The following is a 57,671-nucleotide window of genomic DNA, read 5'->3' on the forward strand; positions in this document are numbered from 1 at the left end:
GGCGCAGCTTACTGGAATGGGCCCGGCGGCAGGAGGCGGTCATTGTCGAGGATGATTATGACAGCGAGTTCCGCTGGGGCGGCCGGCCGATTGAACCGCTGAAGGCGCTCGACCGGGAGGACCGGGTGGTGTATATCGGCTCCTTCTCTAACAGCGTGTTCTCCGGGCTACGGCTCGGGTTCGCCGTGCTGCCGCCTTCGCTGGTGGGTCCTGTGACAGCGGCCAAGGCGCTATATGAACCGCTTCCAGGCGCACAGCTTGAGCAGCGGGCGTTGGCCCGGTTCATGAGCACTGGCGGATACAGCCGCCATCTGCGGCGGATGACGCGCATATACGGGGAGCGTGCCCGCATGTTCCGTGCGCTTCTGAATGAGCGGCTCGGAATGCTCTTTCAGCCGTTGCCCGGCGATTCCGGCCTGCATATTTATGCCCGGTGGCTGCGCTCGGAACAGGAGTATTCCGCCTTCCGTGAAGCGGCTTTGCAGCGAGGCGCAGACTTCCGCGACGTTGCACTGTACCGGATAGGCCCGGGGAGTCCGGCGGCTTGCTTTTCTTTTTCCCATCTCGATGCTGAGGCACTGGAAGAAGGGGTGAACCGCCTGCTTCTGGCCTGGAAGGATGTGCAAAAATACACGTGACAAGGTATTATAAGAGTAAGGAAAATGTATGCTTTCAAAACTTAAGCATATGCTTTCGAAGCGATTTTTTGTCGAAGCTAATTCAGTGAGGTAACGCTCACAAAAAATTTAGGAGGAAATATTATGCTGCATGCATCGCCGTCCTCTTTTGTGATCCTGCCTGCTCTGGCGAAAATTGTCTGCGAACCGGGCTGGAAGTGGCAAAAAAGAGAGAAGCCGCTGCAAAATTATGATCTGTTCTATGTCTGGAGCGGAGAAGGTACGGTTGTGCGCAGCGGAGTGCCTTTCAAGGTAGGAAAGGGAAGCTGCTTCCTGTTCCGTCCGGGCGACTTTACGTATGCGACCCATAATCCGCAAAAGCCGCTAGTGCTTACATACATTCATTTTGACGTAACCGAAGAGGTCACGGATATTCCCCAGCCTTATCGTGAATTGACCGAAACAGTGGAATTCGAGCACCTGCTCGCCCGTTATGTCCGCCTGTTCCTGGTGAAGACCTACGCTGCAGAAGAGGAGGGGCGGCTGATCTTGAAGCAGCTGATGATTCATCTGCTGCGCGAGGACCGGGTGATGCCGGTAGAGCGGCATGTCAGCAATCAGCTGGCTGAGGTCATCCACGAGGTGGCCAACTACGTCAGCCAGCATCCCGGAGCGGCGCACCGGGTAGAGGATCTGGCAGCCCGGGCAGGGCTGTCGCCACGGTATTTTTCGATCAAATTCAAAGAGATTACAGGTTCCTCGGTCCAGTCCTATGTCATCCGTGCCCGGATTGAGCGGGCCCAGCACCTGCTGCTATATGCCGGGATGAATGTCACCGAGGTAGCCGATGCACTGGGCTATCGCGATATTTTCTTTTTCAGCCGCCAGTTCAAGCAGCATACGGGGAAAAGTCCGTCTGAAATCCGCTGATTCTTCCTTTTGTTTCAGCTTTTTGCTGCAAGGGTAAATACGTTGCAACTTAGTATGCGAGGATTTACATAGCAGCTTGGAAGGGAGAACATAACTGATGTTTAGAGGACGCAGAATATGCAATAGTGAATGTAAAGGTGGAGGCGCCGGGGTTTTTCGAAACCGCTGGAGACGCTTGAAGCAGAATAACATGGCAGCTACAGACTGTTGGTTCTGACAACTAGGGCAGTATCAAATACAAGCGGAGAACCGGGGCCTTGCGGCGTCCGGTTTTTTGAATGGTTCATGGTTCATAGACTGGCATGTAGAAGAAAAGGGTCCAGCGGATTCTTTCTGAATAGAAGATACAGGGCGCTGTTTTGCGGTACTGGGGTGTATTCTTCTATCTCTGCAGGGGGCATAAGGATAAAGGGATTTTTGTATGAGCGTACAATTGTTCAGCCCAACCCTGAGAAAGCATCGGTGAGCCGCTGAATTCATATACTGAGCAGCAGAAAAAATGACCAAACCAATGGCTTAAGGAAGGAGAAAGAATATGTATGAAATCGTATTGATACGGCATGGGGAGAGCGAGTACAACCGTCAGAATTTATTCACAGGCTGGAGCGATCCCGATCTGACGGAAAAGGGAATAGAAGAGGCCAAAGCGGCCGGGAAGCTGTTGAAGGAAGCAGGCTATACGTTCGATCTGGCCTTCGCTTCTGTACTGAAACGTTCGATCAAGACACTTAATTATGTGCTGGAGGAAATGGATCTGCTGTGGATTCCCGTACAGAAATCATGGAAGCTGAATGAGCGCCATTATGGTGCGCTGCAGGGGCTGAGCAAGAGTGAGACTGCGGTCAAGTATGGTGAAGAGCAGCTTCATATCTGGCGGCGCAGCCTGTCGGTCCGTCCGCCGCTGCTGGAGCCGGATGACCCGCGTTATGCCAGAAACGATATCCGCTACAAGGAGGTGCGCTCCGGGGATATCCCGCGCGGCGAGAGCCTGGAGGATACCGTTCACCGCGTCGGCGATTTCTGGGGCAAGCGGATTGTGCCGCTGATCCGCAAGAAAGAGCGGGTGCTGATCTCGGCACATGGCAACACCCTGCGGGCGCTGATCAAATTTATGGAGGACATTGACGAGACAGCGCTGCTCGACCTTAATGTTCCGACCGGTGTTCCGCTGGTCTATAAGCTGGATGACGATGTGAAGCCGATCAGCCGCTTCTATCTCGGCGTGCCCGAAGAGGTGCAGGCCAAAGCCCGTGAGGTGGCTAACCAGAGCAAGGTAACGGAGTAGCGGTATCCGGGCGTTGTCTAAACGAAATCATCCATGAAACCCAAAAGCAGCAGGTCCCTGTAACAGCGACCTGCTGCTTTTGCTGCTTTCTGATGAAGATGTAATGCTATTCCAACTTGAATTTGGAGGCGGCCTCCGCCAGGCTTTTGGTTAACCCGTCAATGGTTTCGACCATATCGGCTAAACGGTGAACCATGGAAGATTGCTCATGCATTGTTGCTGTGACCTCTTCAACCGAAGCCGAAACCTGCTCACCCGATGCCGACAGATTCTGCGTGGATTCCAGCATTTCGTCCTTGTCATGCTGCATAAGATCAATGTCATCAGCCATGCTCTTAATCTGTTCGGTGATATCCGTAATATTCTGGTGAATGGCATGGAAGGCCTGCCGGGTTCTGCCTACATACTCGTCCTGCTGTGTAGAAATATCCTTAATCTGCTGCACGCTCTGATGGTTTTCCTGTACGAAAGCCAGGTTCTGCCCGATGATCCCGTTGATTTCACTGGACTGGATGGAGCTCTGTTCAGCCAGCTTGCGGATTTCAGTGGCAACTACGGCAAATCCCCGTCCATATTCCCCGGCCCTTGCCGCCTCGATAGAGGCGTTCAGTGCAAGCAGATTTGTCTGCTTGGCGATATTGCTGATCGCTCCGGTGATCTGGCCGATACTGCTCGAGCTTTCCTGCAGCTTCAGGGTAATCGCAGAGATTTTCTGTACTTCCTCATCGTTTTGCTCGCTGATATTGGACAGCTCTTCTACAACCTGATTGCTGCTGTGGAAGACTTCAATAATTTCATCGGCCCGCTCTTTGACGGATTGGGCTTTTTCATTCATGGAGACGAATTTCTCGCCGAAGCTGAGGAATTTATCCACAATCGTCTCGGTATCATGCGCCTGCGACTCTATGGCTGTGGCAATTTCTGCAGTGGTTACCGTTGTCTCGCCGATCGATTTGGCTGTCTGCTTGGAGGACTCGTCCAGATCCTTGGTGCTTGAATTAAGCACGGAAATGGAGGTGTTCATATTCGTAATCAGCAATTTGTTCTGCTGAGCCATCGTATTAAAGCTGTCGGCAAGCTCCTTGAATTCACTATTATATTTTCCCGTGGCAGTAACCTGCAGGTCGCCTGAGGCCAGCTGTCTGAACAATTTGCTCAGCTGCACAATCGGCCGTGTGATCGATCTGGATACTATCAGGCCTATCGCAGTAACGAGCAGCACGGCCAATATGGAAATGGCGACAATCTGCTTAAGCATGGACATAATCGGCATTTTGATATCCTCGTAAGAATCAATGACCGATACTATCCAGTCGGCATCTGGAATCTTGTTGTACCGGAGATATTCTGTTCCGAGATCACTTTCTCCGGTGAGGATATCGTCTTTCGCCTGCAGGTTAAGCAGAGCTTCGGTACCTTCAGGTTTTAATCCTATTCTTTTCTCATCCTTCGAATTGTACAGCACGATTCCGCTCCGGCTCAGAATTTCAATCTGGCCGTGGCCGTTAATTTGAATTTTTCCTAATTTATCTATAAAAAATTCGGAGCTCATGTTGGATGAATACACGCCGATTACCTTGCCGTTTAAATCCTTAATCGGCCGGGAAAAAGCTATAATCAACTGGCCTGTGCTTTGGGATATCGTGGCATCGCTGATAAAAGCCTCGCCTTTTATGGATTTCTGGAAATATTCCCTGTCTGAGCGTGATTCGCCGACGGTCTCTTTATTGCTTCCGGCAACAATGGTCCCTTTGGCATCAAGGACGACCATGGATTGGCTGCCCCTTGTGTTCTTCAGGATTGTAGCAAGCTTCTCATTGGAGGCACTGTAATAAGGGTTCTTCCCGGAAAAGAACTCGGTTTCGGACAACGTTCCCTCCTCCCGCAGATTCAACAGCGCGCGGAACAATTCCTGCGATGAAATCAGGTAAGAGGCCTCCTTCTGCAGCTGCACGGCAGTCCATAAGCCTTCCCCGATCCGGTCAGAGTTGGCGGTAATCTCGTCTTTACTTTTTTTGAGCAGCAGTTCCGAGCCCAAGCTGTACACTGAGACGGATATAGCCAGCACACTGGCGATTACCAGCAGGGTAATCAGCCCGGGAAGCTTGATCCTTAAAGATAAGTTAGTGAATTTGCCGAGCCGGTCTTTCGATTTGTTCATGTAAAAGTTCCCCCTGATGTATGTATGGTCCTACATGTATATCGGAGGGATCATGTTGATAATCAAGAGGAAACATCAGCCAAAAGCTTGAAATTAGTAATAAATATAAGAACTATGAAAAAGGGTACTCCGGCCTGTTCAAGGCTTGCGGAGTACCCTTATATGTTCGTTGTTAGGTTAGGATGAAATGTTAAAGATGACGCTGCAAGGTTCCCAGCAGTTCACCCATCTTGACCTTGGTCTCGCTTGTCAGCCCGGCCCTTGGAGTAAAGGTGCCGCTCTCCAGCAGCAGTACTACGGTTGAGCCGAATTCAAAATAAGCCAGATCATCGCCGATTTGCCATTCCATGGCCTGTTCATCGGTGTAGCGGATGCTGCTGACATTCATTGCGCCTACCTTTACAACCGCTGCTTCCCCATTCGCTCCCGCGATATAAGTAATAAGACGTTCGTTGCGGCTCAGCACACCCTTCATATGTCTCATGCCGAATTCATTGACAGGATAAGCCCGGCCGCGGATATGATCACTCTCGACTTTGCGCCCGGTGAGAGGCGCGTGAATCCGGTGATAATCCGTAGGGCTCAGATACAGCACGAAGAAAAAGCCTTTCTTGTACAGCTCCAGGTGCGGAGAGTGGTTAAGCAGTTCTTCCAGCTCATAATCCTGTCCTTTTACATTCATAATTGTTCCGGAATGAATCTCACCCATGGCGGTAATTATCGCATCCACCGGACTGGCTACGGCATTGTCCCCGCTTGCGACAGGGCGCATCCCCGGCTTCAACCGCCGGCTGAAAAATTCGTTAAGCGTATGATATTGCCGGGACTGCTTCTCCGCTTCAGCAGCGGGAATATGATAGGACTTAATAAATACCGGGATCAAAAAACGGCTGAGTCTGCTATGGGAAAAAGCCCCCATCAACCGGGAAAGCCATCTGTGCGAGGACAGTTCCGTCATCAGCCGCAGCAATTGTTTAACCATGAACATCTCCCTTCCATCATGCAGCAACAAGGCCCCATACCCGGGGCCTTAACCGCTCTGAATTATATTGACATAGAATAGGAGACAAATCAATAAGAGTTATACCGGGAGGCGTCTTCGAGCAGGAACCGGGCGTAAGCCATTGGCCTGCGGTAGCTTTCTTTCCAGGTTCCTCTGAGTCCTGCCTTGAGGAATCCATAACGCTGGTCACGGCCATTGCATTCAATGAAGTAAATCCGTCTGTTGCGGGTGATGCCGATGTCCAGCCCGATGTCGGCAAGCCCGGGAAGACTGTGCTCCAGCTCGCGTGCGATGGCGAGGCTGAGAGTCTGCACTGTCATTCGAAGGTATGCTGCAGCTTCCCCCGGGAAGGCCTGATCCAGCACATAGGAGGCGCTTAGCGCTTCGCCTCCCCGCGCGATATTGGATACGAACCCGCCAGGAGCGGCCAGCTTTGCAAACATGCCGGTCACCTGCCAAGTTCCTCCCCACCCGCGTTGCACCGTGACCCGGAGATCGAAGGGGCGTCCGCCGATTTCAGCCAGCGGGATACGTTCCTGCACCAGATAGGATTCAGCGGCGAGACGCGCCCGAAGCATCCGTGGCAAAGCATCCTGATCCACGAAGCTGCTTACCCATCGGCTAGAACGTGAAGGCAGATAACTCCAGGTCCAGCTCCGTCCGCTGAAGTGAGTAAGACGCATGACCCCTTTGCCGATACTGCCGCGGCACGGTTTGAGGATGAGGTCGGGGTAGAGGTCCATCATCTCCTTGAGACCCGGGAGCCCTGTTGTTGTAACCGGCAGATAGCTCTGCAGGTCTACGTTCTGTTCCAGCAGCCCGTGAATCTGTTCTTTCCCGTAACGGTTGCATGTGTTGTATATCAAAAGGCCCTGCCGAAGCAGCCGCTCGATTCCGCTGCTGCCCTGGCTGTAAATTGCCCGGTTATGGATTACACCCGGTGTGGGGATTACGGCTCTGCGATATCCCTGGGACCCCTTGATATAAGCGACGCTGAATCCGGATTCTGTATCAATGTCGGCCAGCTTCAAAAAGCAGGGGGTCAATCCGTAAGCGGCAGCCGCCTCCTCATAGCTCTCCAGCGACTCCTGTCCCGTTTTTAACCGGGGAACGCCCCGGTGCATAGCGGCATTTAGCAGTATTCCCACGAGCTTTTGCCCCATGTTCGTTCCTCCCGTTATCTTCTGTAGTTACGGCTGTAGCCCTTATGTTCTCATTGTATGTTTGTACGGGGCCATCAGGATGGACGAATGCGCGGCGGCAGAAGCCCTTTTTCGAAAGATAGACGAAGCCGATTTACTTGCAGATTGATTATAGGCAGCCTTGCTGCAAATGGTGTCATCCGCCCACTGGACTGCATATGATGCCTAGAAGAAACAACAGATGGAAGGAGGAGACTGCTTGTGAAGAGCTCCAGAAGGAATCAACAACACAGTTCCAAGAAGCGACTCTATTACGTGGATAATCCCAATAAAAAAGAACTGAGTATGCTGGGAAGCAGTCCAAGGGTGCAAGGGGGATTTGAAACACCCGTCAGCGAGACGGTGGATCCGCCAGACCGGGCCCTGCAGGTTAGTGGTGTGGGCACGGTAGAAGTTGTTGCAGAGCCGGCACAACCTGCCGTACCTGCCGCCCCGGATAAAGAATTGCTGGAGGTGCCGGCAGCAGAAGAAACACTCCAGATTGAGGAGGTGGTTGTCCACGCGCCCGAGCCCGTTCTGCCAGTTCTGGAAAAAGAGCGCCTGCAGCCCGTATATACCGATGATCTGTGCGATGCGGCCGTTACCGGCCAGAAGATTGCTCCGCGCACCATTGACGGCTCTAAGCTGAAATTCGGGATTATCGGTACTCCCTGGCTGCAGGATTATGCGGTGCAGAGCATCAATATCGCGGACAAGGCGATAACGTCCTCGAAGATTGCCCCCGAATCGATAACTGGCGAGCATCTGGCGGAAGGAAGTGTGAACGGCGGCAAGCTGCTGGATCATTCGATCAGCGGCGAGAAGCTTAAGAACGGAAGCATCGGCCCGGAGAAATTGGCTGACCGGATCATCGGAGGAGAACAAATTGCCGACCGGTCCATTGCCAGCCGTCACTTGAGCGAGCTGCTGATTACTGCCGACTTGCTGGAAGATGGAGCCATAACCGGCGAAAAAATTCTAAGCAGCACCATTGTCAGCCGACATTTGGCGAACGGAAGTATCGACCGTTCCAAACTGGCTGATGAGGCGGTATCCGGCGATAAAATCGCCGACGGCGAAATCAGCGGAGTCAAACTGGGCGATGCTGTGATTGAGGGCCGCCATCTGAGCGAAGGCGTCATCACGGCGAAACATCTGGCGCCGGGAGCCATCGGGCCCGAGCAGCTTGCCGGCCGGCTTATCGGCAAGGAGCAGCTCCAGTCCGGCAGCATTGACAGCGGACATCTTGCGGATGCCGCAGTAGGCACGCGGCAGCTGGGAGAGAAGGCTGTACGCAGCCAGCATCTAAGTCCGGAAAGCGTAAATGGCACCCATATCGGCGAGGGGGAAATCACCGCCCGCCATTTGGCGGACCGCAGCATTTCTTTTGTGAAGCTGGCGGAAGGTGCGGTAGGGACGGTACAGCTCGTGGAGCAGGCGGTCACCTCCTCCAAAATCGCCGATCAGAGCATCCTGCCGAATAAACTGGCGGATGAAGCGGTCACTACACGGCATATCGCCAAATCCGCAGTACGCGGACCGCAGCTTGCCATGCAGGCTGTGACCTCGCTCCATCTGCAGCGTGAAGCTGTAGATCAGTCCCACTTGGCCAAGGAATCGGTCGGATCGGAGCAGCTGCAGAGCCAGTCGGTGCTGACGGCTCATCTCGCATCCGGTGCGGTTACCGGTGAACAGCTGGCAAGCGAAGCTGTGGCCGGAGAGCATTTGCGCGCGAAAAGCATTACCGCCGCCAAGCTGGCTGACGGGGGCATCCATGCCGGCAAGCTGGCTGCAGGTGCGGTCACCGGAAACGCTATTGCCCGTGAAGCTGTGAGTGGTGAACATATCGCCTTCTGTACGGTGGAGGAAAAAAATCTGGCCGATGCCAGTGTCAGCGCCCGTGTACTGCAGAATGCCGTAGTGGATTCTGAACATGTGGCGCCGGGTGCCATAGAACGCAGACATCTTGGTGAGAACAGCGTGACGAATTCGGCCCTGCAGTCCGGCTCGGTCACGGGCGATAAGCTTGCCTCCGGCGCGGTGAAGGAAGTACATCTCGCTGCAGGTGCGGTACAGCCGCATCATCTGGCGGATCATGCGGTTACTTCATTGAAGCTATCGCCGGAGAGTGTCTCAACGGATAAGCTCAGTGATCTGGCGGTCACCTCCACCAAGCTGGCTGATGGCAGTGTTACTTCCGCCAAGCTGGCAGCCTTATCGGTGGCTGCGGAGCATTTGACACCAGGGTCGGTTAGCCCCGCGTCGATCAGTGACACGGCTGTGCAAGGCAGACATCTTGCCCCGGGAAGTGTCGGCGGCGCACATATTCGTCCGATGTCTATTGGCAACGGGCATATTATTCCTAGCTCTATCTCATCGATTCAAATCCAGGATGGCAGCATTAGCAGTTCTAAGCTGGTCGAAGGAGCCGTTTCTTCCCTCCATCTGTCTCCAGGCAGTATTGGCACCAGCCATGTGGCGGAGGATTCACTGGAAGGCCGTCATATCAAGCAGGGAGAAATCACCCTGAATCACCTGGCCGCAGAGGTCCGCAGCGCAGAGCTGCTCCCGGATGGCAGCATCGGCGGGGAAAAGCTGGCGGAAGGCTCGATCGGTTCGTTCCAGCTGGCTCCGAGTAGTGTATATGGCGGACATCTTGCGGTCGAAGCCGTGGACAGCCGCCACATCCGCCCTCACAGCATCAAGCTGAAGCATCTGGCGGAGGAGACCCTGACCGCTGATCTGCTGCCGGACGGCAGCGTCAGCACCGCGAAGCTGGCGGCCGGAGCGGTAGGTTCGGAGAATCTCCAGGCGGAAAGTGTGAACGGAGAACATCTCGCGGACGGAGCGGTGGAGGAACGCCATTTGAATCCCGAGATCATCAAGCTGGAGCATCTGACGGCAGAGGTCCGCAGCGCTGATCTGCTCCCTGACGGCAGCATCGGCGGGAAAAAGCTGGCGGAAGGCTCGATCGGCTCCTTCCAGTTGGCTTCGAGCAGCGTATATAGCGGACATCTTGCGGTCGAAGCCGTAGACAGCCGCCACATCCGCCCTCACAGCATCAAGCTGAAGCATCTTGCAGAGGAGACCCTGACCTCCGAGCTGCTGCCGGACGGCAGCATCAGTTCCGCGAAGCTGGAAGGCGGAGCGGTAGGTTCGAAGCATCTCCAGCAGGAGAGTGTACTCGGAGAACATCTTGCGGACGGAGTGGTGGAAGAGCGCCATTTGAATCCTGAGATTATCAAGCTGGAGCATCTGGCCGCAGAGGTCCGCAGCGCAGAGCTGCTGCCTGATGGCAGCATCGGCGGAGAAAAGCTGGCGGAAGGCTCGATCGGCTCCTTCCAGCTGGCTCCGGACAGCGTATATGGAGAACATCTTGCGGACGGAGTGGTGGAAGAGCGCCACTTGAACCCCGAGATCATCAAGCTCGGGCATCTGGCCGCAGAGGTCCGCAGCGCAGAGCTGCTGCCGGACGGCAGCATTGGCGGGGAGAAGCTGGCGGAAGACTCCATCGGGTCCTTCCAGCTGGCTCCGGGCAGCGTACATGGAGAACATTTTGCGATTGATGCCGTGGACAGCCGGCACATCCGCCCCGCCAGCATTAAGCTGAAGCATCTTGCGGAGGAGACTCTGACCTCCGACCTGCTGCCGAGCGGCAGCGTCAGCTCCGCGAAGCTGGCCAAGGGAGCGGTGGGTTCGCAGCATCTCCAGCAGGAGAGTGTTCATGGCAGACATCTCGCGGATAGAATAGTGGAGGATCGTCACTTGAATCCCGAGATCATTAAGCTGGAGCATCTGGCCGCAGAGGTCCGCAGCGCAGAATTGCTTCCGGATGGCAGCATCGGTGGAGAAAAGCTGGCGGCAGGAGTTGTAGGTCCGCAGCATCTCCAGGAGAAGAGCGTGCACGGAGAACATCTCGTAGACGGAGTAGTGGAGCAGCGCCACCTGAATCCCGAGATCATCAAGCTGGAGCATCTGGCCGCAGAGGTCCGCAGTGCAGATCTGCTGCCGGACGGCAGCATCAGCGGGAAAAAGCTGGCGCAAGGCTCCATCGGGTCCTTCCAGCTGGCTTCAGACAGCGTATATGGCGGTCATCTTGCCATGGAAGCCGTGGACAGCTGCCATATCCGCTCTGGCAGCATCAAGCTGAAGCATCTTGCGGAGGACACCCTGACCTCCGATCTGCTGCAGGATGGCAGCATCGGTGGAGAAAAGCTGGCGGCAGGAGCGGTAGGTTCGCAGCAGCTCCAGCAGGAGAGCGTGCACGGAGAACATCTCGCGAACGGAATAGTGGAGGACCGCCACTTGAATTCCGGGATCATCAAGCTTGATCATCTGTCCGCAGAGGTCCGCAGCGCAGATCTGCTGCCGGACGGCAGCGTTGGCGGGAAAAAGCTGGCGCAAGGCTCCATCGGCTCCTTCCAGCTGGCACCGGGCAGTGTATACGGCGGTCATCTTGCGAGCGAAGCCGTGGACGGCCGTCACATCCGCCCCGGCAGCATCAAACTGAAGCATCTGGCGGAGGAGTCCTTGACCTCCGATCTGCTCCCTGACGGCAGCATCGGCTCCGCGAAGCTGGCAACCGGAACGGTAGGTTCACAGCATCTGCAGCAGGAGAGTGTGAACGGAGAACATCTCGCGGACGGAGTGGTGGAGGAACGCCACTTGAATTCCGGGATTATCAAGCTGGAGCATCTGTCCGCAGAGGTCCGCAGCGCAGAGCTGCTCCCTGACGGCAGCATCGGCTCCGCGAAGCTGGCAGCCGGAACGGTAGGTTCACAGCATCTCCAGCAGGAGAGCGTGTATGGCGAACATCTTGCAGACGAAGTGGTGGAGGAACGCCACCTGAATCCCGGGATTATCAAGCTGGAGCATTTGGCCGCAGAGGTCCGCAGCGCTGACCTGCTCCCTGACGGCAGCATCGGCACCGCGAAGCTGGCAGCCGGAACGGTAGGTTCACAGCATCTGCAGCAGGAGAGTGTGAACGGAGAACATCTCGCGGACGGAGTGGTGGAGGAACGCCACTTGAATCCCGGGATTATCAAACTGGAGCATCTGGCCGCAGAGGTCCGCAGCACTGACCTGCTCCCTGACGGCAGCATCGGCGGGAAAAAGCTGGCGCAAGGTTCCGTCGGCTCCTTCCAGCTGGCTCCGGGCAGTGTATACGGCGGACATCTTGCGGTTGAAGCCGTGGACGGCCGGCACATCCAGTCTGGAAGCATTACGCTGAAGCATCTGGCGAAGGAAACCCTGACCTCCGATCTGCTGCCGGATGGCAGCGTCAGCTCCACGAAGCTGGCGGCTGGAGCAGTAGGTTCGCAGCATCTCCAGCAGGAGAGCGTGTATGGCGAACATCTTGCAGACGAAGTGGTGGAGGAACGCCACCTGAATCCCGGGATTATCAAGCTGGAGCATCTGGCCGCAGAGGTCCGCAGCACTGACCTGCTCCCTGACGGCAGCGTCAGCTCTGCGAAGCTGGCGGCTGGAGCGGTAGGTTCACAGCATCTCCAGCAGGAGAGCGTGTACGGCGAACATCTCGCAGACGGAGTATTGGAGGAGCGTCACCTGCTTCCCGAGACCATTAAGCTTGAGCATCTGGCTCCAGAGGTCCGCAGCGCAGACCTGCTCCCTGACGGCAGCATTACCGGAGCGAAACTGGCTTCCGGCAGTGTTGGTGCCGAGCAGCTTGCAGAGAGTGCGGTTGGAACTGACGGACTCCAGGATGAAGCGGTGGATGCAACCAAAATTGCTTCCTTCGCCGTTCAATCCCGCCATCTGGAGGAAGAAAGTGTGCAGGGCTACCATATTGCTCCCGGCGCGGTATCCGGTGACCATCTGGCCCGCGGCGCGGTGGGTGCGGAGCATCTCTCCTTCAGTCCGGTGCAGAGCTCCGGAAACCGGGAGGTGCTGCAGCAGTTCGGAATGACGGCGTTCATGTTCAACGGCGATGCAGAGAGTGTGGAGGTCACTGTCTCTTTCGACGAAAGCTTTGGCCATACCGGCTATGTGCTTGTGGCCATGACAAACCAGCCGTTCTTTCACGCCTCGCTTAAAACAAGAGCCGGCGGAGAGGCTGTAATCCTGGTGAACCGCCTGCGTGAAACCCAGCATTTCTATGGAGTGTTATCCTGGATTGCACTCGGCTCGCCTCCGGCAAAGCCGCCAGAGAACCGGGTATTCGATTAAATACAGAGCCGCTGAAAAAGCGGATAAGAGCGCAGCCGCCGGCTGCGCTCTTGTTCAAATATAAGAATTTATAGGCTTCACGCTATAAATTATCCTTCTATTTCCCGGTGAAACGGATACCGTCCTATTAAGGACGGTATCCGTTTCCACTTGTGTTTATCACCCGGAAAAGTCGGTTGAATACGGGATGGATGACATCTGTCCAAATTTGTGTGTGAAGGGAGACACCCGCCGTTACCCGGAGAAGCGGATTACATAGACTGTGATGTAACCCTAAGCCCGGCAGTATGCCCTGCAAGGAAGGTGGATGAGCTTGAAGCATAAACGAACAGCTGCCCGCCGCACGGGGCGGCGGGCAGCTCGACCAGCGCGGCGGAACTCCCGGCCAGTGCGGCCCGTAGCTGTACGTCCTGCACAGAATCATCCCGAGCCTTACGTGTCGGTTATTATTCCGGCTATGAATGAGGCCAGGACGATTGCCAGTGTGATTGCCGGAGCCAGGGGGGTTCATCCGCGCTGTGAGGTTATTGTGATTGTTAATGGCTCTGCCGATAAAACGGCAGAAATAGCGAAATCTATGGGTGCCCATGTCATCTCTTTCGAGCAGCCGCTTGGACACGATGTTGGCCGAAGTGTCGGAGCGGATGCGGCCAAAGGGGAGGTCCTGCTGTTTACAGATGGGGATCTTGTCATTCCCGCCGCGCAGCTGCGTCCATTCGTAAGTGCAATCCGCGGCGGGACGGATGTAGCGCTTAATGATTATTCCGGGCCGGTCCGCAGCAGGGTTCCGCATCCTGTGGTGCTCTCCAAGTATGCACTGAACATTATGCTCGGACGTTCCGACTTGAAGGGGTATTCACTGACGGCGGTTCCCCATGCGCTCAGCCGCAAGGCGCTTAATGTGCTGGGGAGCGGTCTATTGTCAAGGCCGCCGCTGGCTTATGTCCGCGCATTGCTGGAAGGCTTGAGTGTAAGGGAAGTGCATAAAGTGCCTGTTGGCAAACTGAATGCTGTCCGCCGCAAGCGCGGCGGAAGGGACCCCTTGCAGGAGATTATTCTCAGGGATCACCTCGATGCTGTGTCTCTGCTGCTCGAGCTCAAGGGGGAGAGGGCGGGATTCAGCGACGGCACCCGGCGAAGGGAGATGGTGAGGTAATGGCTACTGGCTATAAGGCCGTATTGCGTTCGAAACGGAGAAGAACGTTATCCGCCGGCACTTCTCCCCGCCGGAGCGGAGCAGGTATTCCGGGCATCAGGAAGTCTGCATCTAATAAAAGAGGGGCAGGTTCATTCGGGGCTGGGAGCTCTTCTGAACGGCTTACGGGGGCGGGATTATCCGTAGCCCGCGGCTCAGCTGTCCGGCGCACGGCCGCAGAAGCATCCGCTGCCGGGAAACCGCAGCGGATGCTTCCGAAATTGCGCGGCTTGCTGTCCGTCATCATCTCGGCAAGAGATGAGGCGCGTACCTTGCCCGGACTCCTGGAGCAGGTGGAGCTTCTGGAGCCGGCGGAGATCATCGTGGTGCTGAACGGCTGCAGTGACAACAGCTTTCAGCAATCCAGAATGTGCACACGGGCAACGGTCGTGCATTGCCCCGAATCGGCCGGTCATGATGTGGGGCGTGCGCTTGGCGCCAAGCTCAGCAGGGGAAATATTCTGCTCTTTCTGGATGGAGACATGAGCATTCCGGCCCGGCAGCTGGCCCTTTTTGCAGCAGCTGTAGACAGCGGAATTGATGTTGCGCTTAATGATCTGGATGGCCTGCTGCCGCCATTTGGCGCAAGTGATGATGTCACCCGCTGCAAGCTGTATTTAAACGGGGTTCTAGGCCGGAGTGATCTTGGGGTGAGCTCCATGACTGCTGTTCCCCATGCCTTGTCCCGCCGTGCACTGGAAACCATCGGTTACCGTGAACTGATGGTTCCCCCGAAAGCGCAAGCCCTCTCCATTCTGAATCGGCTGCGGGTGGAGAAGGCCGGAACGGTTAATGTCATCAAGCATAATCGGCTGCGCAAAGGGAATACGGGAGCCGGCAACGCGGTGGAACAGCTGATTATCGGCGATCATGCGGAAGCGCTGCAGGCGGTTATTGCGCACAGGGAAGCTAGCGGAGTGCTCTCCGGCGAGCGCCTGCAGGAGCAGCGCCGGCAAATGGCTGCCTGGAGGAACCGGTTATGACAATGACCAGTATCATTATTCCGACATATAACAGACTTGAACTGCTGCGGACCTGTGTGGAAGCCATCCGGGCCTATACCGAAACGCCCTATGAAATCATTGTGATCGACAACGCTTCGAAGGATGGTACGGATACGTACTGCCGGACAAATAATCTAACCTTTATCTCCCTGCCTGAGAACCGCGGATTTCCCGTTGCCTGCAATATGGGGATGCAACTCGCTGCAGGCGATGAGCTGCTGCTGCTGAATAATGATGTTGTCGTCTCGCAGGGCTGGCTACGGAACCTTAAGGCAGCACTATACAGTGCACCGGATGTTGGTATTGCCGGTCCCGTGACCAACTATGCCAGCGGCCAGCAGCAGGTCAAGACTGCATACAGTGATATACCGGGTTTTCATGCGGAGGCCCGGCAGGCCAACCTCCAAGATCCCTCGAAATGGATAGAGACGAGACGGTTGGTGGGCTTATGCTTTTTGTTCAAACGAGAGCTGATGGACACTGTTGGACTGCTGGATGAACGGTATTCACCTGGACATTATGAGGATGATGATTATTGCTTCCGCGCCCGGCTGCGTGGCTACCGGCTGCTGATTGCCGGGGATTGCCTGGTGCATCATGAAGGAAGCGCGAGCTTCAAAGAAGTATACTCCTCTGCACTTAAGGAGCTTGTGGAGCGAAACCGCAGGATTTTTATAGATAAATGGCATATGGATCCGGCACAGTTCTTCTGAAATGTTGACCCGAAGACTAAAGACACAGATAAAGAGGAGGAAAGTAAGTGAAAGGAGTCATATTGGCGGGCGGAAAAGGAACAAGACTCTATCCGCTGACCCGGCTTATGAACAAACATTTGCTTCCGGTCGGCAAATATCCTATGGTGTGTTACGGTATAGACCGGTTGCGCCGGGGGGGTATAACCGATATTCTCCTGGTCATCAGCAAGCAGTCTGCGGGGCAGTATACCGATTTTTTGGGCAGCGGTGCGGAATTTGGCGTATCTCTGACTTACAAAATTCAGGAAGCCGCAGGAGGCATCGCGGAAGCGCTGGAGCTGGCGGAGGGGTTTATTCTTCCGGGCGAAAGGTTTATCGTGCTGCTGGGTGACAATCTTTTTATGGATGATCTGACGCCTTACGTGCAGAGCTATCTTCAGCAGCCCGAAGGCACGGCGAAAGTGCTGCTGAAGCCGGTGGAGGATGCGCGGAGATACGGCGTTCCGGTGTTTGACGGCGAGGATTCAACATTGATTGCGTACATCGAAGAGAAGCCGGAGATCCCAAAGACCAACTATTGTGTAACCGGCATTTATATGTACGATGAGGCCGTGTTCGATATTATCCGCCGCGTGTCCCCTTCCCAAAGGGGGGAGCTGGAAATTACCGATGTGAACAACATTTACGCTGCTGACCGCATGCTCAGCTATGATGTGCTTAAGGAATGGTGGAGTGATGCGGGAACATTCCAGTCGCTGCGTGAAGCGGGCGAGAAGCTGAAAGACACGCTGCCTTAAGGGCGGCGTGTTTTTCATTGAAATATAAGAATTTATATATTTCACACGATAACTTATCCTTCTATTTCTCGCTGAAACAGTACCGTCCTTAAAAAGGACGGCAAAGCCGGTTCCACTTGTACAAGAAATGAAGGTTTGGCTGCAGATTATTAATTGGAAGATACAGTATGAGCCGGCCGCGCAATTCTCCACCAGAACAAATCGCCCGTGTCACGGTACATATGCGCGCCCAGATGCTCCAGGACTTTGTGGGAAGCCCAGTTATCCTTTTCGGTATCGGCAATAATCCATTGCGCCCTGGGATCGCTGAAGATCCATTCGCTGATAGTCCGCACTGCCTCTGTAGCATAGCCTTTTCCCCAATGCCTTTCGTCAATGCAGTAGCCTATAATGACCTCGCCTTGTTCATTCGGACAGCCTTTCAGGATGATATACCCGATAATCTGCTGGTGCCTGCGCTGAATAATGGCCCAGTTAGTCAGCCAGAGGTAATTTTCCTCATCCTGCTGCACTCTGGAATGCCTGATCCGCATAGCATACTGCATTTCCTCGTCCAAAGAGGCGCCGCCAGCGTTCAGGCCAAGAGCCTGCTTCAGCCCGGCATAATTCTCTGTGGCGAGCGAGAGCTCCGCTGCGGTTAAAGGCTGCAAATCCAGGTGGTTGCCTGCGAGTTTCATACATTACCTCCAATCCGGTCAGGAACTGATTTCTAATCTATGTATGGTGAAAAATTCAATTTCATTCTCAGAATAATCTGACTTTCCGCAGCTGTCAATCTCCGCCTATTCTCAGCAAAAGTCTTCGGGCCGCGCCAAAGTTACACCAGTTCTCCGCACCGTCAAGGCGCTTGCCGCATATGCTGTAGCAGGGCGTTTGAGCAAAGGAGACATGAAGGTGCAGAATAAAATAACAAAAGTGCTGCAGCACATGGCCCATACGCACGAACAGATGGCGCGGATTCTTGACGCCGAACGCCACGTTGCCGTCCGTATGTCGCAAATAGTCCATGATCTGCCGGATGCGGAGCCTGATTTTGGCGGATTCAGCGGGCTGGTAGAAAGCCACGGTCAGGTTAACAAGAATATTATTGCTTACTTGAACGCGATAGCCGATCTGGAAGAAGCGATGGCTGAAGGGGTAGGCAGAGTCATCAAGGAATTAAACGGTCAGGAAGAAGAGTAGCGATTAAAAGAGCAGGAGGCGGAAGATGAGCAGAGAAAAGGCTTATCTGCAAATGCTGGAGTCGACCGCTACTATCCAGTGGAACATCGCGATGATTCTTGAAGCCAAAGCGGTGGAAGCGGAAAAGGTGAAGCAGTGGACGCAGCATCATATCCACGCTAGAGCGTTCGATACCCATGAAGAGCAGTTGAAGCAATCCCTATCCATTCATGAAGTGATCGTGGAAATGGTGGAAGGGCTGACGAAATTGGAGAATGGGTTGTACAGCAATTTAAAGGCAGTGCTGGGCAGCGGTGAGGAAGAAGGCGGCGGCGAAGGCTTTGGCGGCATGTCCGGTGAAGGTTTTAATTTCGGGGACGACGACAAATGAGCGGCGGGCTTCTCTCCGAACACGCCGTCAAGCTGGAGATGATCCGCTCCATTGCCCGCAGCCAGGCCGCACTCGCCGCGATCTTGGAGAGCATCGCCGAAATAACGGGGCAATCGGAGCTGACAGCCCGCAAGCTAAGTGACAATATCAGAATCCTAAGCCAGTACCAAAGCGCCATGTGCCGGATGATGACCGGTATTTCGCTGCATCAGCCCAAACGGGGGATTCCTGCTGCGCCATGGCTTAGCAAGACATGTGCAGGAGGAACCTCCAGAGTGCATGGAGTACAGGAGGAGTAAAGAATGAAGAGGAAGAAAGCTATCAAGCGTTCAGGCAGGGGAACCCGCAGACGAACATTGTTGCTATCCCGGAAGGCCAGGATCGGCAGAGGCCGCAGCCGCAGAGTTCGTTATGGCAGGCCCAAAAAAGGTCTGTTGGTGCGCAAGAAGAAAAGACAACGCCGCCGGATTGTGCAGAAAATTCAGGTAGTGCATCCGTCTGTGCAGCCGATAGTTCAGCCGGTAGTGCAGCCGCCAGTGCATATGGTACCCGTTCAGGTGGTCCCAGTGGTTGAAGCTCCTCCGGCGCCTCAGGTAGTGCAGCTCCCCCCGGATCTTGGCGTCCCTCCGGAAACGCCGCCGGGAGACGCCTTTCAGCAGGGCTACACCGAAGCATACAACGTGGGGTTCGACGCCGGTTTCGCCAAGGGCTTCGAGGACGGGCATAAGCTGGAGCTGGGCTGAGACATCCAAGGCCAAAGGGTAAGGGGCCAATTAGAGGGCTGGTGAAGGTTAAACCGCCGCTACTCCTCTATAGGCCGCTTCCCTCTGATCCGCCCGCTCTGGAACAGTTGGAAAGCTCTGGTCTATTGATTGTGCTTCCGGTTATGGTAGACTTCTTTACAGAATCCTTGCCGGATTCAAATGTCGATGGAAAAGTGGAGGGTACACATGAGCGGTAATAAGATTCGGAAAGCGCTGAGGGAAGAAATCGGGGAAATTATGGAGCTGATTGCCAAATGTGTACAGGTTATGCAGGCCGGCGGAAGCGACCAATGGGATGAGAGCTACCCTAACCGGGAAGTTATCGGTCTGGATATCGAGCGCGGCACACTGTATGTCTATATCGACAATGAAGCCATTGCGGGTATTATTGTATTGGACGAGAATCAGGCGGAGCAGTACGGGGAGATTCGCTGGTCGCAGGAGCAGGGACGGCATTTAATCATGCATCGCCTGGCTGTTCATCCGGAGGTGCAGGGCAAGGGCATCGCGCGCAAGCTGACCGCTTTTGCCGAGGAGCATGCTGTGAACTGCGGATACAGCAGCATCCGGCTGGATACATATATGAAGAATACCAAAGCGCTTAGCTTATATCCCAGACTTGGCTATGAGCGCAGGGGTGAAGTCTCCTTCCCCGGCCGCACAGCGAATTTTCCGGTATTTGAGAAGGTGCTGGAAGGCGCGGCGAAACTGGACGGACAAGCCTAGGAATATTTCCTGCAAAAACGTATTATATGTAATGTTAGTTAACATTAAAAACGGTTGATCTAACCTTTTTAGGAGTTTTTCATCATTTTTTTAAGAATTTATACATTTGTATGTAACTTAAGTTGACAACAAACTTATCCTTACTTTATGATGAGACTATTCAGAAAGCAATTGAATAGTCTTTTCTTTCGTATATCCTTAATAATTGGTTTAAGGGTCTCTACCGGGAACCGTAAATTTCTGGCTACGAAAATATGCTGCGGCATATTTTTGTGGCCTTTTTGTGTTATTTGCGACAGCTAACTGTTATCTGACAAGGGGGAATCGGACCATGGCGAACATACTGATCAAACATGCGGAGATTATTACGATGAACAAGCAGGAGGAGATTCTTTACGGGGACATCCGCATTAAGGACAGCCTGATTGTGGAAATCGGCAGCGGGCTGCAGCCGCAGGACGGTGAACGGGTCATTGAAGCGAAGAACCGTACGGTCATTCCCGGTTTTGTACAGACGCATATTCATCTATGCCAGACGCTCTTCCGCGGCAAGGCCGATGATCTGGAGCTGATGGATTGGCTGCGCAAGCGGATCTGGCCGCTGGAAGCGGCGCATGATGAGGAATCACTCTATTACTCCGCCATGCTGGGCATAGGAGAGCTGATTTCCAGCGGCACAACGACCATTGTGGATATGGAGACGGTGAACCATACGGACTATGCTTTCCAGGCCATTGCCAAGAGCGGCATACGCGCCCTGTCCGGCAAGGTGATGATGGATCAGAAGAATGACGAGGTTCCGGCAGCCCTGCAGGAGGAGACGGCTGCCTCTCTACAGGAGAGCGTGGATTTGCTGGAGAAATGGCATGGGTATGGCGGGGGCCGGATCCAGTACGCCTTTTCGCCGCGTTTTGTCATCTCCTGCACGGAGCTGCTGCTGAAGGAAGTGCGGGATCTGTCAGCCCGCTATGGAGTTAAGGTGCATACCCATGCTTCGGAGAATTTGGGAGAGATCGAGATTGTTCAGGCAATGACCGGCATGCGCAATGTCGTCTACCTTGATCATTTGGGGCTGGCGAATGACCGCTTGATTCTCGCGCATTGTGTATGGCTGGATGACGAGGAGAAAATGATTCTGCGGGACCGCGGGGTACATGTCAGCCACTGTCCGGGCTCCAATCTGAAGCTGGCCTCCGGGATTGCCGATACACCGGGGATGCTGGAGACCCACATCCATCTCAGTCTCGGTGCAGATGGTGCGCCCTGCAACAATAACCTGGATATGTTCAATGAGATGCGGCTCGCTGCAATCATCCAGAAACCGCAGCATGGGCCGACCACGATGGATGCCAGAAGTGTCTTTCGGATGGCGACCATCGGCGGGGCCAAGGCGGTAGGCATGGAAGACAAGATCGGCAGCATTGAGGTAGGCAAAAAAGCCGATCTGGCGATTCTCAACCTCTACAATTTTCATACCTTCCCCTCCTTTGATGTAGACCCGATTTCCCGCATTGTCTATTCCGCCACCCGGGCAGATGTGGAGACAACAATCATCGACGGTGAAATCGTGATGGATCAGGGTCTGTTGAAGACGGTCGATAAAGAGGTTGTGCTGCATGAGGCCAACCGTTCTATTCAAAGACTGCTGGCGCACTCTCCGCTAGGCTGAAGCATTGACCGTTTGAATCGGAAAACGTTATAATTTATGGAAGAATGTTCATTAATTTGAGAATCGGCACTTATTACAATGTTTGATCCATCCTATCATTTGGCGGGAGGCTGCGGCCTTCCGTTTTTTTGCTGCATCCATAAAGAAATTTTGCCAAACGGGAACCCGTTAGCTGGCAGTGAGGTCATATGTAGTGAGGTGAATGTATTGGAACTCGATAATCTTAAAGCTGCAGAAACAATGGATGAAGAACAGCTGAGGCGAATCATGAGCCTGTATGGCGAGGATATCTGGCATTATATCTATTACCTCACCGGCAATTCCGAACAGGCGGATGATCTGGCGCAGGAGGTATTCGTCAAATGCTATTACCGGATCGGGACCTACCGGGGAACTTCCACGCTGAAGGCGTGGCTGTTCACGATTGCGCGTAATACGGTGTTTTCCTACCGCAAATCACGTTTCTTCCGATCAGGCCTGTGGGGCGGAGTTCAAACCCTGAGTCCTTCCGGCTCCGGCAATGAAGGGTTTGTGCTGGAACAGACCGGCATTACCCGCTCGGCGGAGATGGAGTATCTCGGCAACCGCCAAATCGACGACATTTGGAGCATTATTATGAAGCTGCCGGATAAATTCCGTGAAGTGCTGGTGCTCGATTTAAGAGCGGAGCTGTCGGTAAAAGAAATTGCCGGGCTGACCCGGTTATCTCCGGGAACCGTCAAATCCAGACTGCACCGTGCGCGGCGTAAGGTCCAGGAAAGTATAAGGGGGTTGGAGTGATGCGGGAACGGAAGCCTGAGTGGTATGAACGGGCCAAAACAGGGCCATTCGAAGAGGTGAAATTTACGGATGTGCATGTGGATAAGGTTATGCACCGGGTGAAGGAAGGCGAGCCGCACCAGGAACGGAAAGGATTTAAATTCCGCGCGGGCATAGCCGCGGCTGCCGGAGTTCTGCTGCTTGTGGGAGCAGGGGTGTTTTACCTGGGAACCGGACCTTTTGGCGAAGGAAACACCGCCGGTCCTTCCTATCAGCATGAAGAAACCGCCGACGTTACGGAGGCCGGGATGATCAAGACGGCAGAGAAGACGATGCAGGAGCAGCTCGGCAAGAAGCTGCTCTTTCAAAGCATAGAACCTCAGGCGGGAGCGGATCAGGTCCGGGTTGTTTTTAGAAACGGCGAAAATTATGCATATGTCTGGGTCAGCACGGAGACGGGGAAAGTGATGATGTACCATATGAGCGCTATATTCGGTCCTGAAGAAATTGATGACGATATTCTGGGCAAGGCCAAGGAGAAGCTGCGGGAGCTTGGATATAAGGGAGAGTTCAAAGCGGATAGGTTGACACGGCTTGTGGATTACGGGCGTGTTCCCAATCAGGCCGCACAGGTGAGCGAGAACCTGTTCTCGGGAGAGGCGGAGATTGGTTATGTGAACGGGAAATATGTCGGGGCTTACTTTGAGGTGGGTCAGGAGGAGATAGGGGAAGACTTGAAGCAGACCGGGCTGAATGCGATGAGCAATTTAAGAAGTGGCACGGTTAAGCTGAATAAAGCAGCCCGCAACACGGGAGGGGGAATGGATGGGGAAATCACTTTGTTTTATGGACCGGATGCATCCGCATCTTCGTTTGTAAAGATGAATTATGTTACTCATGCGGTCCTGGAGGTTACCGATCTGTCGCTGGCCCCAGCCGATCCGGCTAGTCCTGAGCAGCGTACCGAACAGGACCAGAAGCTGCTGGATATGGAGAATGCCAAGCTGCAGAGCGCGGCGGCAGCTGTTGCAGATGGAATATTCGGCATTCGGCTGGAAGACTACACGCTGGTCAAGAATCAGTCGAGGCCAGGAACCGTTACCTTTGAGAGTGGGGGAACGGCACCGGCAATCGAGGCCACCTATAATCTTGAAGGGGTCATTTACGGATTAGGTATATGGCGTGAAGCGACTCCATATTAAGGGGGGTTGTTAATGTATTTTAAGAGGGATGTGTGCCTGCATGAGGCCGCATCCCTCTTTGATATACATAACAAGTATTGCTATACTAGAGAAATCTGATATTTTACTGAAAATAAGAGTGGAATTTACAAAAGAGATTAAAGATGAATAAGGAGAACTAATGAGCGAGAACAAAGTTGGGCTGGTGCATGCCCATTTCTTTATTGTGGCCGGACTGATCTGGCTGAAGCTGCTGCTGCTGAGAATACTGTTTTTCGACCGGATTTCCTGGGAATGGATTGCGGCGGATATTGCTCCGGTTCTGCTGATTATGGGGATTCTGGCGCTGATTGTACCGGGACGGATGAAGACGGCGGTCTACTGGAGCTTTAACGGAATATTGTCGCTGCTGCTGTTTGCGTCCAGTGTCTATTTTAACCATTTCGGGTCGGTTCCGACCTATTTGGCTTTCTATGAGCTGAATCAGGTTTTTGAGGTAAAAGAGAGCGTGGAATCGACCATCGAGTACATTGATTACCTGTTTTTTGCCGATATTGTAATCATGATTCTGTACGCCTTGACCCGCAGATGGCGGAGAGGTACAGCTTACCCGGTGCGGAGCTGGCGGTCTCCCCGTGGGCGGAGAGCCCAACTGATCGTCATTCTCGCCGCGATTATAGGCGGCGCTTCGCTGTCGGTCTACTCCGTACATGCGGCAAAGGGAATCACCAATGAGCTGGTTCAGGCGGAGAGCGCCGGATTTCTGAATTACGAAGTGGTGGCTGCGATCAAAGCCCAGGAGGATAATGGCCTGATTGGAACCGGAGATATCAAGGATACGATTGCCAAAGTAACGGAACTTCAGTCTTCTTATCCATACAGTGATAAGGCCCCGGGGGCGGTACCGGATTTGTTCGGCTCGCAAAAGGGCAAAAATGTAATTGTCATCCAGATGGAAGCCTTTCAGAATTTTCCGCTGCATCAGTCGCTGGACGGTCAGGAATTAACGCCGGTGCTGAACCGCTTAGCCGGAGAGGGCTTTTATTTTCCGCATGTCTATCAGCAGATTGGTCCGGGCAATACCTCGGATGCTGAATTTATGAGCAATACCTCGATCTATCCGATAGGCACGCTTGCGATGTCAACGGGCTTCGGAGACCGGGAGCTGCCAAGTCTGCCCCGTCTTTTACGGGATAAAGGCTACGAAGCTTACACCTTTCATGTGAACAAGGTGGGGTTCTGGAACCGCAATCAGCTGTATCCGGCGCTGGGCTTTAACGGCTATTATGATAAGGGCTATTATACCAATGATCATTTCAATGCTTTCGGCGCTTCCGATGAGCAGCTGTATATTACAGCAGTTGATGAACTGGTGAAGCTGCAGCAGAAAGGGACACCCTTTTATGCTCAGCTGGTAACCGCCTCCAGCCACCACCCGTTCAAGATCCCTGATGCTGCCAAAAGAATAACGCTGCCGGAGGATTTGCAGGATACCATGCTCGGTGATTATTTAACGGCAATCAATTACACCGACTATGCCATCGGGACGCTGATTGAAGGACTGAAGCAAAACGGGCTGTGGGAGAACACCGTGCTGATGCTGTACGGCGATCACTTTGGACTGCAGCCTAAGGATGTGCCGCCGGAGCAGGTGGAAGCTGCGCTGGGAACGAAATATGATTCGCGGGTAAGCCGATTCAACATCCCGCTTATTATTCATGTTCCGGGCATGGAGCAGGGGCGGGTCGTGGACCGGACCGGAGGCCAAATGGATTTCGTTCCGACTCTGGCCAATTTGCTGGGAATTCCGCTGAGAGAAGAAGGTTATACGGCGTTCGGGCAGGATCTGCTTAATGTTGACCACAATGTTGTGGGCATGCGTTACTATCTCCCCACGGGTTCCTTTTTTAACGATGAAATTATGTTCGTGCCGGGTAAAGGCTTCGAAGACGGTGAAGCTGTTTCGCTGGAAACGCTGGAGCCTGTGAAGGATTTCAGTCCATACAAACAAGACTATGACTATATCCTGAAGCTGATGGGCCTGTCTGATGAATATGTGAAGCTGCTTCCGCAGCGCTAGGGGGAGACTATGAAAAGACTATTAAAGGCAGAGGTACTTGCGGCTCTTGCCGGGGGCGGGCTGATTATTTATCTGCTGTTCCTGAAGCCGTTCGTCGGAGTTGCCGATAATGGTGACTTTCTGCGTATGATGAATACGATCGGCTTGAATTACTATGAGGCTGTGGAAGGTTATGCTGACCGCTTTTTCAGCTTCAGCCATTCCAGATTTTCTTATGATAATTTGTTCCGGGGGTTTTATCCTTCGTCGCAAATTTTGCTGGTGCTGGTGCCAAGGCTCATTTCCGGCCTTTTCCACGGCAGCTATTTCGATATTCGCCTGCTGGGTGCCGTTTATGCTCTCCTGCTGCTGGCAGCCACCTGGCTGATTGTTAAACTGGGCACAGGCCGTTCCTACATTACGGGACTGGTGCTGGGTGCGGGAATGCTGTTTGTTTTTTATGACATCGGATATTTGGCTTATTTCAATTCGCTGTTCGGCGAACCCGTGTCGATGGTATTTATGCTGCTCACATTTGCGCTGGGTCTGAGACTTGCCGGACAGGAACATCCTACGGCGAAAGGGTTGACGCTGTTCTTTATTGCCGTGCTGTTCCTGATCTGCTCCAAAATCCAGAATGCGCCGGTGGGCATAGCATTTGCACTGATCTTCCTGCGGATGGCTATACTCAAGGGATCAGGCAGCTGGAAAAAGCTGGCCCGGTGGTTTGCGGTAGCGGTATTTCTTGTGTCAGTCATTATGTATGTGGGGGCACCCAAGGAACTGAAGCATATCAATCTCTATCAAACGGTATTTTTCGGAGTTCTGAACGAGTCGCCGGATGTGCGGGGGGATTTGCGCGATCTGGGGCTGCCGGAGCGGCTGGAGGTGCTGGCGGGTACGAATTATTTTCAGGGAGATACAGCCATCAAGCAGGATGATCCTTCACTGACGCCGGATTTCTATGACCGGATGTCCCATAAGGACGTGTTGTTCTTCTATCTAAAACATCCTTCCCGCTTGATAGACAATATGAAATATGCTGCTGAGAACAGCATGTCTATCCGTCCTTATTATCTAGGGAGCTATGAGAAGAACGAGAATAAGCCGGCAGGTGCAATCGCCTATACTTACAGCGCCTGGAGCCAGTTTAAAAACAACCATATTCCGCATACCCTCGGTTTCCTCGTTTTGTTCTATCTGGTGTATTACGGCGGAGTGCTGTTCGAATATTTCCGTACCCGCGAATTACGCGGGCGGATAGCCGGTGAGCTGATGATGCTGCTGGGCCTGATCGGGTTGTTCTCCTTCCTTGTACCGATCCTGGGCGACGGACGTGCGGATATCGGCAAACATTTATTCCTGTTCAATGTGTGCTTTGATATGATGGTCGTAGCTATGCTGGGCTGGGTGGTGCATAAGCTCGTAGGTGCAGGAAAATACTTTGCAGGCCAAAAACGTTAGGCGCTGAAAACTTACCCAACTTGGCATTCTGCAGAGGAATTGACCCTTAACTGATTATGGAATACAATGTGTTTGGAACTTTAGTAAATAACAAGAAATCGGCTTGAAACAGCCTCATCCAATAAGGGGGCCGCTATGGGAAATGATGAACACAAGGATAGAATTGAACAGGCAAGACAGGAATTGAATAGAATGGCCATTGAGTATGGAATGAATGATTTAAGAGTGCTTCGCCAATCTGTTAAGCTGGATGCTCTTCTGAACGAGTATACCGATTGCCTCACGGACAAGGACGATCAGCTCTACTAGAGTATAATAGGAAGTAATTTTATAGATGAAGACACTTTAACGGCAGCCGTTAGGGTGTCTTTTTTTAAATATAAGAATTTATATGTTTCACACGATAACTTATCCTTCTATTTCTCGCTGAAACGGTACCGTCCTTAAAAAGGACGGCAAAGCCGTTTCCACTTGATGTACAGGAAATTATGAGAGGCAGAAGTGCATTTGATTTCGCCATATGAGGGGGAGATGGGGAAATGAGAGGCAGAAGTGCATTTGATTTCGCCATATGAGGGGGAGATTGGGAAATGAGAGGTAGAAGTGCATTTGATTTCCCATATGAGGGGGAGATGGCAAAATGAGAGGGCACGTACAACAATATGTGTCACGATAGGTCAAAGCTTTAAATAGCAAGCGTATTACCATTGTGTGATTTTGTTTCGCGTAGTCTGCTTGGGAATACTCTTGGCACGTGATAAGCCGGATAACGCCAGTTAGCCGTCACTCAGCAGCTCGCGCAGCATGCCCTGGCGGTCGTTCAGGAACGCCTTGGTTACAGTGTAATGTTCCGTATCCTCCAATGCGGCCTGCCGGATGCCTTCCTCCCCCAGGAGATAGATATCTGCGCCCGGGTAGGACATCAGGATAGGTGAATGTGTGGCGATAATGAACTGCGAATGCTGCTGCACCAGCTCGTGCATCCGCACCAGCAGCGACATCTGCCGCAGCGGGGACAGGGCAGCCTCCGGCTCGTCGAGCATGTAGAGGCCTTGGCCGCCAAAACGGTGAACAAAGGTGGAAAAAAAGGATTCGCCATGCGACTGCTCATGCAATGACTTGCCCCCGTAAGAATCCTTGATGAAGTTGCCCGCCTTAGGCTCTTCATCCAATTCGTCAATATAAGTCGCCACATTGTAATAACTCTCCGCACGCAGGAAGAAGCCGTCCTTTGGGCGTCGTACCCCTTTGGCAATACGAAAGAATTCATACAGATGTGAATGTGAGGAACGGGTGTTAAATGAGAAGTTGAGTGTCCCGCCTTCCGGATTAAAGCCCCATGCCGCCGCAATCCCCTCCAGCAAGGTTGATTTTCCCGTTCCGTTCTCTCCTACCAGAAAAGTAACCTGCTTCTGAAACTCCAGACGATGGAGGTCGCGCACTGCCGGCAGATGAAACGGATAAGTCTGGAAGGAAGGGACCTTATCGCGAAGCAGCTCCGCATGGCGGACGTAGAGCATGGCATTATTCATAGCATTCATTCTCCCACTCTCCCTACTTACGAATGATATCATACACGCTCAATTGACTTGTCTTCAGTGTAGCCTGAGTGGATAAAATCTGCAAAGGTTCGGGCAATCCGGGTGGATGACAGGGGGCATGAGCCAATTTCACCGTAATACAGACAGGTGTCCATGAGGCGTACGCTGACTCCGCATATAGTTATATTGTCTTGAGAATATGACGGGGCAGGGTGAAAGCCGTGAAAGTTAAAAAGAGAACAGAGCGTCCGCAGGAATATAGGGATGGATATCAGGAGGGATACCGTCTTGGCTTGTGTGAAGCCGTGAAACGCCTGAATTCTCCGGAGGCAGGGCAGGAGTGCCGCCCGCTTAAGCTGATGTACGTTCCCCAGGGATTTCAAGCCATAGACGCAGGTGTAACGGAGGCGCTTGGACAGCTGGTCAGTGAATTGGTCTTAAGCGCTCCGGAAACCATGCTGGAGGTTGCGGCACGTGAAATGCCGGGAGCGGTACTTGTCATGAACGGGCTGCATGTGTTTCCCGAGAACCATTTGGAGCAAATTACCGAAATCAAAAAATTGGGTATTTCTACGGCAATCTGGTTTGTAGATGATCCTTATTTTACCAAAGACACTTCTGTTATCAGCCAGCATTACGACCATGTATTTACGCATGAGCTGGGCTGTGTGGAATTCTACCGTTCACTTGGGGTGGCTTCTGTCCATTATCTTCCGCTCTGTGTGAATCCGCAAATGTTCTATCCGCGCCGCACCGATCCGCAATATCAATATGATGTGGTGTTTATCGGCAATGCCTTCCGCAACCGGACGGAGCTGTTTGATGGGCTGGCGCCTTTTCTGAAGGACAAAAAGGTGCTGATCGCCGGCGGGTTCTGGGAGCGTCTGACCCAGTTTGAGGAGCTCTCGCCTTTTATTAAGGACGGATTTATTCCGCCTGAGGAGACTGCGAATTACTACAGCGGGTCAAAGCTGGTCATCAACATTCACCGTCCATGGGAGGGGGGACAGGATAACCGGAATTCCTTTCAATTACCGTCCCGTTCCATCAATCCTAGGACCTATGAAATCAGTGCTTGCGGAACAATGCAGCTGACCGATATCCGTGAAGATCTGGACCGCTTCTACCGGCCGGGGTTTGACATGGAGACCTTTGGCTCTGCTGAAGAGCTGCAGCGAAAAATCGAATACTATTTGGTTCATGAGAAGGAGCGCCGCCTGATTGCATTGCGGGGGCTGCAGACGACCTTGCGCAACCATACGTTTATGGCACGTTTGCCTCAATTATTGAATGTTCTTACTGCACAAGTGTGAATTCCAAAATGGGATGAAGGAGCGAATACTCATGAAGACTGAATTTATTATGCCCGCACCGCCTATGCCGCGTAGCCCTGCGGAAGAAGAAAAGCTGCGCGGACGGCTGACCGGCTTCAAGGTAGGATATGACGAGGGCTACTTACGGGGAAGGCTCGCCATTCTGGACGGCCGTCCGGAAGCGCCGCTTCCGGTTCGCAATATTCATGTCATGTACGTAGCCTCGGGTAAAGGCTATCCGTATTCGCCGCTGGACGATGCGGTACTTTATGCCTTACAGAAATTAACTGTACAGGTCACGGTTACCGATGTGCGCCAGGATCTCATTGAGCTCGCCACGGCGCAATGCCCCGATCTGATGCTGGTACTGGACGGCCTTGATTTGCCGCTGGAGCAGCTCTCCGTCCTGCGGAGCAGAGGCATCAAGACGGCGATCTGGCTGACCGATGATCCGTATTACACCGATTTCACTATGAAAATTGTGACGCATTACGACTACGTGTTCACCCTGGAGCGCAATTGCGTGGAAATCTACCGTGGCCTCGGCTGCACAGAAGTACATTACCTGCCCTTTGCCGCCCACAGGGAGCACTATCGTCCAACGACAGGGCGTTCTCCGGTATGCCGGGATATCAGCTTCATCGGCTCCGCTTACTGGAACCGGATTGAGTTCTTCCGCAATATTATGCCGGAGCTGATGAGCTACAACACTGTGATCAACGGCATCTGGTGGGATCGTCTGCCCGAGGCTCCGCTCTATGGAGAGCGAATTGAAGTCGGGAAGTGGATGTCGCCGCAGGAGACAGCCACCACGTACAGCGGCTCCAAAATTGTCATTAACCTTCACCGTTCCCATGTGGACGAGGATGCCAACAACAATGCGCTGGTTATTCCCGCGGCTTCACCTAACCCGCGCACCTTCGAGATCGCGGCCAGCGGCACACTGCAGCTGAGTGATGCCAGAGATGATATGGGCTCCTTCTATAAGATCGGAGAAGAAATCGACACCTTCTCCAGCCCGCTGGAATTGATGGAAAAAGTCCACTATTACCTGACCCATGAAGAAGAGCGCCGGGAAATGGCCTTGCGCGCTTTTGAACGGACCCTGAAGGATCACACCTACACGAAACGCCTGAATCAGCTGTTGAACGTAATCTATGCCCAACCGGTATGAGGACAAATTGCCAGGAAATGTGCGTATATCAGGGGACAGGTGTCGTGCCGGCATCTGTGCCCCCTCAATATACTGGTGAAGTAACCTGACCTTGGCGTTTGCCTGCAAAGTGCGCTTCTCCAAGTGAGTCAGTGCTTTCGAAGCAAGTTTTACATGAAGAACTGTCCCGTAGCTAATGCTTCGTAAAACTTTTAGGGAGGTGAATGGTCGCTCGAGGCCTCTTGCCAAGGAGCGCCGAAACACCATGGCCGACAAAGCTACAATCGTCCTCTTTTCCCATGTTTCCAATACGCGCAGTATTACGGGTGCGGAGAAGCTGCTGCTGTTCTTCGGCCGGGAGCTGTCTCCATACTTTAACTGTATTCTCGTAGCGCCCCAGGACGGCAAGCTGACGCGCCAGGCCCGCAGCTTCGGCCTGAATGTAGAGCTGCTGTCGATTCCTCTCGTCTACGGAATGTACACTCCTTATGCCGGACTGGAAGCGGATATCCACAAATTCCAGGAAAGCCGGGAATATCTAGAAATGACAGACTGGCTGGCTGGTCTGCGTCCGGCATTTATTATCTCCAGCACTTGTGTGCATGCTTTGCCGGCAATGGCGGCGAAGTCACTTGGCATCCCGGTGGTCTGGAAGATTTCCGAGACGATTACGGACAATGAGTTCACCCCGATCAGTGTAGACCTGATCCACAGGAACAGCGATGAAATTCTGGCAATTTCGCATACGGCTGCGGCCTGTTTCCCGGCGGATATCCGCGAAGGTAAGGTAACTCAGCTCCCGCCGTCCTGGAATGATAAAGATTTGATGATGGAAGCCTGGAGTAAGCTCCGGGGGGAACGGCGGAGTGAGCTCAAGGTATCTCCGGATGAATCGCTGATCGGATATATTTCCTCCTTCATCAACAAGGAGAAAGGGCTGGAGCATTTCGTCAAAATGGCCGTCCTTGTCAGTGAGCAGTATCCGAAGGCGAAGTATCTCGTCATTGGTACTCCCGGAGACAAAAACTACTATGACCGCTGTGTGCGCAAGGTGAAGCTGGAGGGACTGACCTCGCGGTTCAAGTTCGCGGGATATGAAGAATGTCTGCCTTCGGCCTATTGCGCAATGGATCTGCTGGTTGTTCCCAGCCTGATCCGTGAGGGTTTCGGCATGACCGCCCTGGAGGGAATGGCCTTCGGCAAACCGGTGGTCGCCTATGATTCCGGCGGGCTGCAGGAGATTCTGCACATGGCCGGCTGCGGCAACCAACTCGCTCCGGTGGAGGATATCGAGGCGTTGGCTGACCGGGTAAAGGTGCTGTTGGCGGAGCCGGGACTGGCGGCAGCCATCGGCAGCCAGTCGCGGGAGCGCGTTGATGCCGTATATGGCCCGGCGGCCTACAGGGCACGGTTGCTGGGGCTGGCAGAGCGCTGGCAGCTCCGTTACTGCACGGCAGCGGTGGTAGAGCTGCCAATCTGCAGTGAGCCCGCCGAGCCGCTCTCCGGCGGTGCGCCTGTGCAACTGCCCGTAAGCGAAGCGCCGGGCAACAGCGAACCCGTGGCGGCGGCGGAACCACCGCCACCACCGCCACCGCCGCCGGAGCAGCCGCCGCCGGGCAAGGGCCATTCGCGCCGCGCAATACGGCTGCGCAGAGCAAGGCTCCGGCGCGGCAAGCTGCGCCGCGCCAAAGCCCGGGCGCGCCGCAGCGGGCGCCCGGGCCGCAAGCGGCGCACGGCGCGGCCGGCACGCCGGAAGGGCAGCGGCGGCAAATCCCGCCGCACAGGCAGCCGCGCACGCCGGCGTAGGAAGAGCCGCCGCAAAGCGGCGTGAACACTGCGGGTGCACCTCCCCGCAGTGAAATACAGCAAGTTATACCCAAACAAGGTAGGGGAGTGAACCCATGAAGATCATGACGATTTTGGGCACACGGCCCGAAATCATCCGCCTCAGCGTCATTATTCCGCTGCTCGATGAGCATGCGGAGCGGCATGTGCTGGTGCATACGGGACAGAACTTCACCGCCAGTCTCAGCGGAATATTCTTTGAAGAGCTGGGGCTGCGGGCACCGGATTATGTGCTGCAGGATAAGCAAGCCGCACTTGGCGGGCAGCTTGCCGCCATGTTCGGAAGCCTGGAAAGCATTCTGCTCAAAGAACAGCCGGACCGGGTGCTGCTGCTCGGCGATACCAACAGTGCGCTGTGTGCAATTCTCGCGGAGCGCATGGGTATCCCGGTCGTGCATATGGAGGCGGGGAACCGCTGTTACGATTTGAAAGTGCCGGAGGAGAAAAACCGCCGTGTCATAGATGCCGTTTCGACCATTAATATGCCTTATACGCAGCAGAGCAAACGGCATCTGCTGAGTGAAGGTTTCCCCAGCCAGCGTATCGTATTAACCGGCAATCCGATCCACGAGGTCATTACACATTATGAAGAGCAAATTAGAGCCAGCGATATTCTGGCCCGGCTGGATCTTACGGCAGGCCATTACTTTCTGGTCACTGCCCATCGCGCCGAGAATGTCGATGATCCCGAATCACTGCTGCAAATTATGTCCGGCCTGTGCCTTGTGGCTGAACATTTTGGAATCCGCCTGATCTGCAGTATCCATCCCCGCACACGCTCCAAGCTGACGGAGCAATTCCCGCTAAAGATGAACCCGCTTGTGGAATTCCATGATCCTTTCGGATTTTTCGATTTTGTCCATTTGGAACGTTATGCCCTTTGTGCAATTACCGACAGCGGAACCGTCCAGGAGGAGTGCTGCCTGATGGGAGTGCCGACCGTAACGATCCGCAGGACGACAGAACGTCCGGAGACGGTAGATTGCGGCAGTAATGTAGTGTCGGGAGTAGAGCAGAACAGCATTCTGCGCTGTACCCGGTTGATGACGTCGCTGAGTCCGGAATGGGAGGCACCGGAAGGCTACATGACACCGGATGTCTCGGCAAAGGTAGTTAAATTTTTGCTTGGAGGGAACCTGCATGTTCAATAATAAACGGATTATGGTCACAGGCGGAACCGGTTCCTGGGGGCATGAACTCATCCGGCAGCTTCTGCCGCAGAATCCTAAGGAAATCGTAATTTTCTCCCGCAGCGAGTCAGCCCAGGTGTCGATGAGCCGCGAATATGAGGATAGCCGCCTCACCTTCATCATCGGCGATATCCGCGACAAGGATGCTCTGGTGGCCGCATGCCGCGGCGTGGATTATGTGTTCCATCTTGCGGCGTTGAAGCATGTTCCGGTGTGCGAAGATCAGCCGTATGAAGCGCTCAAGACGAATGTCGTCGGCACCCAGAATGTCATTGAAGCAGCTATTGCCAATAATGTAGAAAAAGCGATTTACATCTCCACCGATAAAGCGGCCAATCCGTCCAACTTCTACGGCATGACTAAAGCGATCGGCGAAAAGCTGTTTGTGTACGCGAACCTGCTCGGCTCAGGCACACGGTTTGTGACCGTACGCGGCGGCAATGTGCTGGGAACGAACGGCAGCGTGGTCCATCTGTTCATGAAGCAGATTAAGGATAAGGGCCAGGTGCGCATTACAGATATGAAAATGACCCGCTTTTTCTTCACCCTGCGCGATGCCATCACCCTGCTGTTCAAAGCGTCTGAGGTTAGCATCGGCGGTGAAATCTTCGTCATGACGATGCCGACCTGCCGGATTGTCGATTTGGCCGAGGTGTTGATCGAAGACTCCGGAAGACGTGATGTAAGTATTGTTGAGACAGGTATCCGTCCCGGTGAGAAAATCCATGAAATCCTGATGAGTGATTTCGAGAGCTTGACCACTGTCGTTTACGATGAGCAGTATCTTGTTATTCTCCCTACGCTGGATATGCCGGAGCTGAAAATCCACTACAGCAGATATCCGCATGTTTCCTTCAACAGCTTTAGCTCGGAGAACAACCTGATGGACCAGGAGGAGATCAAGAATATCCTGATCCGGGGAGGGTTCCTCCAATGAAGCTGCTTATCCTCGGCGGAAACGGTATGGCGGGTCATATGCTGGCGGCGTATTTTCGCCGCCAGGGCAAACATCACGTCTTCCATACAACCCGGGATAAGAGCGATCTTGGCGGGCTGTATGTAGATGCCGACGATATCGCCGGAGTGGAGAAACTGGTCGAAATCGTCTCTCCCCACTGCATTATCAATGCGCTGGGAGTACTGAATCAATTTGCTGAGCGTGACCGGATCGGGGCCTACCATGTGAACGGATTTCTTCCCCACCGGCTGCGCCGGGCGGCGGATGCTGTTCATGCCCGGCTGATCCACATCAGTACCGACTGCGTGTTCGAAGGAACACGCGGCCGTTACACGGAGGACGATACGCCTGACGGCACTTCTGTATATGCGATTACCAAGAGTCTCGGAGAGATCCGTGCGCCCGGTCATTTAACGATCCGCACCTCCATTATCGGACCGGAAATCCGCTCCGGCGGCATCGGCCTGATGGAATGGTTTCTATCCCGGAAAGGGCCGGTCTCCGGCTATGAACGGGTCATGTGGAATGGCGTGACGACACTCGAGCTGGCCAAGGCGGTGGATGGCTTGCTGGAATCAGAGGTATCCGGCCTGATTCATCTGGCCCATCCCCAACCGGTCAGTAAATATGAACTGCTCCGGCATCTGCAGTACGCATTTCATAAGGAAGATGTTGAGATCATTCCCGAAGATGTGCATATTCAGGACCGTACACTGGTAAACACAAGAGCTGATGTCCAGATCCAGTTGCCTTCCTATCCGGAAATGCTGGCAGAGCTGGCTGATTGGATGCAGCCCTCAGAGATGACCACATGAAGGGGCGGAAGCTGCTGATTACCGGAGCCGCCGGTTTTACCGGCCGGCATGCTGTTGCCTATTTCAGGGCTGGCGGAGCGGAAGTGACCGCTGTAGTGCGCCATCCGGCAGCGGAGTCCGCTGTTTTTCCGGAGGGGGTTCAGCAATATGTTTGTGATTTAAGCGACCGCAAGGCGGTCCATACCATGATCGGGCAGGTCCGGCCGGACGAAGTGCTGCATCTGGCAGGCAGAAATTCGGTACCGGAGTCGTGGCGCGATCCCCTGCTTTATATGGAAACGAATGTTATGGCAACCCTGTATCTGCTTGAGGCACTGCGTGCCCAGCCGGCCAGCCGTATTCTGGTGGCCGGCTCCCGGCTCAAGTACAGACCCGGAACCGACGTGGGTCCGCCGCATCCCTACAGCCTCAGCAAAACACTGGAGGAACTGGTATCACTCGCCTGGGGAACTCTGTTCAAGCAGCCCGTGCTGCTGGCGGAGCCTTGCAACCTGATCGGCCCCGGCCCTTCCACCGGCTTCTGCTCCCTGCTTGCCCGGCATATTGTGCGGAGTGAAGCTCTCTCGGGTACAGACGAAGGGATTCCGCCTTTCAGGCTTTCTTCACGGATTGAATTACGGGATTTTCTCGATGTTCGCGACGCCGTAAGGGCCTATGACTATATCCTGCGCAAGGGAGAGACAGGAAAGGTCTACCGGATTGATTCCGGGAAGCAGCGCACGCTGGGTGAGATCGCGGAGAAGCTGCTGGCTCATGCCGCGGTACCGGTTGGAATGGACTGGGGTCCGGAAGCTGGGGTTCCTGCGGAAGCAGACTCTGGAGTGTTGCCCGGTTCGGTCACGCAACCTGAAACATCTGAAGACAATGTAACTGCACTCGGCTGGAGTGCAGCAATCCCGCTTGAGCAGTCGCTTGCAGATATTGTGGACTTTTATCGTGCCAGTAGGGAAGGAAGGATGTAATGACTCCAAAAGTATCGGTGATAATTCCTTTTTATAATTGTCCTTATATTGAACAGGCGCTGCAAAGCGCCTTGTCCCAATCCTGGAAGCCTTATGAGATCATCGTCGTCGATGACGGTTCCACAGCTCATATGGACCGGATTATGCCCTATCTGCCTAAGATTCATTATCTCGGTAAAAGCAATGGGGGTACCGCTTCCGCGCTGAACCACGGCATCAAACATTCTACAGGAGACTATGTCGTATGGCTTAGCTCTGACGATATGTTCTACCGTGACAAGATCAACAATCAGGTTCTGTTCATGGAACAGAACCGTTTGCTTATCACTTACACGAACTTTAATTTTATCAACGGAGAATCGCAACTGACCGAAATGAACGCGGCGGCGGTATTCTCGAATCACCTGGACTATTTACGCTGCTTTCTTCAGGGGAATCCGATTAACGGCTGTACGGTAATGTTCAAGCGGGAGCTGTTCGGCGCTATCGGTCTGTTTGATGAAGCACTGCCCTACACGCATGATTATGATCTGTGGTTCCGGGCGATTCTGAACGGATATCCTCCGATTATGCTGAACCAGTCTTTAACGGCGTACCGCCGCCACAGCGGCATGGGAACCCTTAAGCATTATGATGTGATCATGGCTGAAGCCGCCGCGACCAATGCCCGTTATCATGGACTGCTCCGCGGGTTGATCACTTCTATGGGCGGTTAGGCTTATGCAATTTATTATAGGAGGGGAAGCCTATGTACCGGGAAATTGCAGTGAAAGATTTCCTGTCGGTCTTGCTGGAGTATCTTAAGTTCTCGGAGAGTATTCTGGATATCGGCAGCGGCACCGGTACTCTGCTTGAACGCTTTGAAGCTGCTCTGGTGGTCGGTCTGGATATTCACAGGCCTTATCTGCTGCACCGCAAATACACCTCGCCGCATATTATCCCGGTGCATGCCGATGCAAGCCATATTGATAAGCTCTTTCTGCCGGGCACGTTCTCAGCGGTGACATTAATTGATTCGCTGGAACATTTCTCCATGAAGGAAGGGATGGGACTTCTCAAAAAAGCGGAGATTATCGCCTCCAATCGTGTGGTGGTATTCACTCCGCGCGGATTTTTTCCGCAGGAAGGGACGGATCATTTTCACCTGCAGGGAGAGTATTATCAGAAACACAGGAGCGGCTGGGAACCGGAGGATTTCCTGGGGCTGGGTTACTCGGTAACCGTGCTTAAAGGCTATCACCATGCAGAGAATCCGGCTTTCCGGGAAGCATTCGGAGAGGATCATGAGCCGCTGGATGCCTTGCTTGCCTGCAAGACAGTATAAACAATACCCACGGGAAGGAGGTGAGCGCATGAATCAGCATAAGTCCAAGGTTTCGGTGGTCATCCCTTTCTACAATTGCCCCTACGTAGATCTAGCGGTGGAAAGCGTGCTGGCCCAGAGCTACCCGGATATCGAAATTATTGTAGTGGATGACGGATCGTTGTTCCACACGGAGAAGCTGGCTCCTTACAGAGACAGAATTATGTACTTTCACAAATCAAACGGTGGCACCGCATCTGCGCTCAACCTGGGTATCAAGGCGTCCAGCGGGTCTTATTTTGCTTGGTTAAGCGCTGACGATCTGTTTCATCCCGATAAAATCCGCCGGCAGCTGGAAGCTTTGCACAGCACAGGAACCTTATTTAACCATACTGCCTATTATTATATTAATGAACAAGGGGACCGTGTTTCCGGGGTCGTAAAGGTCCCCTTTCCCGATAGAAGCCAGCTTATCGCGACCATGATGACGGGTTGTCCGGTTAACGGCAGCTCTGTTCTGCTCGATATGGATATCTTCCGCACCGTTGGCATTTTTAATGAACGCTTTTTATACACACAGGATTATGACCTGTGGCTGCGTATATTGCCGCATTACCGCTGGTCTTACATCGAGGAGCCGCTGCTTGATTATCGTATACACAAGGAGATGGGCTCTGTGATCCACAGTGAAGCGCAGAACAAGGAGATTAAAATGGTGCAGGCGAAGCATCATAGATCTCTCTCGCAGCTGCTGAGAAAGGAGAGAGGGAAATGAGACTGACATTCCCGATTCTGACATTGTCCAGGGGCGGGGCCCAGCGTATGCTCGCAGAACTTACCAACCGTCTGGCAATCATCGGCCATGAAGTGATCATTCTTATGCCCAATCACGGCATTGTCGAATATGATATGAAGTGCAAGGTCCTCTACTCCAGCTACAGCCAGCTGTCTGAGGACGATTTTCCTTATAGCGATGTCATAATTTCGAATTACTACACTATCGTTCCTGTGGCGCAGCGGGCCAGTGAACAGGGCAAGGGATTGCATATTCGACTGGCGTTATGTTATGAGCCGACGTTTCTGCCGGATAATAATCAGTCCTTCTCTTCCTATAATATTGCCCGCAATTTGTTTGTACTGTCCCGGTGGCAGCAGGAGATTGTCCGGATAAATCATGGGATTAAGGGCAGGATTGTACCGATCGGGGTGAATCCTGACTTTTATAATACACACAGGCGGGACACGCAAGGCAAACTGGTAGTCTCTGCAATTATGCGCAAGATGGAAGGGGGATTCTCCGGCCACCGGGAACAGGACTATCTGCTGCAGCAGCTCAATCTGGTCAAGGCGCATCATCCGGAGGTTGAATTGTATCTGATAACACCTCCGGGAGAATACGCCGAATCTGCTGCACTTCAGACTCTGCTGGCCGATGACCGTTATCATGTACGCACGCCTTCAAACGATACGGAGCTGTGCTACCATTATAATGAGAGCAACATTTTTGTCAGCTCCAGCACGTATGATACCGGTTCGCTGCCGGGTCTGGAAGCGATGCGCTGCGGCGCTGCATTAGTTACGGTTTATTCCGGGGGGAACCTCGAATACGGTATCCACGGCCACAACTGTCTGATGTCCTACCGGCATGAAAACCGTCTGGCCGATGATATTATCACTTTAATCAGGGACAAAGAACTGCGCGAGCGCCTTGCCCAAAGAGGAGAGAATGATTCACAGCGTTTCACCTGGGAGAGAAGCACGCAAATCTTTCAGACTGAGCTGTTTGAGATCGTATCGAGGCTGGGTTGAGTATTGTTCAAGACACACAAAGAACCTTCATTTCCACGGTCTTCCGGTGGTTTGAAGGTTCTTTTGGTGTCGGCCGCTAAAAGATGGAAAAGGAGTTGAGCATCTCACGAAAGGAATGGGCATAACTCTCGGAGCCGAAGCGTGAAATCATATGGAGCCTTCCCTGATCGCGGATGTGGCTGCGGAGTGCAGGATTATCCATCAGCTCCAGGCCTTCACTGACAGCCTGCTCCACATTGCCAAGCGGATAAAATTTGCCGGAGTGATTATGAACAATAAAAGAACGGACACCGTCCGAATCGGTGCTAAGTACAGGACAAGTACAGCAGATGGCTTCGGCAACTGCATACCCGAAGCCCTCTGTAATGGAGGTGGATAGCAGAAAGCCGCCGGAACCGGCAATGGAGGAATAATAAACGGGCATAATATGGTTGGGAATGTTGGTAAATACATTCAGCCGGTCATTCAGTCCTAAAGCGTGCAGTTCCTCATGGAACAGCTGCTTTTGCTCCCCGGAGGCAAGCTCCGGATCATGGAACATCCACAGATGCAGAGCGGGTTTGTGCAGGCGGATCTGATGGGCGATCTTCAAGTATTCGCTCCAATTCTTGTTGTTTTCAAGTCGGCCTACCCAGGCAATTACCGGATCGCAGGGAGGTTCACCGGGGATCATCCGGAAGGACTGGACATCCACGATATTGGGGATTACATACCGGTGGAGCCAGGGACAGATAGAAATAAACAGCTCCAGCAAATGATCGGTAGGAGGTATAAGTACAGCATTGCAGTAGGATCTCAGAAAAGGTACGGCCTCTATAATCAAAATCTCCGCATCAGCCCGTTTACCGAGCCCCTGGGCTTCGTATATTAGAATGCCTCCATAGCCTAGACGACGCAGACGTTCCATTAACAAATAATCCGATGTAACAATAATGGCGTCATAGTGCTGAGTATCGAGTAATTCCTTGATCTCTTCATCCCGGGAAGTGATAAACACGGGAAAGTTTGTGATATTCTGGCTTGCAGACCCCGGCATGAGGTATAAAACATGGCATTCAATACCGCTGCGCTGCAGGCTTTCGCACCTTAGCTTGTTCAGTGTCTCCACCCCGCCGCTGGGTACATAAAACGTAAATAAAACCTTCATGCTCACCCCTCCTGACTTTACTTTGCGGAGAATCACGGCTCGCTTGTGAATACGGCCTACTGTTTATAAGATACGCGAATGTTTCCCCGCATGTGACGGTGTAGGGGAGAGAGTACCAAATCCTTTCAGGATAGCTTGTACCGGTGGAGGCCATGCTAACGATTGTTACGGTGCATACATCATAATTTAAAGAGATGGAGGATGAGTTCATGTTGCGATCAAAGATCAGCATGTCAGTCTCTGCCGCGCTGCTTCTGGGCATGGTCAGCATTACAGGTTGCGGTGACAATAACACTACAGATGGCAATAACGTTCAGACAAAAAGTGTACGGAAAATGAACGATGGCCGCATTAATACCAATTCCGTTCGGGGCAATGCCTTCGACAAAATGGAGATGAGCCAGGAGCTCGCTGACCGCATTGCAGCGATGCCGGAGGTACGCTCGGCAAATGTAATGATTGCCGGGAAAAGCGCCTATGTCGCCGTAGCCTTGGACCGGGCTGATGGCGGTATGAATGTGAGAAATACTGATAAAATACGTCCTTACAGCTATGGCGGCGGGCACGGCAACAACACTTCCGGCATGCTGACCGGTCCGGAAATGACAGTGAATCCTGGAGAAGGCAGGGCAACTGGACCGATTATGGGCAATCAGGGAAGAGGGACAGTAACAGGTAATCCGGGCATGACCGGTACAGGAGGTTCGATGGCTGGTGTACCGAAGAGCCTGACCGGTACGGGTACTGTCGGAGGGGTAGGTACGGCCAATCCCAAAGCCTACCCCGGCAATGGCAATAACGGCATCCTGTCCGACAGCAATTGGGTCGATGGAACCCGGATGAAGCGCGATATCGACAATAGCATGGGGACAGGAATCGGGATCCGCAGCGTTGCTCCAAATAACAGCAATAAAATGACTGACAACGAAGATGTTACCGAGGAGATGAAGGACAAGATTGCTGCTGAGGTTAAGAAATATAACTCGGGCATAGACAACGTTTACGTGTCGGCCAATCCGGACTTTGTGGAACGGGCTGACTTTTATGCCCAAGAGGTACGTGCGGGCCATCCGCTCAAAGGATTTGCCAATGAATTCCGGACGATGGTCGAGCGCATCTTCCCAACACGCAGCGGATATTAATCCTGCCCTCAGCCTGAGCTAGTATGCCTGAGAAATAACGGGATTATTCCATCAGCGGGCCGTTACAATAAATGCAGCCATCCTACCGGCTTCCGGTCTGGATGGCTGCATTTCAGTTTATATGCCTGGCAGTACTTCTGCTCAGATAATCGGTGAATCGGTGGAGATTGTGTGTCCGCCGATCCATACACCGTTCAGTTGAAGCTCATCATCCAGCAGCAGGATATCCGCGCGTTTTCCTGCTTCAAGCGAACCTATGAAACGCTGCATCCCCAGTGATATGGCTGGAGTAAGACTTGCGGCATTGGAGGCTGCTTGAAGACTGAGGCCCACTTCCTGTACCAGATAGCGGAAACCGCGAATCATGGTTAGCGTGCTTCCGGCGAGCGCATCAGGGTTATCCTTCAGTGTGGCAATGCCCTCCCGTACAATTACCGGCAGGTCACCGATTGTATATTCACCGTCGCTGAGTCCGGTTGCTGACATGGCATCCGTGATGAGCATCAGATTATTCCGGATTTTGAGCCGGGAAAGCACATTAATCGCCGCAGCATGCACATGGATGCCGTCGGCAATAATCTCGGCACGTATCCGCTCGTCAAACATTACGGCACCTGCTGTGCCCGGTTTGCGGTGATGCAGCGGAGTCATGGCATTGAACGTATGCACCGCCTGGTTTAAGCCGGCGTCTGCAGCCGCAATAATCTCTTCGAAGGTAGCATTGGTATGCCCTAGAGCTGCTGTGATGCCATGCTTGCGCAACCAGAGAATCGCTTCCAGTGCGCCTTCACATTCCGGCGCCAGGGTAACCTGGCGGATCATTCCCGGGTATTGCTTCTCCCACGCTTCAAGCCATGTGATATTTGCCGGGACAATATGCTCAGGATTTTGGGCCCCGGACCATTTTGGGCTGATGAACGGCCCTTCCAGATGCACTCCGGCCAATTGGGCGAATGGCATGCCGCCTTTGCGATAGTCAGCCACTTCGGACAATACACGGTCGATGTCTTCCTTGGCTGCGGTCATCGTGGTGGCCAGCATGGCGGTTGTTCCATGTGAAGCATGAAACCGGGTGATGATATCCAGCGATGCGTGATCCGAGTACATGAAATCGTAACCGGCACCGCCGTGCACATGCACATCAACGAATCCGGGAATCAGCAGCCCGTTCTTGTCTTGGGTGCCTGCGGGCCAGTGGGCGTAAGCTTCCGGCAGCCAGGCGGCTTCTCCTACATATTGGATAACCTCTTCCGATACTGCGATCACGCCTTCTTCAATCAGGCCGGAGGGAGTCAGCACTTTTCCGTAGAGCAGCTCGCCTGGTGTTCTATTTATTTCAGCCATTTCGCAGCTCCTTCGTCCAGCAGAACGACCACATTAGGATGGCTCTGCAGCAGGGAGGCGGGACACTGTGTCGTGATCGGACCTTCCAGCGCGTTTTTGACTGCTTCTGCCTTCTCTTCTCCGCGCACCAGCAGCACGATTTGTCTAGCTTTGAGAATGCCGCCGATTCCCATCGTTACCGCCTGGCGGGGCACATCCTCCAGCCGGTCGAAGAAGCGGGCATTGGCTTCCAGTGTTTCTTCCAGCAGGTCCACGACATGCGTGCCGCTGCTAAGACTGGCATCCGGCTCATTGAACCCGATATGTCCGTTGCTGCCGATGCCCAGAATCTGCAGGTCCACCGGCCCGTTATCCTCGAGCATTTTGTCATAAGCGAGACATTCGGCAGTAAGATCCGCCGCATTTCCGTTAGGGACATGTGTCCGGGTAAGATCAATATCGACATGATTGAACAGATGCTCGTTCATGAAGCTGCGGTAGCTCTGGGGATGATCCACAGGCAGGCCCACATATTCATCCAGATTATAGGAAGAGGCTTTGGCGAAACTGACATTTCCCTTGCGGTGCATCTCTACCAGCTTGGCGTAGACGCCGACCGGAGAACTGCCGGTAGCCAGTCCCAGTACGGCTTTGGGGTTGCTCTGCAGCAGGCTGGCAATCAGGTTTGCGCCGGTCTGGGCGAAATCTTCTTCATTGCGGAATTTTAAAATGTTCATTTGAATTAACCTCCCCGTTTATGACGGTAATGTTGGACATTCAGATAAGATTGCTCCAGCTTGGGAATGAAATCGCCAAACCGGGTGCTGACCATTCCGGTGAACAGGATATCAATGATATGCAGCTGCGCAATCCGCGAAGCCATATCCCCCCGCCGCATTCCCTGCTCCAGCGAGGAGGAGAACAGCGGGATATCCGCCAGTGTGGCCAGCGTGCTGCTGCCGTAAGAAGTCAGCGAGATCGTGGCCGCACCGCTGGCTCCGGCACAGCTTAAGGCGTCGATCGTTTCCGGGGTTTCCCCGGAATAAGAGACCGCAAACGCCACATCGCCGGCAGAGAGCGAAGAAGCGGAGGTGATCTGCATATGTGAGTCTGCAAAAGCGGTGCAGTTCACGCCGATGCGGATCAGCTTCTGGTAGAAATCCTGTGCAACGATAGAGGAGGTGGCCATCCCGTAGAGATCAACCCGGCGAGCCCGGCACAAAACATCAATGGCTGCTTGCAGCCGCTCGAGATCGAGTAGTGAGGTGGTGTCCCGGATCGAAGTCAGGTGATTGGCCTGCATCGCTTCGACAATGACCGAAAGCGGATTGCCCGCGACAATATCCTGATAAGAGGAGCCGCCTTCCTGCGGCGAAGCATCGCTATGGGCAATTTCTGAAGCCAGCTTAACCTTGAAATCGGGGAAGCCTTTGAAATGCAGCACCTTACAAAACCTTGTAATTGTCGCGGGACTAACACCGCATTGCTCTGCCAGCTCCGTGATGCCCATATGGACAATCTCCGCTGGTGAGGCCAGAATGCGTTCCGCCAGCTTGCGTTCCATTTGGGATAGCTTTTCCTTCTCGTGCTCCAGGACATGCAGGATAGGAGAAATAAGCTCCACCTTCTTTTCTTAATGTGAATGAATGCAATCATTTTAGTGACTGAAATTATTTTTATTAATATATACATTTATAAGAAAATTATTTTCATATTTAGAATAAAACAAATCCCCAAGCTATGCAAGGGGGAGATTCCTACAATTAGCCTCCTAAGTCTGCTGGAGCAGTGCAGGGAGTTATGAAAAAACAAAGAAAAACCAGTCAGCTTCTTCTAGGGGAAGCCGGCTGGTTCAAATTTGCAAATGCTAAATGCTGCTAAATGCTAAATGCTGTGTGGGTCTTGGATCAGAAGATCAGATTGGAGGTGTAATCTGTATTACAGCTCCAAATTCAATATTCACCGTAGTTGCGACTGATCCTGTACTTTAAAGCCTTAAGTTCAATCTATATAGCGGGAAAAGTTGGAACTAAAAAGACGATATAACGTATATGAGGAAATTAATGGGAAATACGCCCGCTAATAACTCACAAATATAACTAACTGGGATATTTGTAGATATTAGCGGTAAGAATTCACGCAATTCAGTTGATAAGCAGTATTCGTACAAAATTAACGTGCATATTTCCCGCTGTAATTACATTAAGCGTATGAATACGCTGGAAAATGCACATAGTTGAGCAATTCCAATGTAGCCAAACCAGCAAACATTACTTAATGCTGAATGGACATTTTCGTGCATCGGAATAGACCTATAAGGGCTATCTTGACGGTTACCGTATATTCTCATGTAGTAATACACAGATTGCTTTTTGGAGCCGGAAAAAGAAAAATCCATTGCACAATCTACATTTAAAATTGCAGATTTATTGTAGTGGATGATCCTGGCGACTTAATATCAGCCTGCTGTCCGTGATTTGCCCACAGACCTGCCGCGCAGCATTTCCCAGAGAATAAACGCCAGAATGAGCACTTGGGGCAGTAAAGTCTCCCATGTTGGATACAACCCCAGCCAACCGACCGACGGCAGCCCATTCTCCACATGTGCCGGCAGTTTCCCGGCTACCTGCAAGGAATGGATGCTCTCGCCGAGAAAGCGGAAGACAAGATAGTAGATCAGCACCGTTGCTGCGCGGAAGAAGGCAGCGATCGGCAGCTTGGCGCTTAGGGCAATAATGGTATAACCCAGAATGATCAGCACGACCAGCGCGGCTCCGATCCCGAGCAGCAGCTGTGAGGTTGCTATGGATGGCGCCATTCCCACATAGAATATGGTCGTTTCAGCCCCTTCACGCAGAACGGCGAGCGCAGCTACCAAGAATAAAGACCATAGGCTGCCCTTAGCCAGCGCACCGTCCACCTGCCGCCCGACATATTTATTCCATGCAGCGGCGTTCGATTTACTGTGCATCCAGCGGCCGATTGTGAGCATCATTACTACTGCCACAAGTCCGGTAATCCCTTCAATCAGTTCACGCGCGCTTCCGGAGGCTGCTTGTGAAATGGTGTAGGTTAGCAAAACAGCCAGGCCTATACTACTGGCGAGACCTGCCGCAGCACCGGACCAGACCCAGCGCCGGGTCTTGGGGCCGCCGTCTCTTTTTACATAGGACAGCAAGGCGGAAAGTACGAGAATCGCTTCAAGGCCCTCACGGAGCAGGATTAATGCGGCGTCCCAGGCCGTATAGGCTGTGTCACCGGCCAGTGGAGTCAGCTCCGCGAGCATCGTGTCCATGGTAGCCAGCGCCTGATTAAGCTTCGGCGGATCGGACAACAAATCGCCGGTAACGGCTGCGCTCTCGTTCTCGATATTCGCATACACCTTGGGTGATGCGATCTGCACCTGTCCTTCGGCTGAAGGCCAGGCTGCAATAAACTGTTCCATGATTCCCGCCGCACCGGCACTGTCTCCGGATTCTGCTGCTGCTGAAGCTTTCTTCAGGTAGCTGATAAGCCCCCCGATCGAAGCAGGCTGTGCTGACACGTCTCCTGTGTCAACCGTCTTGCCTGCACTGTATTCGGCCAGCAGCGTATATAAAGCTTCGGCCTCCGCTTTTGCCGCCTCTTCGCGGAGCGGCTCGGCCTGCAGCGCAACGCGCAGCAGGCTCATCTTCGTCTCCAGCAAGCCGTAGACGGCGGGATTGTCGGCCCGGATGCCGCGCTCCGCCGGCGTCCAGCCGTTCACAACGGCGCGGTAGGCTTCCGCCGCCGCCTTCCAGTCGGCGCTGCGCGCCGCATCCCGCGTGCGCTCCGCCGCGGGCAACAGCTTCGCCGCCGCTTCGAGCCCGGCGGCGCTGGTGTCACCGCCGCCTGTGCCGGAGGCGGCGGTGACGTACGCGTCCACGCTTTTGGCCAGCGTGGACAGCGCGGTTGTCGCGGGCTTGCCGCCGCCCGCCGCCAGGGCTTCCGCCGCGCCAGCGAGCGCGGCTTCTACAGCGGCAGCCGGATCGGCGAGTGCCGGGTCCGGCGTGCCGCTGTTCGCGGTGCGCCACAGCGCCGCGAACGACTCCACATCGGCGGCGGCCGCATCCCAGCGGCCCTGGCCGGCTTCGACGAGCGCGCTGCCAACTGCGGGCAGCAGCTCGTCATGCCGGCTGTCTTCCGCCGCCACGGCAGCTGCTGGCTTGCAGAGCAGCAGCAGGAAGAGGCAGCCAAACAGTACGGCTGCCTTCAGCGCGGGAACTAACCCGCGCTCATGCAACCGCACCCGTTTGGTGCCCGTGCTTTCCAGTCTGCGCTCATGCAACCGCGCCGTTTTGGTGCCCGTGCTTTCCAGTCTGCGCTCATGCAACCGCGCCGTTTTGGTGCCCGTGCTTTCCAGTCTGCACTCATGCACCAGCTCTGGCTCGTGTCCAAGCGCCAATGCTGTCCCACTTTCATGCACCCGGCCCAGCTTACCCTTGACTTTCGCCTTGTACGGCAAGCCATATTTATACTGTCTAGCAAATAACATCGGGAGTGTCCCCTTTCAATAATGGACAGGCAAATCCGGGAAGGCTGAACGGATCTGCCTGTCAGCATGCTGGTTGCTGACTCATGCTGTGTTATCGTGTTCAGCCCAGCAGGGCTTCGCCGATATACCCGCCTTCGCGGACACCGGGGAAGCAGGCGAATACCGCACTGCCGGTATGAACCATATATTCATTCAACCGGTCGTTTTTGGACAGACGCTGCTGGATGCTGACGAATTGTTTAATGAGATCCTTCTGGAAGCTGATGAACAGAAGACCCGCATCCAGCTGGCCTGTTTTAAGATCCATTCCACTGGAATAGGAGTAGGAGCGCCGGAGCATTTTGATCGTGCCGTCACCATGGGCCAGCGCGGAATGCGAATCCGGCGGGATGACGGGCTTGCCGGAAGCATCGGCGGCGTCCAGTTTAAGTTCGGCGAATTCGTCAGTGGCTCCAATTGGCGCGCCGCTGTGCCTGTGCCGTCCAAAGGTCGCTTCCTGGTCGCTCAAGGTCGAGCGGTCCCAGACCTCAATGCGCAAACGCACACGGCGGACAGCCATGTAAGTGCCGCCGTTCATCCAGGCAGGCCCATCGCTGCTGCTGGTCCACACAACCTTGCGCATTTCGGCATCGTCTGTAGCATCGGGGTTGCCTGTTCCATCTTTAAAGCCTAGCAGATTGCGCGGGGTGCCTCCTTTCGGATCAGCTCCCGCTGTACGCTGGAACCCTTCCTGGGTCCAGCGCAGCACGGCTGTGCCGCGGGCAATCCGTGCGAGATTGCGTATGGCGTGGAACGCCACCTGCAGATCATCAGCACAAGCCTGTACACAAAGATCTCCGCCGCACCACTGCGGCTCCAAACTGTCTCCCGTAAAGGCTGGGAGGTCGGCAAGTGAAGATGGACGTTTCGAGGCTAACCCAAATCGTCCATCAAAAAAAGCCGGTCCAACCCCAAACGTTAGCGTACACCGGGAGGGGGTCAGGCCATCGGCTTCTCCGGTATCGGACGGCGGAAGATTAGGATTGTCGTTGACATTGCCGATCAGACTGCCGGAGGTCAAAGCCGCCGCAGCCTCTGTCCATGACTTCAACAGCTTTTTCACATCGTCCAGCTTCGTTGTTGTCAGATCAAACGCCGCAAAGCAGAGAAAGTTCTGTGCAGGTGTAATAATTCCGGCCTGGTGTGCTCCGTAGAACGGGAGGGTATCGGCGGCAGGAGCCAACGAAGCTGCGGGTGTTTTGGCAGCGGATTGGCGAGCGGCCATCAGCCCTCCTGCACCTGTGCCGCCCAGCAGCAGACCGAGCCCGGAGGCACCGGTAAGCCGCAGCATATCACGGCGGCTTAGCTTTTTATTTAACATTTGCTCACTTTTGAATTCTTCCTCAGGCTGCTTTTTCATTTGGTCACACTCCTAGAATAGTCCCCATGTTGGACAGAGGTTCAGCTAAGGCATCCAGATTCTGGCTCAGCTTGCGCACTTCGTCTTCCTTGAGTGTTTCGTAGGAGACATAGCCGTCACCTGATTTAAATGGAGCGAGTTCGTCCAGTAGTGCCGTAAACCGTTCGCCGATGGTCTGCTCGAGCTCTGGGTCCTTTTTGGCAAGCTCGGGTTTCAGCAGCTCGTAGATTTTTTGCGCACCTTCTACATTGGCGACAAAATCATACAGATCCGTGTGTGAATAACGTTCTTCCTCGCCGGTCACTTTGGAGGAAGAGACTTCGTTCAGCAATTCGACTGCACCGGTAACGAGCAGATTTGCATCAATCTCCGCTGTTTCCACCTTGGCGCGCAGGAGCTGGGCATCCTTTAGCAACCGATCGGCGACTTCAGACATGCCGTCAGTCGTACTGTTTTGCCAGAGGGCCTGTTCGATTTTATGGAAACCGCGCCATTCGGCCGCATCCACATCATTTTCACGGGCATCGATATTGGGATCAAGATCTCCGAGCGCTTCGGCAATCGGTTCAATCCGCTCATAATACATACGGGCCGGGGCATACAGCGCCTTCGCTTCGTCGAGACTTCCTGCTTTGACGGCGTTCGTAAAGTTTTCCGTCTGCTTGACGAATTCGTCGCATTGTTCAATGACGTAGGTCCGGTATTGCTCAATGGCTGTAGAGAAATCGGCGGCAGTGGCATCAGCTGTAGTAACCGGAGCTGCTGTAACTGCGCTGCCATTTACTGCAGCCTCATTGTTGTTATCCTTATTATTATTCTCATTGCCGCTGCAGCCTGCAAACAGAATGGAAGCAGCCAGCAGCCCGGCGGGAACAGCGTAACTAAATTTCAATCAAAACACCCCTTTTTCTAATGTAAGAACTTGTATGCAAATGATAATCGTTATCAATTATGCTGGAATTATCATAAATCCCTGCACAGTGGCTGTCAACAAAAAAATGTGATATTTCTCATAGCTGAAAAAGAGCAATAAAAATCCGCCCCTGAAACAGGGACGGAAGCAAAGCGCATCCAGGCACCTGTAAAGCTGCGGATGGGATGTAATCAAGTATTTAATTGTAAATGAGCCGCTGGTAAAGGCAATTCAGAAAGGATTCCTTTAAACCGTAGAGCGCTCAATAATCCGGTATGCCAGCTTGCGGTACACCGGGAGCGTACTGTCCCCGCTGATCTGTTCATGGATAATCCGGAAAGCAGAGGCTCCCATCTCGTATAGCTGATTATCAATTGTAGTAATCTCCAGCAGCCGTCCGATCGGCTGATTGTCAAAGCCCATCACTGCCAGATCTTCAGGAATGCGCAGCCCGTGCTTGCGTGACTCGATTATCAGTCCGGCTGCGACATGGTCGCCGGAAATGATAACCGCATCAGGCCGCTCCCGCATCTCAAGCAGCGAGCGCGCTGCGGCCGCTCCGTGTTCTTCGGTCATACAGTCGTAGATCATCCATGCTTCCTGAAACGGTAGCTTGTTCTCGGCAAGAAACTCACGAAACGCGGATTGGCGGATGGAGGAGGAGCTACCATTCTGTCTGCCTTCGCAGTAGCCGATTTTACGGTATCCTTTGCCAATCAAATACTGCAGGCCGTGACGGAAAGCAGCGTAATGCTCAATATACACAGAGGAGAAACGGCGTTCCCCGCTGTTCTGGCAGGTTACAATCGGACCGTAGGCGGTGTATTCCTCAATGACTTCGGGCTGAAGTGCTGTGGATACGATAACGACACCGTCAATTTCTTTATTGCGCAGCATTTCAAGCACCTTAAGCTCTTCCTCAGGTGAATAATTGGTCTGGCAGAGAATCAGCCGATACTGCGCGAGCAGCGCCTCATGAGCAAGGCCGTCCATGACAATGGAGAAATAAAAGAAGTTGATAAACGGCAGGATCACCGCAATGGCTCCGGTACGGCCGGTAATCAGATGCACGGCGTTCATATTCCGCGTGTAGTTTAACTGCTCTATGGTATCAAGCACAGCGGCTCTTTTGTCTTTACTCACATAAGGATGATTATTAAGCACACGCGACACGGTTGTTACGGAAACACCGGCGATGCGGGCGATTTCTTTTATATTGGCCATCGGCGCAGCAGCCTCCTGAGTCAGGGGTATAATGATTTTATTTTATCACATCTCCCCTTGGAAACCTCCCGAATAAAAACACTTGCTATGGAATCCATTTCATAAATTACACTGGGGTTGCAACAGCTTACCGGATAAACCGGCGTTACCGAAAGGGCGTGACGGACCGGTGATGCCTGTTATTTTGCCGCCTAGAGGCGGCTTTTTCAATATAAAAAAATATGGCACGCCTTGTCCTTGATCCCTTTCTCCGCTACTGCCCATTTTAGAGCAGCGGCAGCACCATTAACATGCCCCATACATAGTATGATTTGACTGTATCCCTTTACCTTGTTATACCAAACAAACCCGAGCAAGGAGGGGTGACACCATTGAAAGGTATTGTACCCTGTTGTGAGATCATTGATATGACGCGGTTTTAGTCTCCTTTTTCCTTGCTTTTTAGGATGGTTGGTGCTAATTTGGTGTTAATCAGTTTATATGAATGGAGGAAACTTGATGGGGGCGTACAAGGACAAGAATGTTAAAAAGAATCCGTGGTACTACTCTTTCTATACCGGCACAATCACTAATGGTAAACGAGACCGGGAGAAGCAGCGGGGATTTAAGACTAAGAAGGCAGCTGAAGCGGCTGAAGCAGAGCACAAAACAAAACTTAAGAACGGAACGTACTTTGAACCCCAGAAAACGTTGTTCGGAGACTTCATCACCGACTGGTGTAAAAATAAAAGAAATATTTCGCCAGAGACAAGAGAGTTATATGAGAATAATATTCGGCTCTATATTAAGCCGGCTATTGGTAACATTCCCTTATCTAAGTTAAATGCACAGCATATTGATGACTTTATAACCTTTATGATGGAAGAGAAGGAGTTAGGTGAGTGGTCGGTTAAAAGAGCATTCTCCAATGTAAATACTTGTCTAAACGATGCTGTTAAGAAAAAAATTATAGAACACAATCCTTGTTATGTTATAGACAAACCCAGAGTCAGTAAAAAGATACGCCCTATATGGACATCTGAATTCGCTTTTGATTTTATAAATAAGACTAAGGGGCAGAGCCGGTATTGGATTGCAACATACCTGGCGCTTATGACCGGCATGCGGCCTGGCGAAATCTTTGGATTGCGTTGGTCTGATATTGATTTTAATAAAAAGACTTTAACCATAAAGCAGACAGTAACTAAAAAACGACGCATAAAAGATGGGGCAAAAACCACTTCAAGCGTAAGATCTCTCGCCCTTTCCACCAAGACAATTGAGGCGCTGAAAGAGCAGCGGACAATTATTCTCCAAGAACGGTTGATGCTTGGTGCGGAATATCAAATGAATGATTTGGTAGTATGTACCGCTTTTGGCGGCGCGGCAACCAGCAGAAGTATTCAACGTATGTGGGATCGGCAAATCAAGAAATACGAAGCCCCTCATATTACTTTTTACGACCTTAGACATACGCATGTATCTTTACTGATTCAAAAGGGGGTTCACATAAAAGTGATTTCCGAAAGATTAGGTCATACCTCTGTTTCTTTTACCATGGATACTTATGGGCATTTAATGCCTAACATGCAATCGGATGCCGCAGAGAGTTTGGATGATTTGCATACACAAGCGACAGGCGCTGAAAAGTAACAGAAGACACTACAGAATAATAGAAGGAAAAACAAAGGATTAGCAATGAGCATTAGGTTTTATACGTGATATTCTTATAGCATGGAAAACAAAGAGAACAGCACCCGACACAAGTGAGTGCCCGTTTGACGGCCAAGAGCCGCAAGGGCAGGACAACCGGGCAGGCTGTTCTTTTTGCGTTCCTGTGTAGTTAATCTGCACAGCTTTTCACAGCCTCCTGGGGCGCATTCAGCGCGTCTCTGAAAATGAGGGGTAATACTCGCCCTATGAGTCCAGGCAGTACGACGCGCGTTCGTGCCGTCTGGCAGGGGCATTTTATCGAGGTCGGTTAATGGTAAACCTGCGGACTCCAAACCCGCGACTGGTAGGTTCAATTCCTCCCCTCGGTGTTTTTATGCGGGCATGGTCTAAAGGTTGGGCCGCAGCCTTCCAAGCTGCTGATGCCGGTTCGAGTCCGGCTGTCCGCTTCAACCCAATATAAAGGAGTGTCGTCCATGTGGGTTAAGCAGGAAGGTGGTAAACGAAAAACACCGATCAAAGGTCACTGTGTTATCTGCAATAACCCGGAGCCGAAAAAGCATACGATCCTCAAGGCTTCGTTCTGTCAGATATGCTGGGATTTGATGCTGGCAGGCAATGATGAAGAATTGAGCAAGCGCACCGTTTGGGATTAGCAGGATTTATCTTCCATACGCCGAATTATGGTGGTGGGAGGTGCTACATGGCACAGTTAGATATTGCAGAATTACAAAAGTGGAAAAATGAGATTGAAGACGAGTTAGCTAATCTAAAATCGGCATCAATCGAAAAGGAAGTCGATGCTTTACAAAGCAGATATTCAATTCTTAGTAAAGTTGATTTGCGTTTAACAGGGAAGAGTGAGGAACAAGAACTATTCCAAAAAAAGTATCTTGACCCGACGCGTGAACAACTCGAAGCGAAAAAAAATGAATTGGAAAAGACTCAAAATGAAGAATATCAAACGGATTACTTCTTAAACAAAATTTTAAATGAAGTAAGTAGAGCTATATCCGAAATTTTTTAATCTTATATTTCAATAGACAGTGCATAAAGCCATCCAACCGGGTGGCTTTTTCAATGCCCGCATCTATGAATATTCATGCGTAATATACAAACATTATGAATGCTCTTGGGGGAGGATTCTCCCCCTCAGAAAAGCATGCTCAAAAATGTCCTTGTGGGGGTGAATTGACCCCCACTAGAGGGGGAGGATTAGCCCCCCAAGAAATAAAAAAGAAATAAATAATAAGTAATATAAAGATATATATAAGAGACGTTCTCTCTTATGCATATACCACCGCATAAACCTATGCATAAAGGCTGCTCATAAAAGAGTGGCCTATTTGTGTTTCTCAGAAAGAAGGTGAAGCAGTGAAAAGATTCAGCGATAAACTCAGCGTCGTACTGATCATCATCCTGATCGTAACAATCAGCCTGAACATACTGAACGGCTGGAAAGGTAAGCAGCTCAATCAGAGGTATGAGGATTCTCTTAAACAATATGAGGAATCCATTGAGCAGTACGTGCAGGCCAATAGGGAGTACATCGAGTATTTGAAGAGCTCCCGTGAACGGCTTGAGATACAGCTCAGGAAGGCGGATTGGGCTGCTGTTAATTAAAAGATGAGAGGAATGGTGAAGGCAATGATCAGAATACAGACAACGTACAATCTCGGTTGTGAGCAGGTAGAACGTGTCGTAGAGGTAGACGACATCTCTGCTCTATCAACTGAGGAGAGAGAACTGCTTATTGATACGGCAACTGGCCCCCTATCCTATGTAAGAGAAGAGGCAGACGAGCCTGACACAGTTAAGCCTGGACTGTGTGCGTCTCTCATTCATTCCTTGAATCAGATTGCTGGAGAGATCCATCCGGTAGATGGAAGGGACAATACTTCCCACATACAAGCCCTTGTTAATCTGGGGTTATTTCAGAAGGACTTCATCATTAGGCATAAGCTTGAAGCCTTGCGCATCCTGCACGGAGGAGAGAGCTTCAGGATGCAGCAGTCACTGCTTGTTAAATCTCTGATGCATGATCTTGACGTTGATACCGAAGAATGTGGCACAAATATGTCAGAATCGAGCTGATTTCTGGAATTTGGGTCCCTCTGGCCTAAAAAAAAGAATGCGGGTGCGCGTGAGCCCGATTTTCAATCAGATTTTATTTTTGGTTTTCGCTTTCCTTTTACATGTACCGTGCGCCTTCTGAGAGCTTGTCTGAGGGCTTTTTATACTAAGTGTGGAGAATTATCGCTTCTAATAATGCACCGTCTGAAACGGCCTTAAAATCGCTCTGTGAACGCGGTCGAAATTTAACAGCAAAATGGAAAGTGGGGGAACGACATATGAGGAAAGGAGAAAATAAGCCGGAGGGCATCGTGGGCACCAGTGAGTTAGCTGCTGTCGTGGGGAAAACAAAGCAGTGGATCGGTCAGCTGACCCGAGATGGCGTACTCTCGCAGGTGTCCCGAGGGAAATACAACTTAGCCGAATCAGTGCAGGCATATATTCGCCATGTGACTGGGACGGCTACAGAAGGCAAGATAAGTTATAGCGATGAAAAGGCGCAGCATGAACAGATCAAGAAAGAAATAGCGATGCTGGAGCTGGATGAGAAGCGGAACAATCTGCACACAACGGGGGATGTGCTGGATGCATGGGGCGAATTGATAGTTAATTTCCGGGAGCGGCTGCAGGGTTTGCCTCCAAGAATGGCGACTGAGTTGTCCCACATGACCGACGAGAAGGAGATCCGTTTATTACTGGAAGTAAAGATAAACGACGCTCTGACTGAGCTTGCGAAATATGACCCCTTGGCTGAAAGAGAATGAACGCGCAGCGAAAACAGACGTTCACCCTTCTGCGCCGGGCCATTCAGCTCGTTAAACCTCCGGAGCCTTTAAGCATTGCTGAATGGGCGGACCAGCACCGTGTTCTTTCACCAGAAGATTCATCCGAAAAGGGGCCATGGAGAACCAGCAGGTCACCCTTCCAAAAAGTGCCGATGGAAGCCATATCTGACCCGGAAGTGGAGTCAGTAGTCATGATGTGGGGCGCGCAGCTGGGGAAAACGGCTGTTCAATTGAATACAATCGGCTATTATACGGGGCATGATCCGGCTCCAATCATGGTTGTTCAGCCGGATTTAGTAGTCGCGAGGGATTTTTCTAAGGACCGACTTGCTCCAATGTACCGGGATTCGCCGCAATTGGCGAAGCTCATAACCAAAGATAAGAGTCGGGACACCAGTAATACCATACTATACAAGTCCTATCCAGGCGGTAGAGTCAACATTGCAGGCGCAAATTCTCCGGCCTCGTTAGCTTCCAAGCCGATCCGTGTTGTCATTGCGGACGAAATTGATCGTTTCCCGGTGTCGGCAGGCAAGGAAGGCGACCCGGTATCGCTGGCTACGGCCCGTACAGATACGTTCTATAACAAAAAGTTAGTGTTTGTCTCTACGCCTACGCTCAAGGGTTCATCCCGAATCGAGAAACTGTACGAAGATAGCACGAAGGAAGAATGGTGTGTGCCGTGCCCTTCTTGCGAAACGTATCAGCCGTTCAAGTGGGCACAGATCAAATTTGAGTACGACGAGGAAACCTCGAACTGCATCAAGGTCGAGATGGCATGCAAGGATTGTGGCGCTTTGCATCCTGAACACGAGTGGAAGCACGACTATGCCGAGCGTGGGAAGTGGATAGCGAGTAAAAAGCATGCTACAACCCGCGGATTCCATCTGAACAGTCTGGCTGGAACGATCAATGTCACTTGGAAGAAGCTTGTTAATGATTGGATGAAGGCTCAACGGGGTGGCTCCCAACTGCTTAAAACGTTTATTAACACCAAATTAGCCGAGACATGGGAAGAAAAAGGCCAGAAAGTAGAGCATGAAGTGCTCCTCAATCGCCGTGAAATGTACCAAGCACGGGTGCCGGAAGGCGTCCGGTATCTCACTGCAGCGGTCGATACGCAGGATACTCGCTTTGAAATCGACGTGATGGGCTGGGGAAAAGGCTATTCAAGCTGGCGAGTTCAGCGTCATATCATCGTCGGCGACCTCAATCAGCAGCAGCCATGGGACGAACTGGATGAATTTCTGGGGCGAACCTGGAAGGATGCTGAGGGGCGGACGTTCCGCCCGGTAAGAATCCTCATTGACTCTGGGGGGCATCACACTTTGAAAGTGTACAAGTTCTGTAAGCCGCGTCAGGGCCGGAACATCTACGCACTGAAA

The 57,671-nt window shown here is 52.8% G+C and carries 51 protein-coding genes, 2 tRNA genes and 1 riboswitch (2 of these 54 only partly in view); of the genes, 40 read left to right on the top strand and 13 right to left on the bottom strand.

What is annotated here, in order from left to right; translation table 11 throughout:
* The 3 genes from pdxR to gpmA all read left to right on the top strand — a co-directional run.
* Positions 1–638 carry the 3' portion of a MocR-like pyridoxine biosynthesis transcription factor PdxR gene (pdxR, locus tag AC3WT9_RS19750; RefSeq protein ID WP_341096023.1) on the top strand. It extends 922 nt beyond the left edge of the window, so 638 of the gene's 1,560 nt are visible here — the last part of the coding sequence; the start codon falls outside the window, past its left edge; the stop codon is at positions 636–638.
* A gap of 123 nt (positions 639–761) precedes the next feature.
* Positions 762–1,547: a helix-turn-helix domain-containing protein gene (locus tag AC3WT9_RS19755; RefSeq protein WP_038596047.1), complete on the top strand. Its 786-nt coding sequence runs from the start codon at positions 762–764 to the stop codon at positions 1,545–1,547.
* Between the two features lie 535 nt (positions 1,548–2,082).
* Positions 2,083–2,832, top strand: a complete 750-nt coding sequence (gene gpmA / locus AC3WT9_RS19760; protein WP_038596044.1) for a 2,3-diphosphoglycerate-dependent phosphoglycerate mutase — start codon at positions 2,083–2,085, stop codon at positions 2,830–2,832.
* A 106-nt stretch (positions 2,833–2,938) separates the two neighbouring features.
* On the opposite strand, the gene AC3WT9_RS19765 is transcribed toward gpmA, so the two are convergent.
* The 3 genes from AC3WT9_RS19765 to AC3WT9_RS19775 form a co-directional block, all read right to left on the bottom strand.
* Positions 2,939–4,993: a methyl-accepting chemotaxis protein gene (locus AC3WT9_RS19765; protein WP_341379715.1), complete on the bottom strand. Its 2,055-nt coding sequence runs from the start codon at positions 4,991–4,993 to the stop codon at positions 2,939–2,941.
* Positions 4,994–5,183: 190 nt separating this feature from the next.
* Positions 5,184–5,975, bottom strand: a complete 792-nt coding sequence (gene asd / locus AC3WT9_RS19770; protein WP_341379714.1) for an archaetidylserine decarboxylase — start codon at positions 5,973–5,975, stop codon at positions 5,184–5,186.
* Between the two features lie 89 nt (positions 5,976–6,064).
* Positions 6,065–7,159 (bottom strand): YheC/YheD family endospore coat-associated protein, encoded by a 1,095-nt coding sequence (locus tag AC3WT9_RS19775; RefSeq protein ID WP_341096020.1) that lies wholly within the window; start codon positions 7,157–7,159, stop codon positions 6,065–6,067.
* 240 nt (positions 7,160–7,399) lie between these two features.
* On the opposite strand from AC3WT9_RS19775, the gene AC3WT9_RS19780 reads away from it, so the two are divergent.
* The 5 genes from AC3WT9_RS19780 to AC3WT9_RS19800 all read left to right on the top strand — a co-directional run bounded on the left by AC3WT9_RS19780 (position 7,400) and on the right by AC3WT9_RS19800 (position 17,054).
* Positions 7,400–13,363, top strand: coding sequence for a WIAG-tail domain (locus AC3WT9_RS19780; RefSeq protein ID WP_492407813.1), 5,964 nt, complete (start codon positions 7,400–7,402; stop codon positions 13,361–13,363).
* A gap of 307 nt (positions 13,364–13,670) precedes the next feature.
* Positions 13,671–14,519, top strand: a complete 849-nt coding sequence (locus tag AC3WT9_RS19785) for a glycosyltransferase family 2 protein (RefSeq protein WP_492407814.1) — start codon at positions 13,671–13,673, stop codon at positions 14,517–14,519.
* A complete protein-coding gene (locus AC3WT9_RS19790) occupies positions 14,519–15,541 on the top strand; it encodes a glycosyltransferase family 2 protein (protein WP_492407815.1) in 1,023 nt (340 codons plus the stop codon). The genes AC3WT9_RS19785 and AC3WT9_RS19790 overlap by 1 nt, the downstream gene beginning before the upstream one ends.
* Positions 15,538–16,275 carry a glycosyltransferase family 2 protein gene (locus AC3WT9_RS19795; protein ID WP_341096012.1) on the top strand — a complete coding sequence of 246 codons (738 nt, stop codon included), beginning with the start codon at positions 15,538–15,540 and terminating at the stop codon, positions 16,273–16,275. The genes AC3WT9_RS19790 and AC3WT9_RS19795 overlap by 4 nt, the downstream gene beginning before the upstream one ends.
* 47 nt (positions 16,276–16,322) lie before the next feature.
* Positions 16,323–17,054, top strand: a complete 732-nt coding sequence (locus tag AC3WT9_RS19800) for a sugar phosphate nucleotidyltransferase (RefSeq protein WP_038596028.1) — start codon at positions 16,323–16,325, stop codon at positions 17,052–17,054.
* A gap of 149 nt (positions 17,055–17,203) precedes the next feature.
* Here the strand turns inward: AC3WT9_RS19800 and AC3WT9_RS19805 are convergent, their stop codons facing one another.
* A complete protein-coding gene (locus AC3WT9_RS19805; RefSeq protein ID WP_492407816.1) occupies positions 17,204–17,731 on the bottom strand; it encodes a GNAT family N-acetyltransferase in 528 nt (175 codons plus the stop codon).
* Between the two features lie 217 nt (positions 17,732–17,948).
* Here AC3WT9_RS19805 and AC3WT9_RS19810 point away from each other — a divergent pair, with 217 nt between their 5' ends.
* The 11 genes from AC3WT9_RS19810 (at position 17,949) to AC3WT9_RS19860 (ending at position 27,537) form a co-directional block, all read left to right on the top strand.
* The gene (locus AC3WT9_RS19810) at positions 17,949–18,236 is read left to right on the top strand and encodes a hypothetical protein (RefSeq protein WP_038596026.1); all 288 of its coding nucleotides are present in this window, start codon (positions 17,949–17,951) and stop codon (positions 18,234–18,236) included.
* Between the two features lie 25 nt (positions 18,237–18,261).
* Positions 18,262–18,606 carry an alpha-helical endospore appendage domain-containing protein gene (locus AC3WT9_RS19815; RefSeq protein ID WP_341096009.1) on the top strand — a complete coding sequence of 115 codons (345 nt, stop codon included), beginning with the start codon at positions 18,262–18,264 and terminating at the stop codon, positions 18,604–18,606.
* On the top strand, positions 18,603–18,905 hold the full coding sequence (locus AC3WT9_RS19820; protein WP_341096007.1) for a hypothetical protein: 303 nt from the start codon (positions 18,603–18,605) through the stop codon (positions 18,903–18,905). The genes AC3WT9_RS19815 and AC3WT9_RS19820 overlap by 4 nt, the downstream gene beginning before the upstream one ends.
* 3 nt (positions 18,906–18,908) lie before the next feature.
* Entirely contained in the window at positions 18,909–19,349 is a 441-nt protein-coding gene (locus tag AC3WT9_RS19825; RefSeq protein ID WP_341096006.1) for a hypothetical protein, read from the top strand.
* A gap of 207 nt (positions 19,350–19,556) precedes the next feature.
* Entirely contained in the window at positions 19,557–20,096 is a 540-nt protein-coding gene (locus tag AC3WT9_RS19830; protein WP_341096004.1) for a GNAT family N-acetyltransferase, read from the top strand.
* A gap of 168 nt (positions 20,097–20,264) precedes the next feature.
* Positions 20,265–20,363: riboswitch (purine riboswitch) on the top strand.
* Between the two features lie 64 nt (positions 20,364–20,427).
* The gene (locus AC3WT9_RS19835) at positions 20,428–21,765 is read left to right on the top strand and encodes a 5'-deoxyadenosine deaminase (protein ID WP_492407817.1); all 1,338 of its coding nucleotides are present in this window, start codon (positions 20,428–20,430) and stop codon (positions 21,763–21,765) included.
* 198 nt (positions 21,766–21,963) lie between these two features.
* Positions 21,964–22,545, top strand: coding sequence for an RNA polymerase sigma factor (locus tag AC3WT9_RS19840; RefSeq protein WP_342480604.1), 582 nt, complete (start codon positions 21,964–21,966; stop codon positions 22,543–22,545).
* On the top strand, positions 22,545–23,726 hold the full coding sequence (locus tag AC3WT9_RS19845; RefSeq protein WP_492407818.1) for a hypothetical protein: 1,182 nt from the start codon (positions 22,545–22,547) through the stop codon (positions 23,724–23,726). The genes AC3WT9_RS19840 and AC3WT9_RS19845 overlap by 1 nt, the downstream gene beginning before the upstream one ends.
* A gap of 160 nt (positions 23,727–23,886) precedes the next feature.
* Positions 23,887–25,785, top strand: a complete 1,899-nt coding sequence (locus AC3WT9_RS19850; RefSeq protein ID WP_492407819.1) for an LTA synthase family protein — start codon at positions 23,887–23,889, stop codon at positions 25,783–25,785.
* 9 nt (positions 25,786–25,794) lie between these two features.
* Positions 25,795–27,228, top strand: a complete 1,434-nt coding sequence (wsfD, locus tag AC3WT9_RS19855; protein WP_341095995.1) for a glycan biosynthesis hexose transferase WsfD — start codon at positions 25,795–25,797, stop codon at positions 27,226–27,228.
* 135 nt (positions 27,229–27,363) lie between these two features.
* Positions 27,364–27,537 carry an aspartyl-phosphate phosphatase Spo0E family protein gene (locus AC3WT9_RS19860; RefSeq protein WP_076110797.1) on the top strand — a complete coding sequence of 58 codons (174 nt, stop codon included), beginning with the start codon at positions 27,364–27,366 and terminating at the stop codon, positions 27,535–27,537.
* Between the two features lie 467 nt (positions 27,538–28,004).
* Here AC3WT9_RS19860 and AC3WT9_RS19865 read toward each other — a convergent pair whose 3' ends face one another.
* A complete protein-coding gene (locus AC3WT9_RS19865; protein ID WP_341095994.1) occupies positions 28,005–28,769 on the bottom strand; it encodes an AAA family ATPase in 765 nt (254 codons plus the stop codon).
* Between the two features lie 212 nt (positions 28,770–28,981).
* On the opposite strand from AC3WT9_RS19865, the gene AC3WT9_RS19870 reads away from it, so the two are divergent.
* The 11 genes from AC3WT9_RS19870 (at position 28,982) to AC3WT9_RS19920 (ending at position 40,117) form a co-directional block, all read left to right on the top strand.
* The gene (locus AC3WT9_RS19870; protein WP_445744996.1) at positions 28,982–30,082 is read left to right on the top strand and encodes a CgeB family protein; all 1,101 of its coding nucleotides are present in this window, start codon (positions 28,982–28,984) and stop codon (positions 30,080–30,082) included.
* 31 nt (positions 30,083–30,113) lie between these two features.
* A complete protein-coding gene (locus AC3WT9_RS19875; RefSeq protein ID WP_445744995.1) occupies positions 30,114–31,256 on the top strand; it encodes a CgeB family protein in 1,143 nt (380 codons plus the stop codon).
* 244 nt (positions 31,257–31,500) lie between these two features.
* The gene (locus tag AC3WT9_RS19880) at positions 31,501–33,066 is read left to right on the top strand and encodes a glycosyltransferase family 4 protein (protein ID WP_492407820.1); all 1,566 of its coding nucleotides are present in this window, start codon (positions 31,501–31,503) and stop codon (positions 33,064–33,066) included.
* Between the two features lie 70 nt (positions 33,067–33,136).
* Positions 33,137–34,231, top strand: coding sequence for a non-hydrolyzing UDP-N-acetylglucosamine 2-epimerase (gene wecB, locus AC3WT9_RS19885; protein WP_341095989.1), 1,095 nt, complete (start codon positions 33,137–33,139; stop codon positions 34,229–34,231).
* The gene (locus AC3WT9_RS19890; protein WP_341095988.1) at positions 34,221–35,207 is read left to right on the top strand and encodes a polysaccharide biosynthesis protein; all 987 of its coding nucleotides are present in this window, start codon (positions 34,221–34,223) and stop codon (positions 35,205–35,207) included. Before wecB ends, AC3WT9_RS19890 begins: the two co-directional genes overlap by 11 nt.
* A complete protein-coding gene (locus AC3WT9_RS19895) occupies positions 35,204–36,043 on the top strand; it encodes a dTDP-4-dehydrorhamnose reductase family protein (protein WP_341095986.1) in 840 nt (279 codons plus the stop codon). Before AC3WT9_RS19890 ends, AC3WT9_RS19895 begins: the two co-directional genes overlap by 4 nt.
* A complete protein-coding gene (locus tag AC3WT9_RS19900; protein WP_492407821.1) occupies positions 36,040–37,005 on the top strand; it encodes an NAD-dependent epimerase/dehydratase family protein in 966 nt (321 codons plus the stop codon). The genes AC3WT9_RS19895 and AC3WT9_RS19900 overlap by 4 nt, the downstream gene beginning before the upstream one ends.
* Entirely contained in the window at positions 37,005–37,721 is a 717-nt protein-coding gene (locus tag AC3WT9_RS19905; RefSeq protein ID WP_341095983.1) for a glycosyltransferase family 2 protein, read from the top strand. The genes AC3WT9_RS19900 and AC3WT9_RS19905 overlap by 1 nt, the downstream gene beginning before the upstream one ends.
* A gap of 32 nt (positions 37,722–37,753) precedes the next feature.
* Positions 37,754–38,329, top strand: a complete 576-nt coding sequence (locus tag AC3WT9_RS19910) for a class I SAM-dependent methyltransferase (RefSeq protein WP_492407822.1) — start codon at positions 37,754–37,756, stop codon at positions 38,327–38,329.
* Between the two features lie 28 nt (positions 38,330–38,357).
* Positions 38,358–39,083: a glycosyltransferase gene (locus AC3WT9_RS19915; protein ID WP_341095981.1), complete on the top strand. Its 726-nt coding sequence runs from the start codon at positions 38,358–38,360 to the stop codon at positions 39,081–39,083.
* Positions 39,080–40,117 carry a glycosyltransferase family 4 protein gene (locus AC3WT9_RS19920; protein WP_492407823.1) on the top strand — a complete coding sequence of 346 codons (1,038 nt, stop codon included), beginning with the start codon at positions 39,080–39,082 and terminating at the stop codon, positions 40,115–40,117. The genes AC3WT9_RS19915 and AC3WT9_RS19920 overlap by 4 nt, the downstream gene beginning before the upstream one ends.
* Positions 40,118–40,193: 76 nt before the next feature.
* Here the strand turns inward: AC3WT9_RS19920 and AC3WT9_RS19925 are convergent, their stop codons facing one another.
* Positions 40,194–41,264: a glycosyltransferase family 4 protein gene (locus AC3WT9_RS19925; protein WP_341095977.1), complete on the bottom strand. Its 1,071-nt coding sequence runs from the start codon at positions 41,262–41,264 to the stop codon at positions 40,194–40,196.
* Between the two features lie 209 nt (positions 41,265–41,473).
* On the opposite strand from AC3WT9_RS19925, the gene AC3WT9_RS19930 reads away from it, so the two are divergent.
* A complete protein-coding gene (locus AC3WT9_RS19930) occupies positions 41,474–42,406 on the top strand; it encodes a YhcN/YlaJ family sporulation lipoprotein (RefSeq protein WP_341379699.1) in 933 nt (310 codons plus the stop codon).
* A gap of 141 nt (positions 42,407–42,547) precedes the next feature.
* On the opposite strand, the gene nagA is transcribed toward AC3WT9_RS19930, so the two are convergent.
* From nagA to AC3WT9_RS19965, 7 genes are all read right to left on the bottom strand, one after another.
* Positions 42,548–43,750 (bottom strand): N-acetylglucosamine-6-phosphate deacetylase, encoded by a 1,203-nt coding sequence (nagA, locus tag AC3WT9_RS19935; protein ID WP_341379698.1) that lies wholly within the window; start codon positions 43,748–43,750, stop codon positions 42,548–42,550.
* Positions 43,738–44,466: a glucosamine-6-phosphate deaminase gene (gene nagB, locus AC3WT9_RS19940; protein ID WP_341095973.1), complete on the bottom strand. Its 729-nt coding sequence runs from the start codon at positions 44,464–44,466 to the stop codon at positions 43,738–43,740. Before nagB ends, nagA begins: the two co-directional genes overlap by 13 nt.
* 5 nt (positions 44,467–44,471) lie before the next feature.
* Positions 44,472–45,344: a MurR/RpiR family transcriptional regulator gene (locus AC3WT9_RS19945; RefSeq protein ID WP_341097773.1), complete on the bottom strand. Its 873-nt coding sequence runs from the start codon at positions 45,342–45,344 to the stop codon at positions 44,472–44,474.
* 843 nt (positions 45,345–46,187) lie between these two features.
* Positions 46,188–48,242 carry an FTR1 family iron permease gene (locus AC3WT9_RS19950; RefSeq protein ID WP_492407824.1) on the bottom strand — a complete coding sequence of 685 codons (2,055 nt, stop codon included), beginning with the start codon at positions 48,240–48,242 and terminating at the stop codon, positions 46,188–46,190.
* A 100-nt stretch (positions 48,243–48,342) separates the two neighbouring features.
* The gene (efeB, locus tag AC3WT9_RS19955; protein WP_341379696.1) at positions 48,343–49,641 is read right to left on the bottom strand and encodes an iron uptake transporter deferrochelatase/peroxidase subunit; all 1,299 of its coding nucleotides are present in this window, start codon (positions 49,639–49,641) and stop codon (positions 48,343–48,345) included.
* A gap of 4 nt (positions 49,642–49,645) precedes the next feature.
* Positions 49,646–50,533: an iron uptake system protein EfeO gene (gene efeO / locus AC3WT9_RS19960; RefSeq protein WP_341095970.1), complete on the bottom strand. Its 888-nt coding sequence runs from the start codon at positions 50,531–50,533 to the stop codon at positions 49,646–49,648.
* Between the two features lie 267 nt (positions 50,534–50,800).
* Entirely contained in the window at positions 50,801–51,778 is a 978-nt protein-coding gene (locus tag AC3WT9_RS19965) for a LacI family DNA-binding transcriptional regulator (RefSeq protein WP_341095968.1), read from the bottom strand.
* A gap of 498 nt (positions 51,779–52,276) precedes the next feature.
* On the opposite strand from AC3WT9_RS19965, the gene AC3WT9_RS19970 reads away from it, so the two are divergent.
* The 9 genes from AC3WT9_RS19970 to AC3WT9_RS20010 all read left to right on the top strand — a co-directional run.
* Complete coding sequence (locus AC3WT9_RS19970; protein WP_492407825.1) at positions 52,277–53,410, top strand: tyrosine-type recombinase/integrase; 1,134 nt, start codon at positions 52,277–52,279, stop codon at positions 53,408–53,410.
* A gap of 317 nt (positions 53,411–53,727) precedes the next feature.
* Positions 53,728–53,799 (top strand) — tRNA-Trp (locus tag AC3WT9_RS19975).
* Between the two features lie 7 nt (positions 53,800–53,806).
* Positions 53,807–53,877, top strand: a tRNA-Gly gene (locus AC3WT9_RS19980).
* Positions 53,878–53,904: 27 nt separating this feature from the next.
* On the top strand, positions 53,905–54,084 hold the full coding sequence (locus AC3WT9_RS19985; protein ID WP_492407826.1) for a hypothetical protein: 180 nt from the start codon (positions 53,905–53,907) through the stop codon (positions 54,082–54,084).
* Between the two features lie 47 nt (positions 54,085–54,131).
* Positions 54,132–54,455 carry a hypothetical protein gene (locus tag AC3WT9_RS19990; RefSeq protein ID WP_492407827.1) on the top strand — a complete coding sequence of 108 codons (324 nt, stop codon included), beginning with the start codon at positions 54,132–54,134 and terminating at the stop codon, positions 54,453–54,455.
* 347 nt (positions 54,456–54,802) lie between these two features.
* Positions 54,803–55,051 carry a hypothetical protein gene (locus AC3WT9_RS19995; protein ID WP_492407828.1) on the top strand — a complete coding sequence of 83 codons (249 nt, stop codon included), beginning with the start codon at positions 54,803–54,805 and terminating at the stop codon, positions 55,049–55,051.
* Between the two features lie 12 nt (positions 55,052–55,063).
* Positions 55,064–55,522, top strand: coding sequence for a hypothetical protein (locus tag AC3WT9_RS20000; protein ID WP_492407829.1), 459 nt, complete (start codon positions 55,064–55,066; stop codon positions 55,520–55,522).
* A 257-nt stretch (positions 55,523–55,779) separates the two neighbouring features.
* Complete coding sequence (locus tag AC3WT9_RS20005; protein WP_492407830.1) at positions 55,780–56,265, top strand: hypothetical protein; 486 nt, start codon at positions 55,780–55,782, stop codon at positions 56,263–56,265.
* Positions 56,262–57,671, top strand: partial view of a phage terminase large subunit family protein gene (locus tag AC3WT9_RS20010; RefSeq protein WP_492407831.1) — the 5' portion only. The gene runs 450 nt beyond the window's last position; 1,410 of the gene's 1,860 nt are visible here — the first part of the coding sequence; its start codon is at positions 56,262–56,264; its stop codon lies off the right edge, out of view. Before AC3WT9_RS20005 ends, AC3WT9_RS20010 begins: the two co-directional genes overlap by 4 nt.

The organism is Paenibacillus sp. EB106-06-01-XG199 (genome assembly GCF_058791575.1).

What these genes read in the sequence shown, in the direction of transcription:
- AC3WT9_RS19965 (WP_341095968.1), bottom strand. Translation starts at nt 51,778, where the DNA reads ATGGCCAATATAAAAGAAATCGCCCGCATCGCCGGTGTTTCCGTAACA.
- AC3WT9_RS19880 (WP_492407820.1), top strand. Translation starts at nt 31,501, where the DNA reads ATGGCCGACAAAGCTACAATCGTCCTCTTTTCCCATGTTTCCAATACG.
- AC3WT9_RS19845 (WP_492407818.1), top strand. Translation starts at nt 22,545, where the DNA reads ATGCGGGAACGGAAGCCTGAGTGGTATGAACGGGCCAAAACAGGGCCA.
- AC3WT9_RS19785 (WP_492407814.1), top strand. Translation starts at nt 13,671, where the DNA reads ATGAGCTTGAAGCATAAACGAACAGCTGCCCGCCGCACGGGGCGGCGG.
- AC3WT9_RS19865 (WP_341095994.1), bottom strand. Translation starts at nt 28,769, where the DNA reads ATGAATGCTATGAATAATGCCATGCTCTACGTCCGCCATGCGGAGCTG.
- AC3WT9_RS20000 (WP_492407829.1), top strand. Translation starts at nt 55,064, where the DNA reads ATGGTGAAGGCAATGATCAGAATACAGACAACGTACAATCTCGGTTGT.
- gpmA (WP_038596044.1), top strand. Translation starts at nt 2,083, where the DNA reads ATGTATGAAATCGTATTGATACGGCATGGGGAGAGCGAGTACAACCGT.
- AC3WT9_RS19950 (WP_492407824.1), bottom strand. Translation starts at nt 48,242, where the DNA reads ATGTTATTTGCTAGACAGTATAAATATGGCTTGCCGTACAAGGCGAAA.
- AC3WT9_RS19790 (WP_492407815.1), top strand. Translation starts at nt 14,519, where the DNA reads ATGGCTACTGGCTATAAGGCCGTATTGCGTTCGAAACGGAGAAGAACG.
- wecB (WP_341095989.1), top strand. Translation starts at nt 33,137, where the DNA reads ATGAAGATCATGACGATTTTGGGCACACGGCCCGAAATCATCCGCCTC.
- AC3WT9_RS19820 (WP_341096007.1), top strand. Translation starts at nt 18,603, where the DNA reads ATGAGCGGCGGGCTTCTCTCCGAACACGCCGTCAAGCTGGAGATGATC.
- AC3WT9_RS20005 (WP_492407830.1), top strand. Translation starts at nt 55,780, where the DNA reads ATGAGGAAAGGAGAAAATAAGCCGGAGGGCATCGTGGGCACCAGTGAG.
- AC3WT9_RS19930 (WP_341379699.1), top strand. Translation starts at nt 41,474, where the DNA reads ATGTTGCGATCAAAGATCAGCATGTCAGTCTCTGCCGCGCTGCTTCTG.
- AC3WT9_RS19755 (WP_038596047.1), top strand. Translation starts at nt 762, where the DNA reads ATGCTGCATGCATCGCCGTCCTCTTTTGTGATCCTGCCTGCTCTGGCG.
- AC3WT9_RS19775 (WP_341096020.1), bottom strand. Translation starts at nt 7,159, where the DNA reads ATGGGGCAAAAGCTCGTGGGAATACTGCTAAATGCCGCTATGCACCGG.
- nagA (WP_341379698.1), bottom strand. Translation starts at nt 43,750, where the DNA reads ATGGCTGAAATAAATAGAACACCAGGCGAGCTGCTCTACGGAAAAGTG.
- AC3WT9_RS19905 (WP_341095983.1), top strand. Translation starts at nt 37,005, where the DNA reads ATGACTCCAAAAGTATCGGTGATAATTCCTTTTTATAATTGTCCTTAT.
- AC3WT9_RS19890 (WP_341095988.1), top strand. Translation starts at nt 34,221, where the DNA reads ATGTTCAATAATAAACGGATTATGGTCACAGGCGGAACCGGTTCCTGG.
- AC3WT9_RS19900 (WP_492407821.1), top strand. Translation starts at nt 36,040, where the DNA reads ATGAAGGGGCGGAAGCTGCTGATTACCGGAGCCGCCGGTTTTACCGGC.
- efeB (WP_341379696.1), bottom strand. Translation starts at nt 49,641, where the DNA reads ATGAAAAAGCAGCCTGAGGAAGAATTCAAAAGTGAGCAAATGTTAAAT.
- AC3WT9_RS19860 (WP_076110797.1), top strand. Translation starts at nt 27,364, where the DNA reads ATGGGAAATGATGAACACAAGGATAGAATTGAACAGGCAAGACAGGAA.
- AC3WT9_RS19850 (WP_492407819.1), top strand. Translation starts at nt 23,887, where the DNA reads ATGAGCGAGAACAAAGTTGGGCTGGTGCATGCCCATTTCTTTATTGTG.
- AC3WT9_RS19835 (WP_492407817.1), top strand. Translation starts at nt 20,428, where the DNA reads ATGGCGAACATACTGATCAAACATGCGGAGATTATTACGATGAACAAG.
- asd (WP_341379714.1), bottom strand. Translation starts at nt 5,975, where the DNA reads ATGGTTAAACAATTGCTGCGGCTGATGACGGAACTGTCCTCGCACAGA.
- AC3WT9_RS19825 (WP_341096006.1), top strand. Translation starts at nt 18,909, where the DNA reads ATGAAGAGGAAGAAAGCTATCAAGCGTTCAGGCAGGGGAACCCGCAGA.
- AC3WT9_RS19815 (WP_341096009.1), top strand. Translation starts at nt 18,262, where the DNA reads ATGAGCAGAGAAAAGGCTTATCTGCAAATGCTGGAGTCGACCGCTACT.
- AC3WT9_RS19970 (WP_492407825.1), top strand. Translation starts at nt 52,277, where the DNA reads ATGGGGGCGTACAAGGACAAGAATGTTAAAAAGAATCCGTGGTACTAC.
- AC3WT9_RS19985 (WP_492407826.1), top strand. Translation starts at nt 53,905, where the DNA reads ATGTGGGTTAAGCAGGAAGGTGGTAAACGAAAAACACCGATCAAAGGT.
- AC3WT9_RS19895 (WP_341095986.1), top strand. Translation starts at nt 35,204, where the DNA reads ATGAAGCTGCTTATCCTCGGCGGAAACGGTATGGCGGGTCATATGCTG.
- AC3WT9_RS19925 (WP_341095977.1), bottom strand. Translation starts at nt 41,264, where the DNA reads ATGAAGGTTTTATTTACGTTTTATGTACCCAGCGGCGGGGTGGAGACA.
- AC3WT9_RS19990 (WP_492407827.1), top strand. Translation starts at nt 54,132, where the DNA reads ATGGCACAGTTAGATATTGCAGAATTACAAAAGTGGAAAAATGAGATT.
- AC3WT9_RS19875 (WP_445744995.1), top strand. Translation starts at nt 30,114, where the DNA reads ATGAAGACTGAATTTATTATGCCCGCACCGCCTATGCCGCGTAGCCCT.
- wsfD (WP_341095995.1), top strand. Translation starts at nt 25,795, where the DNA reads ATGAAAAGACTATTAAAGGCAGAGGTACTTGCGGCTCTTGCCGGGGGC.
- AC3WT9_RS19920 (WP_492407823.1), top strand. Translation starts at nt 39,080, where the DNA reads ATGAGACTGACATTCCCGATTCTGACATTGTCCAGGGGCGGGGCCCAG.
- AC3WT9_RS19805 (WP_492407816.1), bottom strand. Translation starts at nt 17,731, where the DNA reads ATGAAACTCGCAGGCAACCACCTGGATTTGCAGCCTTTAACCGCAGCG.
- AC3WT9_RS19795 (WP_341096012.1), top strand. Translation starts at nt 15,538, where the DNA reads ATGACAATGACCAGTATCATTATTCCGACATATAACAGACTTGAACTG.
- AC3WT9_RS19910 (WP_492407822.1), top strand. Translation starts at nt 37,754, where the DNA reads ATGTACCGGGAAATTGCAGTGAAAGATTTCCTGTCGGTCTTGCTGGAG.
- AC3WT9_RS19765 (WP_341379715.1), bottom strand. Translation starts at nt 4,993, where the DNA reads ATGAACAAATCGAAAGACCGGCTCGGCAAATTCACTAACTTATCTTTA.
- AC3WT9_RS19915 (WP_341095981.1), top strand. Translation starts at nt 38,358, where the DNA reads ATGAATCAGCATAAGTCCAAGGTTTCGGTGGTCATCCCTTTCTACAAT.
- nagB (WP_341095973.1), bottom strand. Translation starts at nt 44,466, where the DNA reads ATGAACATTTTAAAATTCCGCAATGAAGAAGATTTCGCCCAGACCGGC.
- AC3WT9_RS19830 (WP_341096004.1), top strand. Translation starts at nt 19,557, where the DNA reads ATGAGCGGTAATAAGATTCGGAAAGCGCTGAGGGAAGAAATCGGGGAA.